A 43783-nucleotide genomic window follows, 5' to 3' on the forward strand; every position below is an offset into this window, starting at 1 on the left:
GGCCGGCACCGCCGCGCCGAAGCCCCCACGCGCGCGCCGCAGCACGGCCGCGACCGGCGGCACGACGACGCCGCGCACCCCTCGGGCGCCGCGCAAGCCCCGCACGCCGCCGACGGACCCGCCGCCCGACGCCTCCTGAGGCGCGCCGCCTCAGCCCAGGAAGCCCCGGACGAGCTCCTCGGAGCCGGCCAGGTGCTCCCGCATGGCCCGGTCGGCCGCATCCCCATCGCCGTCCAGGATCGCGGTCACGACCGCGCGGTGCTGCGCCGTGGAGTGGTCGATGTTGCCGCCGAGCAGCGGGAACCGGTCGAGCAGCTCCGTCATCCGCGTGCGGCTGTCGACGACGAGCGGCACGAGCGGCGGGATGCCGGCGAGCTGCGCGATCACGAGGTGCAGCTCCGTGTCGGCGCGGCGGTAGTCGTCGGGGCCGGCCGCGATCGTGTCGTCGAGCGCCCGCCGGAGCGCGGCCTCCTCCTCCGCGGAAAGCGCCCGCGCTGCGGCGGCCCGCGCCGCACCGGGCTCGAGCACCGCCCGCAGCCCGAGCACCGCGTCGAGCTCCGCGGCCGAGACGGCGGCGGCCGGCGGCAGCGGGTCGACCGCGAACGTGCCGCCGTAGCGGCCGCGGCGGGTCACCACGTAGCCGGCGTCCCCGAGCTCGCGGAGGGCCTGGCGCACCGTGTCACGGCTCACGCCGAGGTCCGACGCGAGCTCCCGCTCCGGAGGCAGCGGCTGGCCGGGCGCGACGGCGCCGAGGCGGATCGTCTGCAGCAGCCGCGCGGTCGTCCGCTCGAGCGCGTTCCCCGCGTCCACCGGCCGGAGCACGACGCGTCGCAGCACCGGGCGGGCAGACCCATCGGCGTCGTCGGCGTGGGAGCTCATCGGCGGAGGGGTCGCCGGCTCAGAGCGGCGTGACGTAGGCGGAGCTGATGCCGCCGTCGACGAGGAACGTCGATGCGGTGATGAACGACGCGTCGTCGCTGGCGAGGAACGCGACGGCCGCGGCGAGCTCCTCCGGCTCGGCGAACCGGCCGACGGGCACGTGGATGAGCCGGCGCGCGGCGCGCTCCGGGTCCTTCGCGAACAGCTCCTTCAGCAGCGGCGTGTTCACCGGTCCGGGGCAGAGCGCGTTGACGCGGATGCCCTGGCGCGCGAACTGCACGCCGAGCTCGCGGCTCATCGCGAGCACGCCGCCCTTCGACGCGGTGTACGAGATCTGCGAGGTGGCCGAGCCGAGCACGGCGACGAACGACGCGGTGTTGATGATCGAGCCGCGGCCCTGCGGCACCATGTGCCGCAGGGCGGCGCGCGAGCACAGATAGACGCTCGTGAGGTTGACGAGCTGCACGCGGTCCCAGGCGTCGAGCTCCGTCGTCTCGATCGAGTCGTCGTCGGCGGGCGAGATGCCGGCGTTGTTGAAGGCGATGTCGACCGAGCCGAGCTCGCGCGCGGCGGTGTCGAAGAGCGCGTCGACCTGCCCCTTGTCGGCCACGTCGACCGGCACGAACAGGCCGTCGACCTCGGCGGCCGCGGCCGCGCCGGTCACCGGATCGCGGTCGCCGATGACGATGCGCGCGCCCTCGGCGTGCATCCGCCGCGCCGTGGCCAGGCCGATGCCGCTCGCGCCGCCGGTGATCACGGCGACGCGGCCGGCGAGGCGGGAGGTGAGGTCCATGGTGCTCCTAGTCGTCGGCGAGGAAGACGTTCTTCGTCGCGGTGAAGGCGAGCGGGGCGTCCGGCCCGAGCTCGCGGCCGAGGCCGGAGCGCTTCATCCCGCCGAACGGCGTGGTGTAGCGCACCGACGAGTGCGAGTTGACGCTGAGCGTGCCGGCGCGCACGGCGCGGGCGGCGCGCAGCGCGCGGCCGACATCGCGGGTCCAGATCGACCCGGAGAGCCCGTAGGCGGAGTCGTTCGCGAGCGCCAGCGCATCCGCCTCGTCGTCGAACGGCAGCACGCTCACGACCGGGCCGAAGATCTCCTCGCGCACGACGCGGTCGTCGCGCGAACCCGGCAGCAGCACCGTCGGCGCCATCCAGCAGCCGGGTCCGTCCGGTGCGCTGCCGCGGAAGGCGACCGGCGTGCCGAGCTCGAGGAAGGCGCTGACGCGGTCGTGGTGCGCGCGCGACACGAGCGGCCCCATCTCGGTCGCCTCGTCGCGCGGATCGCCGACCCGCCAGGCCGCGACCGCCGGCTCGAGCAGCTCGAGGAAGCGGTCGAGCACGCGCCGCTCGACGAGCAGCCGGCTGCGCGCGCAGCAGTCCTGCCCGGCGTTGTCGAACACGGAGCCGGGCGCCGTCGCGGCGGCGCGCTCGAGATCCGCGTCGGCGAAGACGATGTTCGCGCTCTTGCCGCCGAGCTCGAGCGTGACCGGCTTGACGAGCGCGGCCGCGGCGGCCGCCACTCGGGTGCCGGTCGCGGTCGATCCGGTGAAGACGATCTTCGCGACGAGCGGATGCTCGACGAGCGCCATGCCGGCCACCGGACCGCGTCCGGGCACGACCTGGAGCAGGTGCTCTGGCAGGCCGGACTCCGCCGCCAGCTCGGCGAGCCGCAGGGCCGTGAGCGGCGTCCACTCCGCCGGCTTCAGCACGACGGCGTTGCCTGCCGCGAGCGCCGGGGCGAAGGCCCACGACGCGATCGTCATCGGGAAGTTCCACGGCACGATCACGCCGATCACGCCGAGGGGCTCGGCGAACGTGAGGTCGACGCCGCCGGCCACCGGGATCTGCGCGCCGAGCAGCCGCTCGGGCGCGCCGGCGTAGTACTCGAGCACGTCGCGCACGTGGCAGGCCTCCCAGCGCGCGGAGGAGATCGGATGCCCGGCCTCGCGCACCTGCAGCTGCGCGAGCTCCTCGACGGCGCCGTCCACGGCCGCGGCGAAGCGGCGGAGCGCCCGGGCCCGGTCGACCGGCGCGAGCCCCGCCCAGCGGGACTGCGCGGCGACGGCGCGCGCGACCGCGGCATCCACCTCGGCGGGGCCGGCGGCCTCGACGGCGCGGACGAGCGTCTCGTCGCGCGGATCGACGACCTCGAGCAGGTCGGTCATGCGCCGACCGCCTGGCGCCGCGCGCTGCCGACGCCCTGCTCGCGGGCCGCGCGGTAGCCGCGCGCCGCCTCGACGAGGCCGGCGAACAGCCGCAGGTCGGAGTCCTGGTCCTCCTCCGGATGCCACTGCACGGCGACGCCGAACGGCACGTCGTCGAGCTCGACGGCCTGCACGACGCCGTCGGAGGACCGCGCCGAGACCTTCAGCCCCGCCCCCACCCGGTCGACGGCCTGGTGGTGATAGCTGCGCACGTCGATCGAGGCCTGGTCGTCGAGCAGGGCGCCGAGGCGCGAGCCGCCGTCGACGCCGGCCTCGTTCACCGTGAAGACGCCGCCGCCGGCGTTGTACCGGGTCGAGCCGAGCACGTCGGGCAGGTGCTGCAGCAGGGTGCCGCCGCGCAGCACGTTGAGCACCTGCAGTCCGCGGCAGATGCCGAGGAACGGCAGCTCCCGCTCGATCGCCGCGGCGAGCAGCGCGTCCTCCCAGTCGTCGCGGTCGCGGCGCGGCGGGTCGGTCTCCGGATGCGCGGCCTGGCCGTAGCGCGCCGGGTCGACGTCCTTGCCGCCGGTGATGATGAGCCCGTCCAGGCCCTCGAGCACGCGCTCCGCGACCCCGGGGTCGACCGGCTGGGGCGGCAGCAGCACGGCGATCCCGCCGGCGGCCGTGACGGCCGAGAAGTACACCTTCGGCAGGAACGCGGCGGGCACGTCCCAGACGCCGGTCTGCGCCTGCTCGAGGTAGGTGGTCAGGCCGATCACGGGACGCACGGCGGCGGCCCCGCCCGGCTCAGAAGCGCTCGAAGCCACGGACCCGCTCCCAGTCGGTGACGGCCGCGTCGAACGCCGCGAGCTCGACCTGCGCCGCATTGAGGTAGTGGTCGACCACGTCGTCGCCGAACGCGGCGCGCGCGAGGTCCGACTCCGCGAACAGGCCGGCGGACTCGCGCAGCGTGGCCGGCACCCGGGGCGCGTCCGATCCGTAGGCGTTGCCGACGAAGCGCTCGGGCAGGGCGAGCTCGTTCTCGATGCCGTCGAGGCCGGCCGCGATGATCGCCGCGACCGCGAGGTACGGGTTCACGTCGCCGCCCGGCACGCGGTTCTCGACGCGGAGGCCGGCGCCGTGGCCGACGACGCGGAGCGCGCAGGTGCGGTTGTCGGTGCCCCAGGCGACCGCGGTCGGCGCGAACGAGCCGTCCGCGTAGCGCTTGTAGGAGTTGATGTTCGGGGCGAAGAACAGCGTGAGCTCGCGCAGGTGGGCCTGCAGCCCCGCGATCCAGTGCTCCATGAGCGGCGAGAAGCCGTACTCGCCGTCGCCCGCCATCACGGCCTCGCCGTCGGCCGAGCGCACGGAGAGGTGGATGTGGCAGCTGTTGCCCTCGCGCTCGTTGAACTTCGCCATGAAGGTCAGCGCCTGGCCGTGCTGGTCGGCGATCTCCTTCGCGCCGTTCTTGTAGATCGAGTGGTTGTCGCAGGTGGCGAGCGCCTCGGCGTAGCGGAACGCGATCTCCTGCTGGCCGAGGTTGCACTCCCCCTTGACGCCCTCGCAGTACAAGCCGGCGCCCTCCATCCCGAGCCGGATGTCGCGCAGCAGCGGCTCCATCCGCGTCGATGCGAGCAGCGCGTAGTCGATGTTGTAGTCGGAGGCCGGGGTGAGGTCGCGGTAGCCCTTCGCCCAGGCGCCGCGGAAGCTGTCCTCGAAGACGATGAACTCGAGCTCCGTGCCGACGTGCGCGACGAGTCCGCGCTCCTCGAGCCGGGCGAGCTGGCGCCGCAGCACCTCGCGCGGGCTCTGCGGGATGGGCGTGCCGTCGAGGTTCTGCAGGTCGGCCATGACGAGCGCCGTGCCGGGCAGCCACGGGATGACGCGGAGCGTGTCGAAGTCGGGCTTCAGCACCATGTCGCCGTAGCCGGTCTCCCACGACGACAGCCGGTAGCCGTCGACGGTGTTCATCTCGACGTCGACGGCGAGCAGGTAGTTGCACGCCTCCGCGCCGTGGTGCGCGACGTCCTCGCGGAACAGGCGGGCGGAGACCCGCTTGCCGACGAGCCGAGACTGCATGTCGGCGAAGGCGACGATCACGGTGTCGAACTCGCCGCGGTCGATGCCCGCCTCGAGCTCCTCCAGGGTCAGGTTGCCGGAGCGCACGCCCATGCCGGTCCTCCTCGTCGTGTCGGGGAGCCGGTCGGACGACCGCTCACGGCGGCAGTGTAACCAGCCTTTAACATCCAAAGGTAGACACGACCTACCTTTGATCGGCACACTCGGGGTCACATCCCCCGGTGCCGTCCGCCGCCCCGCGGTCGCGGCCGTCCCTCGAAGGAAGGACGCTCCATGTCAGGTACCACCCAGCGCTCCGGCGCCACCTACTCCGCCCAGGGCGAGGACTACTTCGCGAAGCGGACGCTCAAGCGCTCCGCCGGCTTCTGGGGGATCTGGGGCATCGGCGTCGCGGCCGTCATCTCCGGCGAGTTCTCCGGCTGGAACTTCGGCACGGCGACCGCCGGCTTCGGCGGCATGGCGATCGCCACGGTGATCGTCATCGTCATGTACTTCTGCATGCTGTTCTCGATCGGCGAGATGTCGGCGGCCATGCCGCACACCGGCGGCGCCTACTCGTTCGCCCGTGCGGCGCTCGGCCCCTGGGGCGGCTTCGTCACCGGACTCGCGGAGTCGATCGAGTACGTCGTCACCACGGCCGTCGTCGTGTACTTCTCGGCCGGCTACCTCAACGGCGCGCTCGGCGCGTTCTTCGGCATCCAGCTGCCCGGGTGGCTGCTCTACGCCGGGCTCTACGTGCTGTTCGTGCTCGTCAACGGCCTCGGCGCCTCGATCGGCTTCCGGCTCGCGATCGTCGTGTCGATCATCGCGATCGCGATCCTCGCGGCCTTCGTGGTCGTCGCCTTCGCCACCGGCTCGTTCTCGGTCGACAAGCTCTTCGACGTGAAGCCGACGGACGGCAACTCGGCGTTCCTGCCGAACGGCTTCGGCCCGGTGCTGCTCGTCATCCCGTTCGCCATGTGGTTCTTCCTCGGCATCGAGGAGCTGCCGCTCGCGGCGGAGGAGACGCACGACCCGCAGCGGATCATCCCGCGCGCCGGCATCGTCGGGCTCATCACGCTCGCGATCTGCGCGGTGGCCGTCTTCATCGTCAACACCGGCGTGCTCGGCGCGACGGCGACGCAGGAGTCCGGCGAGCCGCTGCTCGACGGGTTCCGCGCGATGGTGCCGGAGGGGCTCACCGGCGTGCTCGCGATCCTCGCGCTCATCGGCCTGCTCGCCTCGCTGCAGGGCATCATGTACGCCTACGGCCGCAACCTCTACTCGCTCTCGCGCGCCGGCTACTACCCGCGGTTCCTCTCCCTCACCGGGAAGCGCCAGACGCCGGTGCTCGCCCTCGTGACCGGCGCGGTGATCGGCTTCCTGCTGCTCGTGATCGTCGACGCGATCACCGCCGCCAGCGAGGGCGTCGGCGCGGTCGCTGGCGCGATCGAGCTCAACATCGCGATCTGGGGCGCGGTCGTCTCGTACCTCATGCAGATGATCTCGTTCGTCGTGCTGCGGGTGCGCCGCCCCGACGTGGTGCGCCCGTACCGCAGCCCGACCGGCGTCGTCGGCGCGGTCGTCGCCGGCGTCATCTCCGCGGTGATCTTCGTGGCGTTCCTGTTCAACCCGGGCTACCAGATCGCCATCGCGGCCATCGCGGTGGTCTACGTGATCGGGCTGCTGGCCTTCGCCGTCTACGGCCGCCACCGCCTCGTGCTGGCGCCCGAGGAGGAGTACGCGCTCTCCGGCGGCGTGCACCGCGACCCGGAGGTCGAGGACTACGCGGCGGACGCGAAGGCCGAGCTCGACCCGACGAAGTAGCTCCGCACCGGCTCAGCGCAGCACGCGGCCGGCGACGGCGTCCGTCCGGACGCCGTCGTCGATCGCGATCCGGCCGCCGACGAGCACGTACGGGATGCCGACGGCCTGCCGCCGGGGATCCTCGAACGTGGCGCCCGGCGCCACCGTCTCGGGGTCGAGCAGCACGAGGTCGGCGACGGCGCCCTCGCGGACGACACCGCGGTCGGCCAGGCCGAGCCGCTGCGACGGGGTTCCGGCCAGGTGCCGCACGGCTTCCTCGAGGCTCAGCACGCCGAGCTCGCGCACGTAGCGGCCGAGGTACTGGGGGAATGTGCCCCACGCGCGCGGGTGCGGCCGCGCCCCGACGAGGATGCCGTCGCTCCCGGCGCAGTGGCGCGGATGCCGCATGATCGCGCGCACGTTGTCCTCGTCGCCGATGTGCATGAGGATGCCGGTGCCGAGCCGGTCGTCGCGCATGAGGTCGAGCGCGGCGGCCGTCGCGGGCCGTCCGGACCGCTCCGCGACCTCGGCGATCGTCAGCCCGACCGTCCAGGAGAAGTCCGCCCCGGCGACGCCGGCGACCTGCATGGCCGACCAGTCGACGACCTCGCCGTGGGCCCCGTCCGATCCGGTCTCGTCGAGCGCGACGCGGATGCGCTCCCGCTCCCCCGCGTCGGCGAGCCGCGCGAGCGTCGCGTCCGGTCCGCCGGAGTGCGCCCAGCTCGGCAGCAGGGCCGCGAGCGTGGTCGCACCGGGGAGATAGGGGTAGGTGTCGAGCGTCACGTCGACGCCGTCCGCGAGCGCGGCATCGACGAGCGCGAGCAGCTCGGCGGCGCGGCCGCGGTTCGGCGCGAAGTTCATGGTCGCGTGCGTCAGGTGCACCGGGCACCCGGATCGGCGGCCGACGTCGAGCGCCTCCGCGTACGCGGCGAGCGCCCCGCCGCCGTAGCCGCGCGTGTGCGGCGCCCAATAGCCGCCGGCCTCCGCGACGACCTCGGCGAGGGCGACGAGCTCGTCGGTGGAGGCGTACATCCCCGGCGTGTAGGTCAGCCCGCTCGACATCCCGCCGGCCCCGGCCGCGAGGCAGTCGCGCAGCAGGTCGCGCATGACGGCGATCTCGTCCGGCGTCGCCGGCCGGTCGTCCGCCCCGACGACGAGCAGCCGGAGATTGCCCTGCGGCACGAGCACGACCGCGTTCGTCGGGATGCCGTCGTCGAGCCGGTCGAGGTAGTCGGCCATGCCGCGCCAGTCGAAGTCCGCGTCGTCGAGGTCGCCGTTCCAGGCGGCGATCTGGCGGCGGACCAGCGCGAGCGCGGCGTCGTCCACCGGCGCGTAGCCGATGCCGTCCTGGCCGATCACCTGGGTCGTCACGCCCTGCGACAGCTTCGCCAGGTGGTCCGCGTCGGCGAGCAGCGCGAGGTCGGAGTGCGCGTGCATGTCGACGAAGCCCGGCGCGATCACCAGCCCGGTCGCGTCGATCATCAGCGCGTCGACCGCCGGCGCGTCGGCGGCCCGCGCATCGGCGGGGGCCCGGCCGGCGCCGCGCGGCAGCACCGCGACGATCCGCTCCCCCTCGACCAGCACGTCGGCCCGCTCGCGCGGCCGCCCGGTGCCGTCGACGACCTCGCCGCCGGCGAGCAGGATGCGCTCCATCGGCGGGCCTAGAAGACCGTCTCGACGAAGCCCACGACGCGGGCGTCCGCGCGGTCCGCGCCGTCGATCACCGGGATGACGCGCCACTTGTCGAAGGTGGTGCACGGATGCGAGAGCCCGAGCCGCACGACGTCGCCGACCGCGAGGCCGCTCTCGGCCGGCAGCTCGAGGAACGCGTGCTGGTCGTTCAGCGCGGTGATGCGCGCCCCGGGCAGCGGCGAGCCGTCCGAGGCGAGGGGCACCGGCAGATCGAGGTCGCTTGCGAAGTCGCGCTTGCCGCCGTCGAGCAGCGCGAGCGTCGGGGTCGGCCGCGACAGCACCCGCGCCCAGCCGCTGAGGGCGGGACGCAGCCGGTCGGCGAACGGCGACAGGTGCCGGTAGTGCACGTCGTCGTGCGCCTGGAACGCGCCGGAGCGCAGCACCCGCCGCACGCCCTCGCCGAGCGGCGCGAAGGCCTCGGCCACGAGGTCGGGGTAGGCCGAGCCGCCGGCGCTGATCATCGGGCGCTCGACCCCGATCAGCTCGAAGTCGACGAGCGTGCGCAGCAGCGCCACGAGCTCGTCGAGGAAGCCGCGCACCCGGGCGACGGACTCCGCGGAGCGGTCGTCGGCGAGCGCGCCCTCCCAGCCGGCGACGCCGAGCAGGCGGACGGACGGCTCGCGCGCCGCCGCCCAGGCGAGGGCGAGCGCGTCGTCGGCGCTCCGGAGCCCCGCGCGGCCGGAGGGGGAGCCGAGCTCGACGAGCACGTCGACGGGGCGCCGGCCCGGGGCGGAGGCGAGCGCGGCCAGCCCCGCGGGCGAGTCGATCCAGCAGGCGAACTCGAAGTGCTCGTCGGCGTCGAGCTCCTGCCGCAGCCAGGCGATGCCGGCCGGGTCGGCGATCTCGTTCGCGAGCAGGATGCTGCGCACCCCGGTCGAGCGGGCGACCTGCGCCTGCCACGGCGTCGCCACGGTCAGGGCCGTCGCGCCGGCGTCGAGGAGGTGCGCCCAGAGCTCGGGCGCCATCGTCGTCTTGCCGTGCGGGGCGAGCTCGAGCCCGTGCTCGGCAGCCCAGTCGAAGACCGCGCGCACGTTGGCGCGCTCGGCCTCGCGGTCGATCGTCACGAGCGGCGTCGAGAAGTCGGCGAGCGCCGGCCGCTCCTCCGCGACCTCGTCGGCGGCGCGCCCCCAGAACCGCGGGGGGATCGACTTCGTCCGTGGGCTGAGCGTGATCGGGTCCATCGCGATCAACGCTACCGGGCGGCTCCCCGGCGCTCGCCGGTAGCGTGGACTCGGAAGGAGCCTCCGACATGCTCAAGCACCGCATCGAGACCACCGGCGCGCCGGCCGCGCGCCCGGTCCTCTCCCAGGGCGTCCGCAAGGGCCAGTACCTGCAGGTCTCCGGCCAGGGTCCCGCCGATCCGGCCACCGGCGAGTACGTCGCTCAGGGCGACGTCGGGGCGCAGACGACCCGCACGCTCCGCAACGTGCTCGCGGTCGTCGAGGCCGGCGGCGGCACGTTCGAGGACGTCGTCATGCTGCGCGTCTACCTGCGCACGCAGGCCGACTTCGCCGCCATGAACGAGGCCTACGCCGCCTTCCTCGCCGAGCACGTGCCGAGCGGCGTGCTGCCGGCCCGCACGACCGTCGGCGCCGAGCTGCCCGATCCCGCCATGCTCGTCGAGATCGACGCGCTCGCGATCGTCGCCGACTGACCCGCTCGACGGCGCGGCCCGCGCGGCCGCGCCCGTCGACGCCCACCCCCACCACCGGACGAAGGAGTTCTCATGAGGATGCTCGACCTGCCCCAGACCGACCTGCGGGCCTCGGACGTGATCCTGGGCCTGATGCGCATCGACCAGATGGAGGCGCCCGCGATCCGGACGCTCGTCGACACCGCGCTCGAGGCCGGCATCACCTACTTCGATCACGCCGACATCTACGGCGGCGACCACGGCTGCGAGCGGCGGTGGGGCGACGCGATCACGCTGAGCGACGCCGAGCGCGCGTCGATCGTCATCCAGTCGAAGGTCGGCATCCGCGACGGCTACTTCGACTTCTCGCGCGAGCACATCCTCGAGGGCGTGCGCGCCTCGCTGAAGGCGCTCAAGACCGACTACCTCGACGTCGTGCTGCTGCATCGGCCCGACGCGCTCGTCGAGCCGGAGGAGGTCGCCGCCGCGTTCGACGAGCTCGCCGCCTCCGGCGAGGTGCGCAACTTCGGCGTCTCGAACCACACGCCGTACCAGGTCGACCTGCTCAAGACCGCGGTGGCGCAGCCGCTCGTGGTGAACCAGGTGCAGCTCAGCATCACGCACGCGCCGATCATCGCCTCCGGCGTCGCGACGAACATGCAGGGGCTCGACCAGTCGATCGACCGCGACAACGGCCTGCTCGACTACGCGCGCCTCAACGGCATCACGCTGCAGGCCTGGTCGCCGTTCCAGAAGGGCTTCTTCGACGGCGTCTTCCTCGGCGACCGCAAGGCCTACCCGGAGCTCAACGACGCCCTCGACGAGCTCGCGGCGAAGTACGACGTGACCCCGACCGGCATCGCCGTCGCGTGGATCTCGCGCCACCCGGCCGGCATCCAGACCGTGCTCGGCACGACGACCCCGTCGCGCGTGCAGGATGCCGCCGCCGGCAGCGACGTGCGACTCACCCGCCCGGAGTGGTACCGCCTCTTCACCGCGGCCGGCTACCGGGTGCCGTAGGGCCCGACGACCGCGCCGGGCCGGCCGGAGCTCTCAGTCCGCATCCTCGCGGGCGAACAGCAGCAGCTCCGGCAGGCTCGTCGCGAAGTAGTCGACCCGTCCGTCGTCGTGCCGGGCGACGGGCGGCACGGCGACCGGGCGCGCCTCGCCGAGGCTCTCCGGCGGGTCGCCGAGGCCGAGACCGAGCGCGTCCCGCGCACGGTCCCAGGCGCCGAGCACCCGCCCCTCCCCGCCCTCCCACGGCTGGAAGCGGCGCCCCTCGAGCAGCCCGAGCGCCTCGGCCGCGCGGCCGGACGCGGTGAGCAGGTCGGCGAACTCGACCAGCAGGTCGTCGCGCCGGGGCACGAGCCCGCGCCGCGCCTCGAGCCTGGCGAGCCGGATCGCGCCGGTCTCGCCGAGCCGCGCGGCGAGCTGGTCGCGCTCGAAGAGCAGCCGGGCGTCGTCCGGATCGGCGGTCAGCGCCCGCTCGTACAGCTCGACCGCGCGCCCGTCGTCGTGCTCGACGTTGTAGGCCGCCACGGCGGCGTTCCGCAGCAGCACCGGATCGTCGGCGCCCGTCTCGAGCGCGCGGCGCCAGAGCTCGACCGCCTCGCGCCGGCGACCGGCGTCGTAGAGCAGGGTGCCGAGCAGCTGCGCCGCCACCGCGTCGCCCGGCTCCGCCTCGAGCGCGGCGGCGAGGGCGTCGTGGGCGTCGAGCCCGGACGGGAAGCACCAGTCGCGGTCCGCGGCCCGCGCCATCGCCCGGCGCTCCGCGGCCTCCGCGGGCCGTCCGCGCCGGTCGAGCAGCGCCGCGGCGAGGTAGTGCGCGACGGGAGCGACGTTGCCGCCCGCACCCGGCGGGACGGCGATCGCCGCGTCGAGCACGGCGAGCGCCGCATCCGTCTCGCCGGCGCGGGCCAGGTCGAGGCCGACGTCGATCGCCGCGGCGTCCTGCGGGAGCACGCCGTCTGCCAGATGATCGAGCAGGGCGTCGAGCGGGACGGACGCGCGCGCCGCGGCGAGCGCGCGCGCGGCCTCCGCCTCCCGCCCCGACCGCCGGAGCAGGACGACGGCGAGCGCCGCGACACGCGGGTCGGCCGGCGCGGCCGCGAGGAGCGCGAGCGCGTCGTCGAGCGCGAATCCGGTCCGGCCGTCCGCGGCGTCGAGCCGCGCGGCCTCGAGGCGGGCGGGCACGGCCCAGCGGCCGTCCCAGGAGGCCGTCGCGAGGGCCCGGCGCGCGCCGTCGCGATCGCCGATCCGCACCCGGGCCAGCCCGAGCAGGTAGAAGGCCTCCGTGTCGCGCGGGTTGCCGTTGCGGAGCGTGAGCCGCCGGCACGCGGTCTCGAGGTGCGCGATCGCGGCGGCGTAGTCGCCCGCCCGCAGCGCGCGCTCCCCCAGCGCGACGTTGACGCGGCTGTCGCCGGGGTCGCGCCGCAGCGCCTCGCGCCAGTACGGCAGCGGCGACCGGGTCGGATGCCGGTACTGGGCGAGGTGCACGCCGGTCAGCCAGAGCTCCTCCACCGACTCCACCTCGGCGGGCGCGGGCGGCTCGGACGCCGTCCAGGGCTCGGGTCCGCCGACCGGAGCGGGCGGCGTCCAGCGCACGAGCAGCGCACCGCCGCGGTCGTCGTCCCGCAGCTCGACCGCGCCGACCGCCGCCGTCTCGGCCGTGCCGGCCTCCGGCGCGCGCAGCTCGAGCACCTCGCCCGGCTCGAGCGCCGCGCTCCGCAGCGCGAGCACCCGCCCGTCGGCGTCGAGCACCCGGAGCACCGCCGCGCCGACCGGGCGGGTCACCGCGGCGCGCGCGACGACGCCCTCGGCGCCCGTGTCGACGTGCAGCGCGGCGTCGAGGGTCGCCTGGTGCGCGACGCCGATCCCCGGCAGCGGGTACCAGTGCTGCGTGAAGCGCTTCGTCTCCCCCGGCAGCAGCCACGAGAAGTCGGGCTGGTTGTCGGTGTAGACGCCGGCCATGAGCTCGACGTACGGGCCGTCGTCGTCGGTGAGCAGCCGGTCCCAGGCGTGGCCGAACGGCGCGTCGCCCCAGGTCCACTGCTTCTTGCCCGGCGAGATCCGGCGGTCCGCCCAGTGCACGAAGCCGGCGCCGGCGGCGTGGTCGTAGCCGCCGAAGAACGCCTCCTGCGAGTCGACGATCATGTACGAGGTGGGCACCGGGATGTTCCGGTACCAGTCGATCCGGTCGGCGCCGGGCCGCTCGGCGGCGCGCGCCGGGTAGTCGACGCCGTAGTACGGCCGATCCGCGGCGGGGAACGCCGTGATCGCGCGGCGGGCGTGGTCGGCGACGAATCGCACGTCCTGCGGGAAGAACGACTGGTAGTCGTCGTGCACCCGCACCGCGGCGTTCGCCCACCAGAGGAACGACTGCCGCTCGCTCGTGCGGTTGTGCAGCACCACCTCCACGTCGAGCACGGCGCTGTCATCGCGGAGCCGGATGCCGTGCGTTCCGCTCATGCGCGCGAACGGATCGTGGTCGGAGCACCACACGGTCACCTCGCCGTCGACGCCCTCGTCGATCCGCCAGCGGACGGGCAGGTAGGTGGCCGGGCGGTGGTGCTGCGGCCAGTTGAACTCGATCCCGCCGCTGATCCACGGCCCGGCGAGGCCGACCAGCGCCGGCTTGATCACCGAGTTGCGGTAGAGGAAGTCGTAGCCGGTGCGCTTGTCGTAGCCGATGTGGATGCGCCCGCCGAGCTCCGGCAGCACGACGAGCCGCATCCACCGGTTCTCGAGGTGCACCGCCTGCCACGTCCGCGGCACCGGCTCCGACGCGATCCGCTCGACGAACGGCAGCGGGTACACCCGGCCGCTCGACCCCTGGTAGACGCGGTGGTCGAGGAACATCGGGTAGCGGCTCGGCTCGTCCGGCTCGTAGGTCGGGATGGTGATCGGCTCGCTCCAGATCACCGCGTGACCCGCGTCGAGCCGCGCGCGCAGGGCGGGCGGGGGCTCCGGCAGCACCAGGCCCTCGCGTGCCGGCGTGCGCATCCGGTCGGTCATCGCGGGGACTCCGCCGCGCTCACTTGCTCGATCCCAGGGTGAGGCCCGAGACGAACTGCTTCTGGAAGGCGAAGAACACGATCGCGGTCGGGATGGCGGCGACGAGCGCGCCCGCCGCGACGACGTTCCACTGGCTCACGAAGCCGCCCTGGATGTTGAGCAGCTCGGCCGTGATCGGGAACTTCGTCTCGGTGCGCAGCACGGTCAGCGCCCAGAGCAGGTCGTTCCAGATCCAGGTCGTGGCGAGCGCGCCGAGCGCCGCGAGCGACGGGCGGGTGAGCGGCAGCACGATCCGCAGGTAGGTGCGCAGCTCGCCGGCGCCGTCCACCTTCGCTGCCTCGAAGATCTCGTCGGGGATCGAGCGCATGAACCCGTGCAGCACGAACGTGTAGAAGCCGAGGCCGAACGCGACCTGCACGAGGATCAGCGCGAACAGGGTGTCGGCGATGCCGTAGCCCTCCGCGATCCGCGCCACCGGGATCAGCAGGATCTGCGGGGGCAGGAGGTTGCCGGCGAGCATCGCGAGCAGGATGCCGCGGCGGCCCGGGATGCGGAAACGGCTCAGCGCGAACGCAGCCCACGACGAGAGCAGCAGCGAGAAGAACACGGTGAACACCGTGACGATGACGCTGTTGAGGATCGCGCCGCCGCCGAGTCCGTCGGTGAAGACCGTGACGAGGCCGTCGAGGCTGAACGAGGCCGGCAGCGCGCCGAGCCCGTTCCGGGTGATGTCGGCGAAGGAGCGGAACGCGACGATCGCGACGAACACCATCGGCGCGATCCAGAGCAGCGACAGCGGCGCCATGATCGCGTGGAACAGCCAGGGCGCGCGGGTGCGCCGCACGACGGTCGCGGCGCGACCGGCCGGCGCGCCGGAGGTGAGCGGGGTGGCGGTCATGTCAGTCCTGCTCCTTCGTCGCGTTGGCGAGGTAGCCGATGATGAAGACGATCGCGAGCAGGAAGATCACGACCGCGATCGCCGACCCGTAGCCGAGGTCGACCACGCTGAAGCTCGTCTGGTACATGTACGTCGACAGCAGCTGGGTCGAGTTGTACGGCCCGCCCCGCGTCATCGCCCAGACGATGTCGAACGTGCGCAGCGAGTCGATGACCGTGACCGCGAACACGACGGCGTTGACGCCCTTGAGCTGCGGCATGACGATCTGCCAGAAGCGCTGCCAGCGGCTCGCGCCGTCGACCGCCGCGGCCTCCTCGAGCGTCGGGTCGACGCCCTTCAGCCCCGCCAGGTACAGCACCATGATGTAGCCGCACTGACGCCACACGGCCGCGACGAGCACCGCCGCGAGCGCCGTGGTCGGGTCGGCGAGCCACTGCCGCTCGAGCGAGCCGAGGCCGACCGCGCCGAGCAGCGTGTTCACCGCGCCGTCTGGCTGGTAGAGCAGCCGCCAGAACAGCCCGGTCACGGCGAGCGAGAACACCATCGGCAGGTAGATCGCGCTGCGGTACAGCCCGACGCCGCGGCGGGGCCGGTTCAGCGCGACGGCGAGCGCGAGGCCGATCACGATCGAGAGCCCGCCGAAGCCGACCACCCAGATCACGTTGTTGAGCAGCGCCTGGCCGAAGATCGGGTCCGACAGCAGGTTCTGGAAGTTCCGCAGCCCGATGAACTCCGGGGCGCCGGCGCCGTTCCACTTCGTCAGCGACACGTAGAAGCTGTTCACGGCCGGCCAGAACACCCAGGCCAGCTCGAGGCCGAGCGGGATGAGCAGGAACAGCCAGATCACCGGCGGCACGCGCCGGAGCAGCCGCCGGCCCCGCCGCGGCGCGGGGCGGGCGGGCGTCGAGGCCGCCGCGCTCCGCGCCGGGGCGTGCACGGCCGAGGTCACGAGCCGAAGACCTTCTTCGCCGCGGTCTCCCAGTCCTTGAGGATCTGGCCGACATCCCCCGGCGTCGCGAGGAACTTCGTCAGCGCGGTGTCGGCCGTCGTCTGCAGCGCGTCGGACGAGTCGCGGTTGAAGAACTGCGTGATCTGGTCGGTCTCGTTGAGCATCTTCAGGCCCTTCTGCACGAGCGGCGAGAACTTCGTCGCGTCGACGTCGGGCGCCGTGGGGAGGTTCGACGACTTCGAGTCCTCGATGAACTTCTGCTGCGATGCCGGGTCGGCGAGGTAGGACAGGAACGCCTTCGTGGCCTTCACGTCCTTCGTCTTCGAGCTCGCGAAGTAGCCGTCGGTCGGCGCCTCCTCGGCCTTCGGGATGGACTTGTCGATGATCGGCACCGTGAAGAAGTCCAGGTCGTCCGGGTCGCCGTCGGTGATGTTCTGGCTGATGAACGCGCCGGTGAGGTACATGGCGTTCTTGCCCTGCACGAGCGGCGTGACCGCGTCCTGCCAGGCGTACGAGGTCATGTTCGGGTCGAAGTAGGGCACCAGCTCGGCGTACTGCTTCATCACGTTGCGCACCTCGGTCGAGTCGAACGAGTGCTTGCCCGCGAGCAGCTCCTTGTGGAAGTCGGCGCCGTTGATGCGGAGGTCGAGGATGTCGAACCAGCCGGACGCCATCCACGGCGTCGAGCCGATCCCGTTCGAGAGCGGGTTGATGCCCTGCTTCTTGAGCTTCTCGCAGAGCGCGAGGAAGTCGTCCCAGGTCTCCGGCGGGGTCACGCCCCACTTCGAGAACGACGACTTCAGGTAGAAGACGCCCCACCAGTAGTAGTTCGTCGGCAGGAAGATCTGGCGGCCCTTCGCGTCCGTCGAGAGGTCCTTCAGCGCGGCGGAGTACTTCGAGGCGGCCCCGCTGCCCGTCCACATGTCGGACAGGTCGAGCAGGTACCCCTTCGATGCGTAGTCCCGCGCCACCGAGCCGGCGTACCAGGTGAGCACGTCCGGCGGGTTGCCCGAGCTGAGGTAGGTCGAGAGCTGGGCGCGGAACTGCTCGATCGCGACCGTGTTGAGCGTGACGTCGCCCGAGTACGCCTTCACCAGCGACGACAGCGCCGCCTTCGGTGCGGGATCGGAGAGCGACGACTGGAGCGTGAGCCCCGTCTTCGCGGCGCCGCCGCCGGAGCCGGCGGTGACGCAGGAGCTGAGCAGTGCGGCGGATCCGAGGGCGAGCGCCCCCGTCATGAAGCCGCGGCGGGTGAGTTCTGCTGTGGGTGCCAAGATGTCCTCCTCGACTGGCGGGTCTGCGTGCAGTGGTGGTGCCGGCCGCGGTTCCGTCCTGGCGGCCTCCTCGCGGTGCTCGACGGTGAGCACGCCGCCAGAGTAGGCACCGGGGCGGGCAGCGCTGAATGGCGGATTGGACTGATCGCCTGGACGATCCGCTGATGCGGCGTAGCATGCCGGCATGCTCGTGCGCGACGGCTTCCCCGGTGAGCGGCTCCGCGTGCTGCCGGCGCCGCTCGTCCGGTCCGCCCTCGCCGCCCCCATCACCGCCCGCCTGCTCGTGACGGATGCCGGGCACTTCCCGCACGCGGCCTCGCACGGACGAGTGCGTCCGTCCGGGGCGCGGGAGGCGATCGTGCTCGTCTGCACCGACGGCGCCGGGCGCCTGCTGGTCGACGGCGTCGAGCACCGCGTGGGCCCCGGCGACGCCGCCGTGATCCCGCCGGGCGTCGCGCACAGCTACGTCGCCGACGAGTCCGAGCCCTGGACGATCTGGTGGCTGCACGCGACCGGCACCGACGCGGCGGAGCTCGTGGCCGCGATCGCCGGGGAGGACGGGCGGGCGATCGTCGTGCCGCTGCGCGACGCGCTCGGCGCCGTGGCGCTCGTCGAGCAGGCGGTCGTCGCGCTCGAGCGCGACGACACCGCGGCGAGCCTCTACGCCGCGGCCGGCGCCGCCTGGCGGCTGCTCGCGCTCATGGCCGCCGACCGGCTGCAGGGCCCCGCCGGGTCAGCCGACCGCATCCGGATCGCGCAGGACTACCTGCGCGACAACCTCCCGCGGCCGATGGCGGTCGGCGAGCTCGCGCGCCTCTCCGGGCTCAGCACCTCGCACTTCTCCGCGCTGTTCCGCGCCGCCACCGGCTTCGGCGTCGTCGAGTACCTCCGCCGGCTGCGGATCGCGCGGGCCCGCGAGCTGCTGCTCACGACCGACCTGCCGGTGTCGGAGGTGGCCGCAGCCGTCGGCTACCCGGATCCGTTCTACTTCTCCCGCCAGTTCCGCGCGGTCGGCGGGGTCAGCCCCACCCGGTTCCGCGAGCGCTCGCGCCGCGACCACCTCTGAGGCGGGCTCAGCCCGCGTCGGCGGCGCCGGTCGATGCCCGCGCGACCAGCTCCGGCTGGAACTCCACGCGCTCGGGCTCCCGGCTGCGATCCGCGGCCTCCTCGACGAGGATGCGGACCGCGGCCGACCCGATCTGCTCGGCCGGCTGGCGCACGGAGCTGATCGGCACGACGGCGGAGGCCGCCCAGCCGATGTCGTCGAAGCCGATGAGCGCGATCTCCTCCGGCACGGCGGCCGCGCGCTGCAGGCCGAGCACCTGGAGCACGCCGATCGCGACGAGGTCGTTCGCGGCGAACACCGCATCCGGCCGGTGACCCGGGGCGCGCGCGGCGATCCGCTCGCCGATGCGGCGGCCCTCCGCCACCGTGAGGCCGGCGGTCACGATGGCCTCGAGCGAGGCGCCGGGCGTGCCCGCCACCTCCGACTCCGCACCCTCGAGCCGGTCGGACACCTGCCGCAGCGAGAGCGGACCGCCCACGAACGCGATTCGGCGGCGTCCGGTGTCGAGCAGGTGCCGCGCGGCGATCGCACCGCCGGCCACGTCGTCGACCGAGACCGAGCTGAACTCGCCCGTCGAGCTGAGGCGGTCGACGAGCACGGCGGGGGTGCCGGCACGGCGGAGCCGATGCAGCCGGTCGGTCACGTCGCCGATCGGCGAGATGAGCAGGCCGAGCAGCCGCTGCTCCTCGAACAGGTCGAGGTACATCCGCTCGCGCGACGGATCCTCGCCGCTGTTGCCGAGCAGCACGCCGTGGTGCCCGAGGGCCGCCTCGGCCTCGGCGCCGCGGGCCACGTCGCTGAAGAACGGGTTGGCCGCGTCGAGCACGATCATGCCGATCGACCGGCTCGTGCCGGCGCGCAGCTGGCGGGCCGCGTCGTTGCGCACGAAGCCGAGCTCCTCGATGGCGGCGAGCACGCGATCCCGGGCATCCGGCGACACGCGCTCCGGCCGGTTCAGCACGTTCGAGACGGTGCCGACGCTGACCCCGGCGCGCTGCGCGACGTCCCTCACGCTCACGCCCATGCGGTCACGATAGCGATCGCCGAGCCCGTCGTCGGACCCCCGCGACGCGAGTTGACGGTTCCGCGTCTTCGCCCTAGTGTTTGAAACGATTCACCCAGAGTCCGTCACGACCACCATCTGCTCCAGGACACGCTCCCAGGACAACGCCGTCATCGGAGGCATGCATGACCATTCTCGATCCCGTCGCCGACCGGCTCGCGGAGCTCGCCATCGAGCTGCCGTCATGGGCCTTCGGCAACTCCGGCACCCGCTTCCGCGTGTTCCCGCAGAAGGGCGTGCCCCGCGATCCGTTCGAGAAGGTCGCGGACGCGGCGCAGGTGCACAAGAACACGGGACTCGCCCCGACCGTGGCGCTGCACATCCCGTGGGACACCGTCGACGACTACTCGGTGCTCGCCGCGCACGCCGCCGAGCACGGCGTGCAGCTCGGCACGATCAACTCGAACACGTTCCAGGACGAGGACTACAAGCTCGGCAGCGTCACGCACGCCGACGACCGCATCCGCCGGAAGGCCATCGACCACCACTTCGCGTGCATCGACATCATGCACGCGACGGGCTCGCGCGACCTCAAGATCTGGCTCGCCGACGGCACGAACTACCCGGGCCAGGACGACATGCGCGCCCGCCAGGACCGCCTCGCCGACTCGCTCGCGCAGATCTACGCGCGGCTCGGCGACGATCAGCGGCTCGTGCTCGAGTACAAGTTCTTCGAGCCGGCGTTCTACCACACCGACGTGCCGGACTGGGGAACGAGCTTCGCCCAGGTGAGCGTCCTCGGGCCGAAGGCGATGGTCTGCCTCGACACCGGCCACCACGCGCCCGGCACGAACATCGAGTTCATCGTCATGCAGCTGCTGCGGCTCGGGAAGCTCGGCTCGTTCGACTTCAACTCGCGCTTCTACGCCGACGACGACCTCATCGTCGGCGCGGCCGACCCGTTCCAGCTGTTCCGCATCATCGCCGAGGTCATCCGCGGCGGCGGCTTCGGCAGCCCCGACCTCGCGTTCATGCTCGACCAGTGCCACAACATCGAGGACAAGATCCCGGGGCAGATCCGCAGCGTGCTCAACGTGCAGGAGATGACGGCGCGCGCACTGCTCATCGACCAGGACGCGCTCGGAGCCGCACAGGCGGCCGGCGACGTGCTCGAGGCGAACACCGTGCTCATGGACGCGTTCCAGACCGACGTGCGCCCCGCGCTCGCCGAGTGGCGCGCGTCGCGCGGCCTGCCGGAGGACCCGATGCGCGCGTACGCCGCGTCGGGCTACGCCGCGCAGATCGTCGCGGACCGGGTCGGCGGCACCCAGGCGGGATGGGGCGCGTGACCCAGCGGGTCTGCTTCCGGCTGCAGGTGCGGCCGGATCGGATCGCGGAGTACGTGGCGCGGCACCGCGCCGTCGAGCCGCAGATGCTCGCCGCGATCCGCGACGCGGGCCGCCGCGACTACTCGCTCTTCCTCGGCGACGACGGCCTGCTCGTCGGCTACTACGAGACGGATGACGACGCGGCCTCCGCCGCCGCGCTCGCCGCCGACCCGCGCACCGCCGCGTGGGAGGCCGCCTCGGCCGAGCTCTTCGCGGAGCTCCCCGGCGCCCGCGCCGACCAGGCCGCCCCGCACCTGACCGAGGTCTTCCACCTGGAGGACCAGCTCGCGGCCCTGCCCGGCCGCTGACCCCGACTCCCCTGCGCGGACGTGGTGGCCGCGCAGGGCCTCTTCTCGAAACGGACGATCCCATGAGCACCGCCTCCGACCTCCTCGCCCGCAGCAACCGGCTCGGCGCCGATCCCCGCGTGACGAACTACGCCGGCGGCAACACCTCCGCGAAGGGCAGCGCGCCCGACGCGGTGACCGGCGAGCCGGTGGAGCTGCTCTGGGTGAAGGGCTCCGGCGGCGACCTCGGCACGCTGACGGAGGCCGGACTCGCCGTGCTGCGGCTCGACCGCGTGCGCGCGCTGCGCGGCGCCTACCGCGGGGTCGACACCGAGGACGACATGGTCGCCGCGTTCGACTACTGCCTGTACGGCAAGGGCGGCGCGGCCCCGTCGATCGACACCGCGATGCACGCCCTCGTCGACGCCGCGCACGTCGACCACCTGCATCCGGACGCCGGCATCGCGTTCGCGACGGCCGCCGACGGCCCGGCGCTGACCGAGGCCGCCTTCGGCGGGAAGGTGCTCTGGGTGCCCTGGCGGCGGCCCGGGTTCCAGCTCGGCCTCGACATCGCCGCGCTCCACGACGCGCATCCGGAGGCCATCGGCTGCATCCTCGGCGGCCACGGCATCACCGCGTGGGGCGACACGAGCGAGGAGGCGGAGGCGAACAGCCTCTGGATCATCCGCACCGCGGAGCAGCATCTCGCCGAGCACGGGAGCGCGGCGCCGTTCGGCGGCGAGCGCGCCGGGTTCGGGGCGCTCGCGCCGGCCGAGCGCCGCGCCAAGGCGGCCGCGCTCGTGGCCACGATCCGCGGCATCGCCTCGCACGATGCCCCGGCGGTCGGCCACTTCACCGACACCGACGACGTGCTCGAGTTCCTGGCGTCCGAGAAGGCGCCGGCGCTGGCCGAGCTCGGCACGAGCTGCCCGGACCACTTCCTCCGCACCAAGGTGAAGCCGCTGCTGCTCGACCTGCCCGCCGACGCCTCGATCGAGGACTCGATCGCACGGCTCCGCGAGCTGCACGAGGCCTACCGCGCCGACTACGCGGCGTACTACGAGCGGCACGCGACGCCGGACTCGCCGCCGATGCGCGGCGCCGACCCGGCGATCGTGCTCGTGCCGGGCGTCGGCATGCTGTCGTTCGGCCGCGACAAGCAGACCGCCCGCGTCGCCGGCGAGTTCTACGTCAATGCGATCCACGTCATGCGCGGCGCGGAATCCGTCTCGACCTACGCGCCGATCGACGAGGCGGAGAAGTTCCGCATCGAGTACTGGGCGCTCGAGGAGGCGAAGCTGCAGCGGATGCCGAAGCCGCGATCGCACGCGACCCGCATCGCGCTCGTCACCGGCGCCGCCTCCGGCATCGGCAAGGCCATCGCCACCCGCCTCGCCGCCGACGGCGCCTGCGTGATCATCGCCGACCTCGACGCGGAGAAGGCCGCGGCGGCCGCGGCGGAGATCGGCGGCACGGACGTCGCGGTCGGCCTCGCCGTCGACGTCACGGACTCCGCGGCGATCGCCGCGATGCTCGAGGACGCCGTGCTCGCCTTCGGCGGCATCGACATCGTCGTGAACAACGCCGGCGTCTCGCTGTCGAAGCCCCTGCTCGAGACGACCGAGCGCGATTGGGACTTCCAGCACGACATCATGGCGAAGGGCTCGTTCCTCGTCTCGAAGGCGACCGCGCCGATCCTCATCGAGCAGGCGCTGGGCGGCGACATCGTCTACATCTCGTCGAAGAACAGCGTCTTCGCGGGGCCGAACAACATCGCGTACTCCGCGACGAAGGCGGACCAGGCGCACCAGGTACGGCTGCTCGCGGTCGAGCTCGGCGAGCACGGCGTGCGCGTCAACGGCATCAACCCGGACGGCGTCGTCAAGGGCTCCGGCATCTTCGCGTCGGGCTGGGGCGCGAACCGCGCGGCGACCTACGGCATCCCCGAGGAGGACCTCGGCAGGTTCTACGCGCAGCGCACCATCCTCAAGCGCGAGGTGCTGCCGGAGAACGTCGCGAACGCGGTCTCCGTGCTCACCGGGCCTGACCTCTCCCACACCACCGGCCTGCACATCCCCGTCGACGCGGGTGTCGCGGCGGCCTTCCTCCGCTGATGGCGCGGTCTGCGATGAACGGCGTCCGGTGACGGGCTCGGTCGCCGTCGCCGCGGTCGACCTCGGCGCGACCTCCGGCCGGGTCGTGCTCGGGCACGTCGGCGAGGACGGCATCCGGCTCGACGAGGTCGCACGCTTCGAGAACCGGCCCGTGCGCACGCTCGACGGACTGCACTGGTCGGTGCTCGAGCTCTACCGCGACGCGGTCGAGGGGCTCGCCGCGGCCGCCCGCGCCGAGCCGGACCTCGCGGGCATCGGCATCGACTCCTGGGCCGTCGACTACGGCCTGCTGCGCGGCGGACGGCTGCTCGGCACGCCCTACGCCTACCGCGACGACCGCACCGAGCCGGCCGTCGGCCGCGTGCACGACCGGATCGGCCCGGCCGACCTCTACCGGCACAACGGGCTGCAGCACCTGCCGTTCACGACGCTGTTCCAGCTCGACGCGGACCGCGAGGCCGGCGTGCTCGCGCTCGCGGACCGGATGCTGCTGCTGCCGGACCTGCTGGCCTACTGGCTCACCGGCACCGAGTCCGCCGAGCGCACGAACGCCTCGACGACCGGGCTGCTGTCGGTGGAGGACGGGGCATGGGATGCGACGCTGCTCGACGCCCTCGGCATCCCGGCCTCGCTGCTCGCCCCGCTCGTCGAGCCCGGCACCGACCTCGGCGGCATCGCGCCGGCGGCCGCGCGCGGCATCGGCGCCACCCGGGCCCGCGTGCTCGCCGTCGGCTCGCACGACACCGCCTCGGCCGTCGCCGCCGTGCCCGCGCTCGAGCCGGGCTGGGCGTACATCTCGAGCGGCACCTGGTCGCTCGTCGGCGTGGAGACGGAGCGCCCGGTCGTCACCGAGGCCGCCCGGCTCGCCGGCTTCACGAACGAGGGCGGCGTCGACGGCCGCACGCGCTTCCTCCACAACGTCATGGGCCTCTGGCTGCTCAGCGAGTCGATCCGGGAGTGGGAGCGCGACGGCGCCCCGATCGACCTCGGCGCCCTGCTCGACCAGGCCGCCGCGGTCACCGCGCCGGTGCCCGTGTTCGACGCGGACGACCCGGCCTTCCTGGCCCCGGGCGGCATGCCCGGGCGCATCGCCGACTGGCTCGTCGCGCACGACCTGCCCGTGCCGGGAACCCGCCCCGAGCTCGTGCTCAGCATCCTGCGCAGCCTGGCCGAGGCCTACGCTCGAGCCGTGCGCGCCGCAGCGGAGCTGTCCGGCCGCCCCGTCGGTGTCGTGCACATCGTCGGCGGCGGCAGCCGCAACGCGCTGCTCTGCCGGCTGACCGCCGACGCCACCGGCCTGCCGGTGCTCGCCGGCCCGACCGAGGCGACCGCGATCGGCAGCGTGCTCGTGCAGGCGAGGGCGCTCGGCGCCGTCACGGGCGACCTCGAGTCGCTGCGCGCGCTCGTCGCCCGTGCGTTCCCCGTCGAGCGGTACGAGCCGCGCACCTCCGCCCCGCGCTCCCCGGCGCCGAGTCCCACGGAAGGCTGACCCATGGTGCAGCGCCAGCTCCCCAAGCCCGACCAGCTCTTCGAGCTGATGAAGTTCAAGAAGCCCGAGCTCGACGGCCGCAAGCGCCGGCTCGCCGCCGCGCTGACGATCGCCGACCTCCGGATGATCGCGAAGCGCCGCACGCCGAAGGCGGCCTTCGACTACACGGACGGCTCCGCCGAGGAGGAGATCTCGCTGCGGCGGGCGCGCCAGGCGTTCCGCGACATCGAGTTCACGCCCGGCATCCTGCGCGGGCTCTCCGACACCGTCGACACGAGCCGCGAGATCCTCGGCGGCCCGTCGGCGCTCCCGTTCGCCATCGCGCCGACGGGCTTCACCCGCCTCATGCAGACCGAGGGCGAGGTCGCCGGCGCCGGCGCGGCGGGCGCCGCCGGCATCCCGTTCACGCTGTCGACGCTGGGCACGACCTCCATCGAGGACGTGAGGGCCGCGAACCCGCACGGGCGCAACTGGTTCCAGCTCTACGTGATGCGCGACCGCGACATCTCCTACGGGCTGGTCGAGCGCGCCGCCGCCGCGGGCTTCGACACGCTCCAGTTCACGGTCGACACCCCGGTGGCGGGCGCCCGGCTGCGCGACAAGCGCAACGGCTTCTCGATCCCGCCGCAGCTCACGCTCGGCACGATCGTCAACGCGATCCCGCGGCCCTGGTGGTGGATCGACTTCCTCACCACCCCGCCGCTCGAGTTCGCATCGCTGTCCTCGACCGGCGGCACCGTCGGCGAGCTGCTCGACGCCGCCATGGACCCGTCGATCTCGTTCGCCGACCTCGACGTGATCCGCGGCCTCTGGCCAGGGAGGATCGCGATCAAGGGCGTGCAGTCCGTCGAGGACGCGAAGAAGCTCGCCGACCTCGGCGTCGACGCGATCATCCTGTCCAACCACGGCGGCCGGCAGCTCGACCGCGCGCCGATCCCGTTCCACCTGCTCCCCCACGTGGTCCGCGAGGTCGGCGGCGATGTCGAGATCGGCGTCGACACCGGCATCATGTCCGGTTCGGACATCGCCGCCGCCGTCGCGCTCGGCGCCCGCTTCACGATGATCGGCCGCGCCTACCTCTACGGGCTCATGGCGGGCGGGCGCCCCGGCGTCGACCGCGCGATCGAGATCCTCGCCGACCAGCTGCGCCGCACCATGAAGCTGCTCGGCGTCGGATCCCTCGACGAGCTCGAGCCGGGCCACGTGACCCAGCTGCAGCGGCTCGCGCCGGTGCGGCTGCCCGGAGGGCTGCCGGCCGGCGACGCGCCTGCCGCATCGCCGCTGTCGCCCGCACCGGAGCCCCGCCGGGCGCCGCGGTCGCGTCCGGCCCGCCGCACGACCACCGGATGACCCGCCCCGGGTAGCCGCCGGTCGGCGCCCGGCGACCGACTCTCGTTGCACTCTCAGGCTTTCGGTGCAAAACTGCACTTCATGTCCGAGAGTGCACTTTCGCTGCGCGAGCAGAAGACCGCGCAGACCGCGCGGCAGCTGCGGATGACCGCGCGCGCCCTCACCGCCGACCGCGGCCTGGCGGGCTTCACGATCGAGGAGCTCTGCTCGGAGGTCGGCGTCTCGCGCCGCACGTTCTTCAACTACTTCGCGTCGAAGGAGAACGCGGTCATCGGCATCCCGCTCCGAGCAGACGACCGCGACCTCGACGAGGCCTTCGCCGAGTCGACCGGTCCGCTGCTCGACGACTTCGTCGGGCTGCTCATCGCCCGATGGGAGCGCCTCGAGATGACCGGCGACGAGGTCGGCGACCTCATCCGGGCGCTCGAGCGCGATCCGAAGCTCGTGACGCACGTGCTCGGGCTCGGCGCCGAGGCCGAGCGGGAGGATGCCGCGCTCGTCGAGCGCCGCGAGGGTGCCCAGCCCGGTGACGTCCGCGCGGCCACCGCTGTCCATGTCGCGAGCGGCATCATGCGCGCGACCACCCAGCAGTTCTTCGACCCGGCGAACGCCGAGCCGTTCGGCACCATCGCCCGTGCGCGCCTCGCGGCCGCCCGATCGCTCCTTGCGCGCTGACCGGCGCCCGCAACCATCACCAGGAGAAGGACACCGTGACCTCCGCCACGACCGCCACCGGACCGCTGCTGCTCACGAAGCGGCGCATCTGGATCATCTTCAGCGCGCTCATCGCGGGCATGCTGCTCTCCAGCCTCGACCAGACCATCGTGTCGACCGCGATGCCGACCATCGTCGGCGACCTCGGCGGCGTGCAGCACCAGGTCTGGATCACGACGGCCTACCTGCTCGCCACCACGATCGTGATGCCGATCTACGGCAAGTTCGGCGACGTGCTGGGCCGGCGGCGGCTCTTCCTCGTCGCGATCGCGATCTTCACGCTCGCCTCCGTCGGCTGCGCCTTCGCCGGCGACTTCTGGATGTTCGTGGTCTTCCGCGCGCTGCAGGGCCTCGGCGGCGGCGGGCTGATGATCCTGAGCCAGGCGATCATCGCCGACATCGTGCCCGCGAACGAGCGCGGCAAGTACCTCGGGCCGCTCGGCGCCATCTTCGGCCTCTCGGCCGTGGGCGGCCCGCTGCTCGGCGGCTTCTTCGTCGACCACCTCACCTGGCAGTGGGCGTTCTACATCAACATCCCGGTCGGCATCGCGGCCTTCGTGATCGCCCTCGTCGCGCTGACGCTGCCGAGCAAGCGGGCCGAGAAGCCGATCGACGTGCTCGGCGTGCTGTTCCTCTCCGTGGCCACGACCTGCCTGATCTTCTTCACCGACTTCGGCGGCGACGACGCCCACGGCTGGAGCGCACCGGAGACCTGGGCGTGGGGCGCCGGGCTGCTCGCGGCCGTGCTCGCGTTCGTGCTCACCGAGGCGCGCGCCGCCGACCCCATCATCCCGCTCGGCCTGTTCAAGAACCCGGTCTTCATCAACGCGACCGCGATCGGGCTCACCCTCGGGCTCGGGATGTTCGCCGCGATCGGCTTCGTGCCCACGTTCCTGCAGATGTCGTCCGGCACCTCCGCGGCGGCCTCCGGGCTGCTCATGCTGCCGATGATGGCGGGGCTCATGATCACCTCGATCGGGTCCGGCATCCTCATGTCGAAGACGGGGCGCTACCGGCTGTTCCCGATCCTCGGCACCCTCATCGTCGGCGCGGTGATGGTCGTCATGACCACGCTCGCGGCGTCGACGCCGATCTGGCTGATCTGCGTGTACCTGTTCGTGTTCGGCGCCGGGCTCGGCCTCATCATGCAGGTGGTCGTGCTCGTGGCCCAGAACGCCGTGCCGGCAGCCCAGCTCGGCACCGCGACCAGCACGAACAACTACTTCCGCGAGGTCGGCGGCGCGCTCGGCACGGCGGTGTTCGGCACCATCTTCACCACCCGCCTCACCGAGGGGCTCACGAAGGTGTTCTCGGATGCCGGCGCCAGCGCGTCCGACGCCTCCTCCGCCACGTCGAGCCTCGACCCGCAGACGCTGTCGCAGCTGCCGGACGCCGTGCGCGAGGGCATCGTCAACGCCTACGCCCACGCACTCGCCCCGGTGTTCTGGTACCTGCTGCCGTTCATCGGCGCGGCGTTCATCCTGTCGCTCATCCTCAAGCAGATCCCGCTCTCCGACACCGCCGGGCTCGTCGCCCGCGGCGAGGCGATCTCGGGCGAGGAGGCGGAGCGGATGGAGGCGGAGCGGCTCGGTCGCGCCCCGGTCCCGGCCGGCGGGGCGGGAGCCTCGCCGGCGACGCGGGATGCCGACGGCGTGACCGCCGCGACGGCAACGCGCGCGGCAAGTCCGGGCGCGTCGGCGTCGGACGCGGAAGACTAGGCACGACGCCGACTTCGAGGAGGACGCCGTGCGCCGTGTGGGAGTGATCGTGGGACCCGACCGGGTCGAGGCCGCGCTGACCGAGGAGCCCGACTACCTGGAGCCGGCGATCTCCGGCGGCCTCGTGCAGCGCGGCGAGGACGGGCGCTGGACGCTCGATCCGGTGTTCGCCGGCCGACGGCATCCGTCGTTCGCGCTGCTCTTCCCCGGCGACCTCGCGCTGTCCGACCCGCGCGTGCCGCTCGATCCGGTGTGGGACTACCTCGACCAGGTGCTGCCGCTCGTCGCGTCGGTCGCCGAGCCCGGTGCGCGGATCGTCTTCGGCTCCGGCACCGCGCGCCGCATCCCGGACGACGTGGACGACGCCGCGGGCCGAGAGCGCTTCGCCGAGACCCTGCGCGGGGTGCGCGACCGCGCCGCCGAGCACGACCTCGTGATCATGCTGGAGCCGCTCAACACGGGCGAGACGAACCTCATCGCGACGATCCAGGAGGCGCTGGCCTTCCTCGACGAGCACCGCATCCACGCCGTGCCGGTGGTGGCGGACCTCTTCCACATCATGGCCGCCGAGGAGCCCCTCGTGATCGTCGGCCGGAACATCGACCGCATCGGCCACGTGCACCTCGCGGACGGCGGCCGCCGCTTCATCGGCGCCGGCGGCTACCCCTGGCGCGAGCTGCTCGACGTGCTCGACGCCGCCGGCTACTCGCTCGGCCTCACGCTCGAGTGCAACTGGGGCGACGACTTCGCGGGCGAGCTGCACACGTCGCTCGCGCTCGTGCGCGGGCACTCGGCGCGCTGACGATCAGTCGTCCTCCCAGGTCCGATGCGCCGTCGCGTCGTCCGGCGGACGACGGAGCGTCGGCCGAGGTGCGGGTCCGAAGCGATCGCTGCGCGGGTGGCGCAGGGTCGCCGGGAAGGTCTCGACTGGGGCGTCTGCGTCGAAGCGGGGGTGACGGACCGCCCAGATGAAGAAGGCGCCCAGTCCGATGCTGAGGGCGCAGAGGACGAGCCCCGCGATGCCGAGCGCCGCGGTGCCGGTCCCGAATCCGAACACGGCGATGGACAGTCCTACGGCGAGATGGACACCTCGCCAGACGAGCGCGCGCAGGAAGATCCGCCGCGCCGTCGTCGTACCCACGTCGTCAGTATCCGCGAGGACCGGGAAATGCGAAAAGCCCCGCGAACTGGCGAGAGTTCACGGGGCGATCCGTACACCCCCCGGGACTTGAACCCGGAACCCACTGATTAAGAGTCAGTTGCTCTGCCAATTGAGCTAGAGGTGCTCGTCGTTCTCACGACGGGCCCGGCGAACCGGACCGAGGAACCACGATAGCACCTCGTGCGCTCGGCTCGCGACGCGCGGCCCGTCCGCGACGCGTTTAGGCTCGGCACGTGACCCGACTCGAGCCCGGCGACGCCGCCCCCGCCTTCACGCTGCCCGATCAGGACGGCGCCGCAGTCGCACTGGAGGAGTTCCGCGGCCGCCGCGTCATCCTCTACTTCTACCCGGAGGCCATGACCCCGGGCTGCACGACGGAGGCCTGCGACTTCCGCGACAGCCTCGAGCCGCTCGCGGCGGGCGGCTTCGTGGTGCTCGGCGTCTCGCGCGACTCCGAGGAGAAGCTGCGCCGGTTCCGGGAGCAGGAGCACCTCACGTTCCCGCTCCTCAGCGACGCCGACCGCGCCGTGCACGAGGCGTACTCGGTGTGGGGCGAGAAGCAGCTCTACGGCAAGACCGTCACCGGCGTCATCCGCTCGACGTTCGTCATCGACGCCGAGGGCCGCATCGAGCAGGCGTTCTACAACACGAAGGCGACCGGCCACGTCGCCATGCTGCGCAAGCGGCTCGGCGTCGCGGCCTAGCCCCCGCTAGACCCGGACGGCGCGCAGGCGCACCAGCACCTCGGGCCCGCGGCGGTCCAGCATCCGCCCGCCGATGAGGATGCCCGCCGTCAGCGCGACCGGGCCCATCACCAGGCCGGTGACGAGCGCCGCCCAGCCGAAGGCCGGCACGCCGCCGAGGATCGCGACGAGCGCGAGCGCGATCTCCGGCAGCGCGAGCGCGGCGGTGATGCCGGCGACGGCATACGACGCCACGACGGTCGTGGTGCCGGCACCCGCCGACGCCGAGAACGGGTTCCGCCGCGAGCGCGGCACGGGGAAGACGAGCCGCGCCGACGACACCGCCACGACCCCGAGCGCCGACAGCAGGAGTCCGATCGAGACGCCGAGCAGCGCCGGCAGCTGGGATCCGGCGCCGACCACGATCGCCGCGACGATCTGCACCATGAGCACGGCGGGCAGCGCGATCGTCGCGAGCCCGAGCGTGCGCCCGATGCGGTCGTGCACGCCGCGGACTCCCGCCGCAAGATGCGCGGACCACGCCGTGCCGTCGTAGGAGATCCCCGCGAACACGGCGAGCGGCAGGGTGGCGGCGACCATCGGCCCGGCCAGCAGCGCGAGCCCGTCGTTGTGCAGCAGCCGGCTCCAGAGCAGCGTCAGCACCGGCAGGACCGGGATCACGGCGAGCTGCCGGGCGTAGCGCGGGTCGCGCACCCAGTAGATGAGCGAGCGCGCCCAGATCGCGCCCCAGGGGGTGGCGGGCGTCCAGCGGAAGGCGGAGAGCCGTCCGCCCGCCGCCGAGCGGGTCGCGCCGCCGCCGCGCCGGGTCAGCGAGGCGCGGAGCGCGGCCCACCACGCGACCACGATCCCGACCGCCGTGACGACGGCGATGGCCCCGGAGACGGCTGCGGCGCCGCCGAACCCGGCCGCGACCCAGCCGGGCACGGCCCAGATCGCGCCGACCGGCGAGAAGGCGAGCACGTCGGCCGCCATCCGGAATCCCGAGTCGCCGCCGGTCAGCCCCACGGCGACGGCGGCGACGGCCGGGCCGGCCGCCACGGCGACGAGCGCCCCGAGCACGCCGATCCGCACCCGAAGCGCACGCCCGGCGAGCAGGTTGCCGGTCAGCGTCGCCACCATGCGCGAGGTCGCGATCGCGGTCAGCGCCCCGACCAGGCCGCACAGCGCCGCGATCGGGGAGACGCCCGGCGCGTAGCGCCAGGCGATCGCCGTGAGCAGGCCGACGATGATCGTGGTGCCGCCCGGCACCCAGGTGATGCCGACGAGCAGCTGGGCGCGGAGGATCTGCCCGGCCGACAGCGGGAACGGCGCGAGGCGCATCGGATCGAGCGTCTGCTCGACGCCGTTCACGATGATCGGCACCACGGTCCAGCCGAGCACGACGGCGGTGCCGCCGATCACGATCGACGAGTAGGGCACCGAGATCGGCAGCTGGGGCGAGACGCCCGGCAGGATCCAGAGCACGGTCACGGCCGTGAGGATGATCGGCGGCGCGACGAGGGCGCCCGCGATGACCGCGATGAGCTGCACGGGGTTGCGCCGGAGGGTGTTTGCGAGCACCCGGAACCGCAGCCTCAGAAGGAGCGCAGCCACTCCGGTCCCTCCCCGTGCCGGCGACCGCCGACGAGATCGAGGAAGCGGTCCTCGAGGGTCTGCCCCTCGCGCACCTCCTCGATCGTGCCGCTGACCAGCACGCGCCCGGCGGCCATGATCGCGACGCGGTCGCACATCCGCTGCACGAGATCCATCGAGTGGCTCGACACGACGACGGTGCCGCCCGCGTCGACGAAGCCGTGCAGCATGTCGCGGATGTTCGCGGCCGAGACCGGGTCCACCGACTCGAACGGCTCGTCGAGCACGAGCAGCCGCGGCGAGTGGACGAGCGCGCAGGCCAGCGCGATCTTCTTCGTCATGCCGGCCGAGTAGTCCGCGACCTGCCCGCCGGCGGAGGCCCGGAGGTCGAGCACGTCGAGGAGGTCGGCCGTGCGCGCGGCGACGACGTCGCGCTCCAGCCCGAACAGCAGCCCGGTGTAGGTGATGAGCTGCTCGCCGGTGAGCCGGTCGTAGAGGTCCACGCCGTCAGCGAGATTGCCGATCAGCCGCTTGGCCGCCAGCGGGTCGCTCCAGACGTCGAGGTCGTGCACGCGGGCCGTGCCCGCATCGGGCCGCAGCAGGCCCGTGGCCATCGAGAGCGTGGTCGTCTTGCCGGCGCCGTTCGGCCCGACCAGCCCGAAGAACGAGCCGACCGGCACGACGAGGTCGACGGAGTCGACCGCGACGGCGCCGCCGAAGCGCTTGACGAGCCCGGTGAGCTCGAGGGCGGTGCCGCTCATCCGCGCGCGGCGTTGTAGACGACCGACTCGCCGCGCGCGACCCGGTCGGCGAACTCGGCCAGCCCGGCTCGGGCGGCCTCGACGGCGTGCCCGCCGGTGACGCGGATGCCGCGCTGCTCGAGCTGCGCGCTCCAGTCGGCGGCGATCGGGCCCTCGTCGAAGCCGGTGATGCGCTCGACGTCGGCGCTCTCGAGGGCGTAGTCCAGCGCGGTGACGCCCGACCAGACGACCGCGCCCGTGCACATGGCGCACGGGGCCGCGTTGACCGCGATCCGCACCGGTCCGGCCGCGCCGAGATCCCATCCGCCGCGGACGGTCTGCGCGAACGACAGCGCGACGACCTCCGCGTGCATGCTCGACAGCCCGGTGGCGAGCACGAGGTTGACGCCGGCCGCGATCACGGCGCCGGTCGCCGACTCGGTCACGACGGCGGCGAACGGACCGCCGGTGCCCTCGGCCACATTGCGCCGGGCCAGCTCGACGGCCGCGGCGACGGCGTCGGCGGGGCCGAGCTCGCGGGGCAGCGAGGCGGTCTCCGCGACGAGCCACCCGGGCGCGCGCACGGCGAAGCCCATCGTCATCCGTGCTCCCGTCGTGCCGTCCACGCCTGCACTCCCGGCGTGAAGAGCAGCACGATCAGTATCGCCGCGAGCGCGATGAGCGGCCACCCCAGAACGGGTTGCGCGCCGGGTCCGGTGAGCGCGCTGATGCCGACGACGAGCTGCAGCAGCTGCCAGACCACGATGGCCGCGCGCACCCAGAACCGGCCGCGAAGGAGGCCGGTGACCATGAGCACCGATCCGAGCAGCGCGAGCGCGGCGATCACGAGCAGCGCGACGGCATCCGGACCCGACGTCTCCCGTGCCGCGATCAGCTCGCCGAGGAGCACGCCGCCGGCGACGAGCACCAGGAGCCCCTCCACTACCAGACCCGCGGCGAGGGTCGGAACGAGGGCCGACCGCCGGTCGTGATTCACAGTGAAACCCCATCCCGACCTCTTGATCAGTCGTAACAAGTATGAAACAGTTGCTGTCGGTTGAATGACGCCTGCAGGGTCGCAGGTCGATCGAGATTCGATCCCTCCCCTCATCATCACCGCTCCGGTTCGACGTCCTATCGACGCGCCTGGACGCGGGCCGGGCGTGCCCGGACGACCTGAGCACCACACGAAGGAGCACCACGCATGGATTGGCGCGACAAGGCCGCCTGCCTCACCGCGGACCCGGAGCTGTTCTTCCCGGTCGGCAACACCGGACCCGCCGTCGACCAGATCGAGAAGGCGAAGACGGTCTGCGGTCGCTGCGCCGTCACCGAGATGTGCCTGCAGTACGCCCTCGAGACCAACCAGGACTCGGGCGTCTGGGGTGGTCTCAGCGAGGACGAGCGTCGTGCGCTGAAGCGCCGCGCGGCCCGCGCCCGCCGCGCCTCCTGACCGTCCGCGTCAGCTCGTCTCGAGCCGGGGCGTCAGTTCTTCTCGCGAGAGAACTCAGTTCTTCTCGAGAGAGAACTCAGTTCTTCTCGAGGTAGAGCAGCGGGATGTCGATGGTCACCTCGGTGCCCTCGCCCTGCATCGTGTGCCAGTCGATGGTGCCGCTGAGCTCGCCCTGGATGAGCGTCCGCACGATCTGCGTGCCGAGGCCGGCGCCGACCTGGCCCTCCGGGAGCCCGACGCCGTCGTCGCGCACCTTCACCTCGAGCCGGCCGTCGAGCCGCTGCGCCGCGATCTCGACCGTGCCGTCGCGATCGGCGAGCCCGTGCTCCACGGCGTTCGTCACGAGCTCGGTCAGCGCGAGCGAGAGCGGCGTGGCGTACTCGCTCGGCAGCACGCCGAACTGCCCCGACTTCGTCGGGCGCACGGTCGTGTTGGTGCCGGAGGCGACCTCCGTGATGAGCATGAGCACCCGGTCGAACACCTCGTCGAAGTCGACGTTCTGACTCAGCCCGGTGCTCAGCGTGTCGTGCACGACCGCGATCGCCGACACCCGGCGCATGGCCTGACGCAGCGACTCGCCGGCCTCCTCGCTGCGTGAGCGGCGGGCCTGGATGCGCAGCAGCGACGCCACCGTCTGCAGGTTGTTCTTCACCCGGTGGTGGATCTCGCGGATCGTCGCGTCCTTGGTGATGAGCTCCTGCTCCTGGTGCCGCGTCTCCGTGACGTCGCGCACCAGCACGAGGGCGCCGACGCGCTCCCCGCGCTCGCGGAGCGGGATGGTGCGCAGCGTCACGGTGACCCCGCGCGCCTCGATGTCGGTGCGCCACGGCGCGCGTCCGGTCACGACGAGCGGCAGCGACTCGTCGACGATGAGCTTGCCCTTGAGCAGCCCGGTCGTGACGTCGGCGAGCGACTCCCCCTCGAGCTCGCCGTCGAAGCCCATGCGGTTGAAGGCGCTGAGCCCGTTCGGGCTCGCGAAGGTGACGATGCCGTCGACGTCGAGCCGGATGAGCCCGTCGTTCGCGCGCGGAGCTCCGCGGCGCGGCCCCGCCGGCGCCTGCAGGTCGGGGAAGTCGGCGGTGGCGATCATGCCGAACAGGTCGTTCGCGCACTGGTTGAAGACGAGCTCCTGCCGGCTCGGCGTCCGCGCCTCGCTGAGGTTGGAGTGCCGGGTGATCACCGCGATCGGGCTGTCGGCCACCTCGCGGCTCGACGGCGTCGGCCTGCGCATCACCGGCACCGCCCGCACCCGGGTCGGGGTCTCCTCGAACCAGTCCGGCGCCGCCGTGTCGACGATCTGCCGGGTGGCGAACGCCTCGCCGACCTGATGCGCCCACTCCGGCTTGATGCGCTGGCCGACGAAGTCGCGGTAGAACAGCGTCGCCGCCGACGACGGACGCGAGTGCGCGACGGCCACGAACCCGTCGTCCTCGGCCGGCACCCACAGCAGCACGTCGGCGAAGGCGAGATCGGCGAGCAGCTGGAGGTCGCCCACCAGCACGTGGAGCCAGTCGATGTCGGCCTCGCTCGACCGCCCCTGGGCGTGGGCGATGTCGGAGAGGGTGGTCACCGCTCCAGGCTAGCCGCCCGCGACCGCCGCGCCGATCGGCCGCCGCGGCCGCCGCATCCGCCGTTCCCGGCGGCGCGCGGGAGCGGGATCGGGCTCCTGCGGCAGCAGTCGCGCCGCGACGAGATCGCGAAGGGCCGCACGCGCCGCGCTGTGCGGCGCGACGTCGGCCAGCGGCCGTCCGCTGAGCAGCGCGGCGTCGAACGCGCCCGGGTCGGAGGGCACGAGCACCGGATCCTCGATGCCGCCGAAGCGCAGCAGCGTCTGCCGCACCTGCCCGGCAGGGTCGAGCCCGATCGCCGACGCCCGCACCCGGTTCACGACGACGCTCACCCGCTCCGGGTCGACGAGCTCGAGCAGCTCGGCGTGCCCGCGCAGGTAGCGCGACAGCCCGATCGGATCGGCGCTGCCGACGGCGATCACCGCGTCCGCCGAGCGCAGGGCGGTGACGCCCGCGGCGTTGCGGCGCGGTGCGAGCAGGTCGCTCGAGAGCTCCTCGTCCTGCTCGAGCGGCGCGGCCACGTCGACGACCACCCAGTCCGCCCAGCCGCGCGCGATGCGCAGGGTGGTCTCGACGCGGTCGGCGGAGAGCTCCGGCCAGCGGCTCGGCCGACCGAGCCCCGTCAGCACCCGGAACGCCCCGCTCCGGGTGCGGCACACCGCCGCGAGCCGGTCGAGCTCGCCGGCGTCGAGCGCGTCGGTGCCGGCGAGGCGGCACGCGGCCGCGAAGCCGGGCGCCTCGTCGAGCAGCCCGAGCGCGGGTGCGACGGCCGCGGCGTGCGTGTCCGCATCCGTGAGCACGACGGCGGATCCGGCCGCGGCCAGCTCCGCGGCGATCGCGATGGCCAGGGACGTGCGGCCGGGAGCGCCCGCAGGACCCCAGACGACGACCACCCGGCCCCGGCGCGGCGCGACCGTCGGCACGGGCGGGAGCCCGGCGGCGCGTCCCGTGGTGCGGGAGGCCGGGCCGACGTCGACGCCGACGTCCGCACCGCCGGCGAGGTCGCCGTCACGGGGCGGCCGGCTCGACACGTCGTGCCCGCGGGTCGGCACGAGCGCGGGCCAGTCGGCCGGGCCGTCGACCACGTCGAGCAGACCGAGACCGCGCGCGAGCCGCGGGTCGCCCGCGACGGCCACGATCCGCACACCGGCGGCATCGCACGCGGCGACGAGCGCCGCGTCGAGCCGCCGCGGATCGGCGGATGCCACCGCGACCTCCGCTCCGCTCCCGGCGACGGTCGCGGCCGCCTCCGCGGCGCCCGCGCAGCGCGCCACGACCCGGTGGCCGTGATGCGCGGCACTCGCGACGAGCCGGGCGTCGTCGTCCGGCGCGAGCACGAGCAGCACGTCGGTCACGAGCCGCCGCCCGCGATCCCGGACGGCACGACCGACAGCCGTGCGCCGTCCGCCTGGGCCTGCAGCACGCGCGCGACACGGCCCTGCGGCAGCAGGAGCTCGACCGCGACGCCGTCGTCGGCCACGAGACCGTCGCGGCTGCGCACCTCGACCACGACCGCCCCGGAGACCAGCACGCTCGGCGGATCGGCCGGCTGCTCGAGCGAGCCGCTCGTCGGCGCCGCCCAGAGGTCGGCCTCCGCGCCCGCCCGGATCTGCGACGGCACCTCGCCGTCGACCGACACGACGACGGAGGTCAGCCCGGACGCCGCCGCGTCGCCCACCGCCGAGGACGGCACCAGCTCGCCGCGCGCGACGGGGGTCCGCACGACCAGTCCGGCCGCGGGCAGCGACCCGACCGCGAGGTAGTGGGCGTCGGCGCCGTCGAGCACGACGTCGCGCCGCACGAGGTCGGTCTCGGAGATGCGCTGGCCCGGCACGAGCGCCGCCGACGCCGCGTAGACGCCGATCGTCGTGTCGGCGGCTCGCAGCAGTGCGACCACGCCGGCGACGGAGGCCAGCACGAGCACGAGGCCGACGACGAGCCGGGGGTCGGGCAGCCGGCGGCGGCGGGTCCGCGGGATCACGGGCACGAGCGCGGGCGCCCCGGCGGTCGGCACCGCTCGGGGCGGGACCGCGGGGGCGCGCATCGCGGACGTCGGCACGGCGGCTCCTCTCGCGTCCGTCACGGCGGCGGACGGCACCATGGTGCGTCCTCGCGGCCGACGGCGCGTCGAGTTATCCACAGGGCCGTCCACGGCCCCGTGCCGGCTCCATACTCGTCGCATGACCGGTGCCGACGAGCCCTCCGGGCCGAGCGCGAGCCTCCCGGACGGCACCGAGCCGCTCGGGCGCTTCCTCACGCTCGCCGACACGGCCGAGCTGCTCGCCATCTCGGCCGGCCAGGCCTACGCGCTCGTCCGCTCCGGCGAGCTGCCTGCGATCAAGGTCGGCGGCGCCGGCCACTGGCGCGTCGAGCGCACGGTGCTCGAGTCGTACATCGAGGCGAAGTACGAGGAGTCGCGCCGACTCAGCCGCTGGAACCAGTCCGACCTCGCGGACCTGCCGGAGCTGTTCGGACGCTGAGCCCTCCGGCCCCGCCGATCCGCATCGCCGACCGCGCGGATCGCGTCGACGGCTCCTCGTGCCGACCGCGCCGACGACGTATCGGCGACCGTGCCGGTCGCCTCAGAACCGCACGAGCAGCAGCTCCGCGAACGGCAGCAGCCGGGTCTGCCGCACCGTGCCGGCCCGGCGGGCCGCGCCCGGCTCGTGCTCGGCGAGATCCAGGTGATCACGGCCGATCCGGTCGATCGTGCCGTGCAGCCGGGCCCAGGACGTGGTCACGTCGACGGGCGCGCGGCGGCGGCAGAGGTCGCGGAGCACGAACGCGATGCCGAGCCGCGCGGCCAGCGCGGCGCCCGGCCGATCCGGGTCGCCGAGCGGCGCGGCGCCGACGCTCGCGGCGAGCTGCCCGGCCCGCGGCACGACCGACGCGATCGCGCCGATCGGCACGACGCAGCGGTGCCGCACCCGGCCGGCGCCGAGCACCGCCCCCGCGATCCAGTCGCGTCCGGACGACTCCGGCACGACCGCGAGCGCGCTGCCGTCGCGGAGCACGAGCTCCACCTCGTGGCGGACGCCGTCGGCATCCGCTCCGGTGCCGCACATCGCGGCGAGGCGGTCGCGGAAGGCGAGCCGCCCGAGCCGCAGCCGCTCCTCCTCCGCGAGCAGGTCGACGCGCTCGGCGTCGAGCTCGTGCTCGAGCTGGCTCTCGAGATCGTCGAAGAGCTCGTCCCAGCGCATGGCGGCACGGTAGCCCCGCGGGCCGGTCGCGCGACCGCGTTGTCCACAACCTGAGATCCGCTCTCGACACGACCGGACGGCGTCTGGTTGAGTGAGCCCACCCCCGGACGGGGGTGGACCACCCCGGTGTCCGATGGGAGTGAGATGCCCGACCCGAACGCCGCCTCCGGTTCCCCGACCGTGGACGGCAGCACCGCACGAGCCCCTCGTCCGCGCTTCGACTCCGAGGACTTCTTCGGCCGTCAGCGCTCGTCCACCGACGACCTCCCCGATCCGACCCCGCTCCTGGAGAACCTGACCCGCTGCGTGATCGAGGTGCTCGCCGGCGCCCGCGAGCTCGAGCAGCTCTCGCGCTGGGTCTCCGACGACGTCTACCGGCACCTGCTCAAGCGCGTGGTGCTGAGCACCCGGGCCCGGAGCGCGCGCCGCGCCACGGTCGTGCGGCCGCAGCTCGTGATCGGGTCGATCGTGCAGTGCCGCCCGCGCGACGGGGTCGTCGAGGCGACGGTCATCGTGCGCAGCCGCACCCGGGCGCGTGCCGTGGCGTTCCGGCTCGAGGGCCTGGACCGCCGGTGGCGGGCCACCGCCATCCACGTGCTCTGACGGCCCGACGACCCGGCGGCTCGCCGAGCGCACCCGCGTGCGGACTCGGACCGTTCCGGCGCTCTCGGACGGATACGCCCGTCCCGAGGCGCCGGAACCGGCCGGATCGCGCTACTTGCGGCGCTCGGCCGCGCGGCGCTGCTCGCGGTTGAGCGGCGCGTCGCCGCTCTGCACCTTCTGGCCGAACGCGCCGCGCGAGGCGGGCTGCGCGGGCTCCTCCGGCTGGGTCTGGCCTGCGGCCTCCCGCTCGGCCTGCAGCTGCTGGGCCTTCGCGGTGGCGGCGCGCTCGAGGCGTCCGCGCTGATCGCGCACCTCGACGTCGCCGGACGCGTCGTCCGACGGGGCCGAGTAGCTCAGGGCCTGCTGCGGGGCCTCGCCCTCCTGCAGGCCGCGGGCCGCGACGTGGGCGCCGTCGGCGCCACCGGTCACCTCGACCTCGAGGTTGAACAGGAAGCCGATGGTCTCCTCGCGGATCGAGCCCATCATCTGCTGGAACAGCGAGAAGCCCTCGCGCTGGTACTCGACCAGAGGATCGCGCTGCGCCATCGCGCGGAGGCCGATGCCGTCCTTGAGGTAGTCCATCTCGTAGAGGTGGTCGCGCCAGCGGCGGTCGATCACGCTGAGCACCACGCGGCGCTCGAGCTCGCGCATGGCGGGCGAGCCGAGCTGCTCCTCGCGGCGCTCGTAGGCGATCTTCGCGTCGGAGACGAGCTCCTCCTTCAGCGACTTCGCGCTGAGCTTGCCGCGCGTGCCCGCATCCGTGACGACCTCGTCGATCGTGATCGAGACCGGGAACATCTGCCGCAGCTCGCTCCAGAGCGCGTCGAGGTCCCAGTCCTCGCTCTGACCCTCGGACGTCTGAGCGTCGACGACCTCGGTCACCACGCCGGAGAGGAAGTTCTGCACGCGCTCGTGCAGGTCGTCGCCCTCGAGGATGTGGCGGCGGTCGCCGTAGATCGCCTCGCGCTGGCGGTTGAGCACGTCGTCGTACTTGAGCACGTTCTTGCGGATCTCCGCGTTGCGGCTCTCGACCTGCGACTGCGCGGAGCGGATGGCGCGGGTCACGGTCGACGACTGGATCGCGGTGTCGTCGGGCGCGCGCGACATGAGCATCTCGGCCGCACCCGTGTTGAACAGGCGCATGAGGTCGTCGCCGAGCGACAGGTAGAAGCGGCTCTCGCCGGGGTCGCCCTGACGGCCGGAGCGTCCGCGCAGCTGGTTGTCGATGCGGCGGGACTCGTGGCGCTCGGTGCCGAGCACGTAGAGGCCGCCGGCGTCGACGACCTTCTCCGCCTCCTCGGCGACCTGCTCCTTCTGCGCCTCGAAGACGGCCTCCCACTCCTGCTCGTACTCGTCGGGGGTATCGGCGGGCGAGAGGCCGCGCTTGTTCATCTCGGCGACGGCGAGGAACTCCGCGTTGCCGCCGAGCATGATGTCCGTGCCGCGGCCGGCCATGTTCGTGGCGACCGTGACGGCCTTGAGGCGACCGGCCTGGGCGACGATCGCCGCCTCGCGGGCGTGGTTCTTGGCGTTGAGCACCTCGTGCTTGACGCCCTTCTTCGCGAGCAGTCGCGAGAGGTACTCGCTCTTCTCGACGCTGGTCGTGCCGACGAGCACCGGCTGGCCGGCCTCGTGCCGCTCCGCGATGTCCTCGACGACCTGCGCGAACTTCGACTCCTCGTTCTTGTAGATGAGGTCCGGCTGGTCCTTGCGCACCATGGGCTTGTTCGTCGGGATCGGCACGACGCCGAGCTTGTAGGTCGACATGAACTCGGCGGCCTCGGTCTCGGCCGTGCCGGTCATGCCGGAGAGCTTCGAGTAGAGGCGGAAGTAGTTCTGCAGGGTGATGGTGGCGAGGGTCTGGTTCTCCGCCTTGACCTGCACGCCCTCCTTCGCCTCGATCGCCTGGTGGATGCCCTCGTTGTAGCGGCGTCCGACCAGGATGCGGCCGGTGTGCTCGTCGACGATGAGCACCTCGCCGTTCATGACGACGTAGTCCTTGTCGCGCTTGAACAGCGCGGCGGCCTTGATCGAGTTGTTGAGGAACGAGATGAGCGGGGTGTTCGCCGACTCGTACAGGTTGTCGATGCCGAGGTAGTCCTCGACCTTCTCGATGCCGGGCTCGAGCACGCCGACGGTGCGCTTCTTCTCGTCGACCTCGTAGTCGGACCCGGAGACGAGGCGCGTGGCGATGGACGCGAACTCGGTGAACCACCGGTTCGCCTCGCCCGAGGCGGGGCCGGAGATGATCAGCGGGGTGCGCGCCTCGTCGATGAGGATCGAGTCGACCTCGTCGACGACCGCGAAGTAGTGGCCGCGCTGCACCATGTCCTGGGCCTGCCAGGCCATGTTGTCGCGGAGGTAGTCGAAGCCGAACTCGTTGTTCGTGCCGTAGGTGACGTCGGCGGCGTACTGCTCGCGGCGCTCCTCCGGCGTCTGGCCGGAGATGATGCAGCCGGTGGTCATGCCGAGCGCACGGAGGACGCGGCCCATGAGCTCCGACTGGTAGCCGGCGAGGAAGTCGTTGACGGTGACGACGTGCACACCGCGCGAGGCGATCGCGTTGAGGTACGCGGCGAAGACCGCGGTCAGGGTCTTGCCCTCGCCGGTCTTCATCTCCGAGATGTTGCCGAGGTGCAGGTTCGCGCCGCCCATGACCTGCACCGTGAAGGGCCGCATGCCGAGCGTGCGCTTCGAGGCCTCGCGGACGGCGGCGAACGCCTCCGGCAGCAGGTCGTCGAGCGACTCGCCGTCGGCGAAGCGCTCGCGCAGCTGGCGGGTCTCGTCGCGGAGGTCGTCGTCGCTGAGCTCCTCGAAGGCCTCCTCGAGCTGGTCGACCGCCTCCGCGTAGTGCTTCAGCCGGCGCAGGATCCGTCCCTCGCCGACGCGGAGGATCTTCTCGAGCACGTTCGCCACGTAGGGCTCCTTCTTCGGTCCGTCGGGTCGCGCGGCAGGGCCGCGGCACCAGCGCGCCACTCTACCAATCCGCCGCGATTGCAGGCTGGACGCACCGCGCCCCGGCCCGAACTGGGGCCGGGGCGCGGTGGCGGTGCTCAGAGCTCGGTGTCGAGTCCGATCACGCCGTAGTCCCAGCCCTTGCGCCGGTAGACCACGCTCGGCCGGTCGGTCTGCGCGTCGATGTAGAGGAAGAAGTCGTGCCCGACCAGCTCCATGTGGTCGACTGCGTCCTCCTGCGTCATCCGGCTCGCGGGGAACACCTTTTGGCGGATGACGACCGGGCTCCAGTCCTGGTCGGCGTCGTCCGCGAGCACGGGGATCTCGCCGGTGGCGACCTTGTCGAGCACGTCGATGCTCGCGGCCTGCACGCCCGATCCGGCGAAGCCCGAGGCGCTGGCCTCGCGCAGCGAGGTGGGCCGGTGCTGGCCACGGTGCACCTTGCGGCGGTCCTTCGACTGGCGGATGCGCTCCACCATCTTGTCGAGCGCGAGGTCGAACGCGGCGTACTTGTCGCCCGCTCCCGCCTCGGCCCTCACCACCGGTCCCGGCCCGATCAGCGTCAGCTCGACGCGGTCATCGCCGCTCGCGCCGTTCGTTTCGTGGTGGCGGCATACCTTGATCTCGAGTGCGAGGGCCTTCTCCGCGAGACGGGCGACCTTGTCGGCCTTCTCCGTCGCGTAGTCCTCGAATCGTTCAGGGATGCCGACCCCCCGGCCGGTGATCGTGATGTCCATGCTCGACCTCCCATATCCCGGCGTGCCGCCTGCGGGATCCAGGCGGTCGTCTGATCCACGCCTTTCGGGACAACGTAGTCCCGCCTCCTGCCCCCGTCCACCGCGGACCCTGAGGATGTCCCCGGCGTCGCCTCGGCGCCGCCGGTCGGCTCGGCCGCGGATCCGTCGCGCCGCGGGGTGGAGAGCGCGACGGCCGCGCCGAGCACCTCGCCGCCCGCGGCCCGCACCGCCCGGGCGGCCTCCGCGAGCGTCGCGCCCGTCGTCGCGACGTCGTCGATGAGGAGCACGGCGAGCCCGTCGAGGCGCCGCCGGGCGCGCATCCGCCCGGCCGCGTTGCGCACGCGGTCGTCGAGCCCGAGCGCCTTCTGCGCACGACCGCCGCCGCGGTCGATGAGCAGGGCCGGCGCCCGCAGCCCGGCGCGCCGGAGCAGCACGCGGACCGGGTCGACGCCGCGCCGTCGACGAGACCGCGGCGATGCCGGGACGGGGCAGAGGACGACGCGGCGCGGCGCGTCGCCTGCCGCGGTGCCTGACCTGCCGGACTCGCCCGAGCCGCCGGCGTCGCCCGCGCCGAGGTCGGCCCGGAGGCGCACCGCGGCGGCGAGCGCGGGCG

39 protein-coding genes, 1 tRNA gene and 1 pseudogene are annotated in these 43783 nt (G+C 73.3%); 16 read left to right on the forward strand and 25 right to left on the reverse strand.

All coding sequences use genetic code 11. From position 1 onward, the window contains the following. Nucleotides 1-150: 150 nt before the first annotated feature. The 5 genes from AC1RSJ_RS15565 to AC1RSJ_RS15585 are packed head-to-tail and all read right to left on the reverse strand — an operon-like array spanning nucleotide 151 to nucleotide 5195. A complete protein-coding gene (locus AC1RSJ_RS15565) occupies nucleotides 151-879 on the reverse strand; it encodes a FadR/GntR family transcriptional regulator (RefSeq protein WP_493119359.1) in 729 nt (242 codons plus the stop codon). A gap of 19 nt (nucleotides 880-898) precedes the next feature. Continuing rightward, nucleotides 899-1672 carry a 3-oxoacyl-ACP reductase gene (locus tag AC1RSJ_RS15570; protein WP_493119360.1) on the reverse strand — a complete coding sequence of 258 codons (774 nt, stop codon included), beginning with the start codon at nucleotides 1670-1672 and terminating at the stop codon, nucleotides 899-901. 7 nt (nucleotides 1673-1679) lie between these two features. Next, nucleotides 1680-3044, reverse strand: coding sequence for an aldehyde dehydrogenase family protein (locus AC1RSJ_RS15575; protein WP_493119362.1), 1365 nt, complete (start codon nucleotides 3042-3044; stop codon nucleotides 1680-1682). Beyond that, entirely contained in the window at nucleotides 3041-3802 is a 762-nt protein-coding gene (locus AC1RSJ_RS15580; RefSeq protein WP_493119363.1) for a gamma-glutamyl-gamma-aminobutyrate hydrolase family protein, read from the reverse strand. The genes AC1RSJ_RS15575 and AC1RSJ_RS15580 overlap by 4 nt, the downstream gene beginning before the upstream one ends. A gap of 28 nt (nucleotides 3803-3830) precedes the next feature. Beyond that, nucleotides 3831-5195 carry a glutamine synthetase family protein gene (locus AC1RSJ_RS15585; RefSeq protein ID WP_493119364.1) on the reverse strand — a complete coding sequence of 455 codons (1365 nt, stop codon included), beginning with the start codon at nucleotides 5193-5195 and terminating at the stop codon, nucleotides 3831-3833. Nucleotides 5196-5375: 180 nt separating this feature from the next. Here AC1RSJ_RS15585 and AC1RSJ_RS15590 point away from each other — a divergent pair, with 180 nt between their 5' ends. Continuing rightward, the gene (locus AC1RSJ_RS15590; RefSeq protein ID WP_493119365.1) at nucleotides 5376-6908 is read left to right on the forward strand and encodes an amino acid permease; all 1533 of its coding nucleotides are present in this window, start codon (nucleotides 5376-5378) and stop codon (nucleotides 6906-6908) included. Nucleotides 6909-6920: 12 nt separating this feature from the next. Here the strand turns inward: AC1RSJ_RS15590 and AC1RSJ_RS15595 are convergent, their stop codons facing one another. Both AC1RSJ_RS15595 and AC1RSJ_RS15600 read right to left on the reverse strand, forming a co-directional pair. Then, complete coding sequence (locus tag AC1RSJ_RS15595) at nucleotides 6921-8540, reverse strand: N-acyl-D-amino-acid deacylase family protein (protein ID WP_493119367.1); 1620 nt, start codon at nucleotides 8538-8540, stop codon at nucleotides 6921-6923. Nucleotides 8541-8548: 8 nt separating this feature from the next. Beyond that, nucleotides 8549-9760, reverse strand: coding sequence for an alanine racemase (locus tag AC1RSJ_RS15600; protein WP_493119368.1), 1212 nt, complete (start codon nucleotides 9758-9760; stop codon nucleotides 8549-8551). A 68-nt stretch (nucleotides 9761-9828) separates the two neighbouring features. On the opposite strand from AC1RSJ_RS15600, the gene AC1RSJ_RS15605 reads away from it, so the two are divergent. Both AC1RSJ_RS15605 and AC1RSJ_RS15610 read left to right on the forward strand, forming a co-directional pair. Continuing rightward, nucleotides 9829-10233 (forward strand): RidA family protein, encoded by a 405-nt coding sequence (locus AC1RSJ_RS15605; protein WP_493119369.1) that lies wholly within the window; start codon nucleotides 9829-9831, stop codon nucleotides 10231-10233. 72 nt (nucleotides 10234-10305) lie between these two features. Continuing rightward, nucleotides 10306-11232 (forward strand): aldo/keto reductase, encoded by a 927-nt coding sequence (locus tag AC1RSJ_RS15610; RefSeq protein ID WP_493119370.1) that lies wholly within the window; start codon nucleotides 10306-10308, stop codon nucleotides 11230-11232. A gap of 33 nt (nucleotides 11233-11265) precedes the next feature. Here AC1RSJ_RS15610 and AC1RSJ_RS15615 read toward each other — a convergent pair whose 3' ends face one another. Genes AC1RSJ_RS15615 through AC1RSJ_RS15630 form a run of 4 tightly spaced genes read right to left on the reverse strand, consistent with a single transcriptional unit; the run spans nucleotide 11266 to nucleotide 17347 of the window. Next, nucleotides 11266-14226: a DUF5107 domain-containing protein gene (locus AC1RSJ_RS15615; protein WP_493119371.1), complete on the reverse strand. Its 2961-nt coding sequence runs from the start codon at nucleotides 14224-14226 to the stop codon at nucleotides 11266-11268. Between the two features lie 19 nt (nucleotides 14227-14245). Beyond that, the gene (locus tag AC1RSJ_RS15620) at nucleotides 14246-15124 is read right to left on the reverse strand and encodes a carbohydrate ABC transporter permease (protein ID WP_493119372.1); all 879 of its coding nucleotides are present in this window, start codon (nucleotides 15122-15124) and stop codon (nucleotides 14246-14248) included. A gap of 1 nt (nucleotide 15125) precedes the next feature. Further along, nucleotides 15126-16073, reverse strand: a complete 948-nt coding sequence (locus AC1RSJ_RS15625) for a carbohydrate ABC transporter permease (RefSeq protein ID WP_493119373.1) — start codon at nucleotides 16071-16073, stop codon at nucleotides 15126-15128. After that, nucleotides 16070-17347, reverse strand: coding sequence for an ABC transporter substrate-binding protein (locus tag AC1RSJ_RS15630; RefSeq protein ID WP_493119374.1), 1278 nt, complete (start codon nucleotides 17345-17347; stop codon nucleotides 16070-16072). Before AC1RSJ_RS15630 ends, AC1RSJ_RS15625 begins: the two co-directional genes overlap by 4 nt. 184 nt (nucleotides 17348-17531) lie before the next feature. On the opposite strand from AC1RSJ_RS15630, the gene AC1RSJ_RS15635 reads away from it, so the two are divergent. Then, nucleotides 17532-18413 carry a helix-turn-helix domain-containing protein gene (locus AC1RSJ_RS15635; protein WP_493119375.1) on the forward strand — a complete coding sequence of 294 codons (882 nt, stop codon included), beginning with the start codon at nucleotides 17532-17534 and terminating at the stop codon, nucleotides 18411-18413. Between the two features lie 7 nt (nucleotides 18414-18420). Here the strand turns inward: AC1RSJ_RS15635 and AC1RSJ_RS15640 are convergent, their stop codons facing one another. Then, nucleotides 18421-19437: a LacI family DNA-binding transcriptional regulator gene (locus tag AC1RSJ_RS15640; protein ID WP_493119376.1), complete on the reverse strand. Its 1017-nt coding sequence runs from the start codon at nucleotides 19435-19437 to the stop codon at nucleotides 18421-18423. A gap of 164 nt (nucleotides 19438-19601) precedes the next feature. Between AC1RSJ_RS15640 and rhaI the strand changes: the two genes are divergently transcribed. The 8 genes from rhaI to AC1RSJ_RS15680 all read left to right on the forward strand — a co-directional run bounded on the left by rhaI (nucleotide 19602) and on the right by AC1RSJ_RS15680 (nucleotide 29278). Continuing rightward, nucleotides 19602-20765 carry an L-rhamnose isomerase gene (gene rhaI / locus AC1RSJ_RS15645; RefSeq protein WP_493119377.1) on the forward strand — a complete coding sequence of 388 codons (1164 nt, stop codon included), beginning with the start codon at nucleotides 19602-19604 and terminating at the stop codon, nucleotides 20763-20765. Beyond that, complete coding sequence (locus AC1RSJ_RS15650) at nucleotides 20753-21112, forward strand: L-rhamnose mutarotase (RefSeq protein WP_493119378.1); 360 nt, start codon at nucleotides 20753-20755, stop codon at nucleotides 21110-21112. The genes rhaI and AC1RSJ_RS15650 overlap by 13 nt, the downstream gene beginning before the upstream one ends. Before the next feature lie 62 nt (nucleotides 21113-21174). Beyond that, the gene (locus tag AC1RSJ_RS15655) at nucleotides 21175-23205 is read left to right on the forward strand and encodes a bifunctional aldolase/short-chain dehydrogenase (RefSeq protein ID WP_493119379.1); all 2031 of its coding nucleotides are present in this window, start codon (nucleotides 21175-21177) and stop codon (nucleotides 23203-23205) included. A 28-nt stretch (nucleotides 23206-23233) separates the two neighbouring features. Beyond that, the gene (locus AC1RSJ_RS15660) at nucleotides 23234-24694 is read left to right on the forward strand and encodes a rhamnulokinase (protein ID WP_493119380.1); all 1461 of its coding nucleotides are present in this window, start codon (nucleotides 23234-23236) and stop codon (nucleotides 24692-24694) included. 3 nt (nucleotides 24695-24697) lie between these two features. Then, on the forward strand, nucleotides 24698-26044 hold the full coding sequence (locus AC1RSJ_RS15665; RefSeq protein WP_493119381.1) for an alpha-hydroxy acid oxidase: 1347 nt from the start codon (nucleotides 24698-24700) through the stop codon (nucleotides 26042-26044). A gap of 81 nt (nucleotides 26045-26125) precedes the next feature. Next, on the forward strand, nucleotides 26126-26719 hold the full coding sequence (locus AC1RSJ_RS15670) for a TetR/AcrR family transcriptional regulator (protein ID WP_493119382.1): 594 nt from the start codon (nucleotides 26126-26128) through the stop codon (nucleotides 26717-26719). A 35-nt stretch (nucleotides 26720-26754) separates the two neighbouring features. Then, a complete protein-coding gene (locus tag AC1RSJ_RS15675; RefSeq protein ID WP_493119383.1) occupies nucleotides 26755-28476 on the forward strand; it encodes an MDR family MFS transporter in 1722 nt (573 codons plus the stop codon). A 28-nt stretch (nucleotides 28477-28504) separates the two neighbouring features. Beyond that, a complete protein-coding gene (locus tag AC1RSJ_RS15680; protein ID WP_493119384.1) occupies nucleotides 28505-29278 on the forward strand; it encodes a sugar phosphate isomerase/epimerase family protein in 774 nt (257 codons plus the stop codon). 3 nt (nucleotides 29279-29281) lie between these two features. Here the strand turns inward: AC1RSJ_RS15680 and AC1RSJ_RS15685 are convergent, their stop codons facing one another. Next, the gene (locus tag AC1RSJ_RS15685; protein ID WP_493119385.1) at nucleotides 29282-29617 is read right to left on the reverse strand and encodes a hypothetical protein; all 336 of its coding nucleotides are present in this window, start codon (nucleotides 29615-29617) and stop codon (nucleotides 29282-29284) included. A 72-nt stretch (nucleotides 29618-29689) separates the two neighbouring features. Continuing rightward, nucleotides 29690-29762, reverse strand: a tRNA-Lys gene (locus AC1RSJ_RS15690). A gap of 109 nt (nucleotides 29763-29871) precedes the next feature. Here AC1RSJ_RS15690 and bcp point away from each other — a divergent pair. Next, a complete protein-coding gene (gene bcp, locus AC1RSJ_RS15695; RefSeq protein WP_493119386.1) occupies nucleotides 29872-30342 on the forward strand; it encodes a thioredoxin-dependent thiol peroxidase in 471 nt (156 codons plus the stop codon). A gap of 6 nt (nucleotides 30343-30348) precedes the next feature. Here bcp and AC1RSJ_RS15700 read toward each other — a convergent pair whose 3' ends face one another. The 4 genes from AC1RSJ_RS15700 to AC1RSJ_RS15715 are packed head-to-tail and all read right to left on the reverse strand — an operon-like array spanning nucleotide 30349 to nucleotide 33597. Next, nucleotides 30349-31902: a transporter gene (locus AC1RSJ_RS15700; RefSeq protein WP_493119387.1), complete on the reverse strand. Its 1554-nt coding sequence runs from the start codon at nucleotides 31900-31902 to the stop codon at nucleotides 30349-30351. A 14-nt stretch (nucleotides 31903-31916) separates the two neighbouring features. Next, complete coding sequence (locus tag AC1RSJ_RS15705) at nucleotides 31917-32675, reverse strand: ABC transporter ATP-binding protein (RefSeq protein WP_493119388.1); 759 nt, start codon at nucleotides 32673-32675, stop codon at nucleotides 31917-31919. After that, on the reverse strand, nucleotides 32672-33280 hold the full coding sequence (locus AC1RSJ_RS15710) for a nucleoside deaminase (RefSeq protein ID WP_493119389.1): 609 nt from the start codon (nucleotides 33278-33280) through the stop codon (nucleotides 32672-32674). The genes AC1RSJ_RS15705 and AC1RSJ_RS15710 overlap by 4 nt, the downstream gene beginning before the upstream one ends. Beyond that, nucleotides 33253-33597, reverse strand: coding sequence for a hypothetical protein (locus tag AC1RSJ_RS15715; protein WP_493119390.1), 345 nt, complete (start codon nucleotides 33595-33597; stop codon nucleotides 33253-33255). The genes AC1RSJ_RS15710 and AC1RSJ_RS15715 overlap by 28 nt, the downstream gene beginning before the upstream one ends. A gap of 261 nt (nucleotides 33598-33858) precedes the next feature. On the opposite strand from AC1RSJ_RS15715, the gene AC1RSJ_RS15720 reads away from it, so the two are divergent. After that, nucleotides 33859-34107: a WhiB family transcriptional regulator gene (locus tag AC1RSJ_RS15720; RefSeq protein ID WP_493119391.1), complete on the forward strand. Its 249-nt coding sequence runs from the start codon at nucleotides 33859-33861 to the stop codon at nucleotides 34105-34107. Nucleotides 34108-34183: 76 nt separating this feature from the next. Here the strand turns inward: AC1RSJ_RS15720 and AC1RSJ_RS15725 are convergent, their stop codons facing one another. Genes AC1RSJ_RS15725 through AC1RSJ_RS15735 form a run of 3 tightly spaced genes read right to left on the reverse strand, consistent with a single transcriptional unit; the run spans nucleotide 34184 to nucleotide 37776 of the window. Further along, nucleotides 34184-35677, reverse strand: a complete 1494-nt coding sequence (locus AC1RSJ_RS15725) for a sensor histidine kinase (RefSeq protein ID WP_493119392.1) — start codon at nucleotides 35675-35677, stop codon at nucleotides 34184-34186. 9 nt (nucleotides 35678-35686) lie between these two features. Continuing rightward, nucleotides 35687-37030: a CpaE/TadZ family protein gene (locus AC1RSJ_RS15730; protein WP_493119393.1), complete on the reverse strand. Its 1344-nt coding sequence runs from the start codon at nucleotides 37028-37030 to the stop codon at nucleotides 35687-35689. Next, nucleotides 37027-37776 (reverse strand): hypothetical protein, encoded by a 750-nt coding sequence (locus tag AC1RSJ_RS15735; protein WP_493119394.1) that lies wholly within the window; start codon nucleotides 37774-37776, stop codon nucleotides 37027-37029. The genes AC1RSJ_RS15730 and AC1RSJ_RS15735 overlap by 4 nt, the downstream gene beginning before the upstream one ends. Before the next feature lie 79 nt (nucleotides 37777-37855). Here AC1RSJ_RS15735 and AC1RSJ_RS15740 point away from each other — a divergent pair, with 79 nt between their 5' ends. Next, nucleotides 37856-38155, forward strand: a complete 300-nt coding sequence (locus AC1RSJ_RS15740; protein WP_493119395.1) for a helix-turn-helix domain-containing protein — start codon at nucleotides 37856-37858, stop codon at nucleotides 38153-38155. Between the two features lie 102 nt (nucleotides 38156-38257). Here the strand turns inward: AC1RSJ_RS15740 and AC1RSJ_RS15745 are convergent, their stop codons facing one another. After that, on the reverse strand, nucleotides 38258-38875 hold the full coding sequence (locus tag AC1RSJ_RS15745; protein ID WP_493119396.1) for a hypothetical protein: 618 nt from the start codon (nucleotides 38873-38875) through the stop codon (nucleotides 38258-38260). Nucleotides 38876-39019: 144 nt separating this feature from the next. Here AC1RSJ_RS15745 and AC1RSJ_RS15750 point away from each other — a divergent pair, with 144 nt between their 5' ends. Beyond that, complete coding sequence (locus tag AC1RSJ_RS15750) at nucleotides 39020-39478, forward strand: Rv3235 family protein (protein ID WP_493119397.1); 459 nt, start codon at nucleotides 39020-39022, stop codon at nucleotides 39476-39478. Between the two features lie 111 nt (nucleotides 39479-39589). Here the strand turns inward: AC1RSJ_RS15750 and secA are convergent, their stop codons facing one another. The 3 genes and pseudogenes from secA to AC1RSJ_RS15765 all read right to left on the reverse strand — a co-directional run. Next, nucleotides 39590-42394: a preprotein translocase subunit SecA gene (secA, locus tag AC1RSJ_RS15755; RefSeq protein ID WP_493119398.1), complete on the reverse strand. Its 2805-nt coding sequence runs from the start codon at nucleotides 42392-42394 to the stop codon at nucleotides 39590-39592. A gap of 137 nt (nucleotides 42395-42531) precedes the next feature. Beyond that, nucleotides 42532-43170: a ribosome hibernation-promoting factor, HPF/YfiA family gene (hpf, locus tag AC1RSJ_RS15760; protein WP_493119399.1), complete on the reverse strand. Its 639-nt coding sequence runs from the start codon at nucleotides 43168-43170 to the stop codon at nucleotides 42532-42534. Between the two features lie 182 nt (nucleotides 43171-43352). Continuing rightward, a pseudogene (locus tag AC1RSJ_RS15765) lies at nucleotides 43353-43490 on the reverse strand (phosphoribosyltransferase family protein); the annotation flags it as partial. Nucleotides 43491-43783 lie beyond the last annotated feature (293 nt).

The organism is Schumannella sp. GW821-FHT10F01 (assembly GCF_058809295.1).

What these genes read in the sequence shown, in the direction of transcription:
- AC1RSJ_RS15565 (WP_493119359.1), bottom strand. Translation starts at nt 879, where the DNA reads ATGAGCTCCCACGCCGACGACGCCGATGGGTCTGCCCGCCCGGTGCTG.
- AC1RSJ_RS15570 (WP_493119360.1), bottom strand. Translation starts at nt 1,672, where the DNA reads ATGGACCTCACCTCCCGCCTCGCCGGCCGCGTCGCCGTGATCACCGGC.
- AC1RSJ_RS15575 (WP_493119362.1), bottom strand. Translation starts at nt 3,044, where the DNA reads ATGACCGACCTGCTCGAGGTCGTCGATCCGCGCGACGAGACGCTCGTC.
- AC1RSJ_RS15585 (WP_493119364.1), bottom strand. Translation starts at nt 5,195, where the DNA reads ATGGGCGTGCGCTCCGGCAACCTGACCCTGGAGGAGCTCGAGGCGGGC.
- AC1RSJ_RS15590 (WP_493119365.1), top strand. Translation starts at nt 5,376, where the DNA reads ATGTCAGGTACCACCCAGCGCTCCGGCGCCACCTACTCCGCCCAGGGC.
- AC1RSJ_RS15595 (WP_493119367.1), bottom strand. Translation starts at nt 8,540, where the DNA reads ATGGAGCGCATCCTGCTCGCCGGCGGCGAGGTCGTCGACGGCACCGGG.
- AC1RSJ_RS15600 (WP_493119368.1), bottom strand. Translation starts at nt 9,760, where the DNA reads ATGGACCCGATCACGCTCAGCCCACGGACGAAGTCGATCCCCCCGCGG.
- AC1RSJ_RS15605 (WP_493119369.1), top strand. Translation starts at nt 9,829, where the DNA reads ATGCTCAAGCACCGCATCGAGACCACCGGCGCGCCGGCCGCGCGCCCG.
- AC1RSJ_RS15610 (WP_493119370.1), top strand. Translation starts at nt 10,306, where the DNA reads ATGAGGATGCTCGACCTGCCCCAGACCGACCTGCGGGCCTCGGACGTG.
- AC1RSJ_RS15615 (WP_493119371.1), bottom strand. Translation starts at nt 14,226, where the DNA reads ATGACCGACCGGATGCGCACGCCGGCACGCGAGGGCCTGGTGCTGCCG.
- AC1RSJ_RS15620 (WP_493119372.1), bottom strand. Translation starts at nt 15,124, where the DNA reads ATGACCGCCACCCCGCTCACCTCCGGCGCGCCGGCCGGTCGCGCCGCG.
- AC1RSJ_RS15635 (WP_493119375.1), top strand. Translation starts at nt 17,532, where the DNA reads ATGCTCGTGCGCGACGGCTTCCCCGGTGAGCGGCTCCGCGTGCTGCCG.
- AC1RSJ_RS15640 (WP_493119376.1), bottom strand. Translation starts at nt 19,437, where the DNA reads ATGGGCGTGAGCGTGAGGGACGTCGCGCAGCGCGCCGGGGTCAGCGTC.
- rhaI (WP_493119377.1), top strand. Translation starts at nt 19,602, where the DNA reads ATGACCATTCTCGATCCCGTCGCCGACCGGCTCGCGGAGCTCGCCATC.
- AC1RSJ_RS15650 (WP_493119378.1), top strand. Translation starts at nt 20,753, where the DNA reads ATGGGGCGCGTGACCCAGCGGGTCTGCTTCCGGCTGCAGGTGCGGCCG.
- AC1RSJ_RS15655 (WP_493119379.1), top strand. Translation starts at nt 21,175, where the DNA reads ATGAGCACCGCCTCCGACCTCCTCGCCCGCAGCAACCGGCTCGGCGCC.
- AC1RSJ_RS15665 (WP_493119381.1), top strand. Translation starts at nt 24,698, where the DNA reads ATGGTGCAGCGCCAGCTCCCCAAGCCCGACCAGCTCTTCGAGCTGATG.
- AC1RSJ_RS15670 (WP_493119382.1), top strand. Translation starts at nt 26,126, where the DNA reads ATGTCCGAGAGTGCACTTTCGCTGCGCGAGCAGAAGACCGCGCAGACC.
- AC1RSJ_RS15705 (WP_493119388.1), bottom strand. Translation starts at nt 32,675, where the DNA reads ATGAGCGGCACCGCCCTCGAGCTCACCGGGCTCGTCAAGCGCTTCGGC.
- AC1RSJ_RS15720 (WP_493119391.1), top strand. Translation starts at nt 33,859, where the DNA reads ATGGATTGGCGCGACAAGGCCGCCTGCCTCACCGCGGACCCGGAGCTG.
- AC1RSJ_RS15735 (WP_493119394.1), bottom strand. Translation starts at nt 37,776, where the DNA reads ATGGTGCCGTCCGCCGCCGTGACGGACGCGAGAGGAGCCGCCGTGCCG.
- AC1RSJ_RS15740 (WP_493119395.1), top strand. Translation starts at nt 37,856, where the DNA reads ATGACCGGTGCCGACGAGCCCTCCGGGCCGAGCGCGAGCCTCCCGGAC.
- AC1RSJ_RS15745 (WP_493119396.1), bottom strand. Translation starts at nt 38,875, where the DNA reads ATGCGCTGGGACGAGCTCTTCGACGATCTCGAGAGCCAGCTCGAGCAC.
- AC1RSJ_RS15750 (WP_493119397.1), top strand. Translation starts at nt 39,020, where the DNA reads ATGCCCGACCCGAACGCCGCCTCCGGTTCCCCGACCGTGGACGGCAGC.
- hpf (WP_493119399.1), bottom strand. Translation starts at nt 43,170, where the DNA reads ATGGACATCACGATCACCGGCCGGGGGGTCGGCATCCCTGAACGATTC.